Below are 57,671 nucleotides of genomic sequence, written 5' to 3'. Positions count from 1 at the left end.
CCTCTGAAAATTTTGACGGGGTGTTAGCAGGTGGTATTACATTTAAGGAAAAAACAAAAGAGAAGAAAGAAGACGCTGAAGCTAAGGGACTTTCAATAAAAAATGAATTTTCTTATATGGTAGCACTTCTAGTTAGACAACATAAAGAAGCAGTGGCTCCTCATGTTAATTTATTAGATGCTTTTCCATCGCAAGTTAATGCCAGAAATGTGTTAAATGCGACGCTACAAAATAATCAGGCTACTTTTATTAATCAAGTAAAGATCTCAACATCAATTGTTCAACGTGGTAAAAAAGATGTTATGTACGAAACAATGAAATCTGGCTTACAAATTGCTCCTAACTCTAGATTTGATTTTCCAACCCCTTTAGAAGGGAAAGAGTTAAAGCCAGGGAAATACACAATGAATGTTATGGTTTTTGGTGGCAAACATCAAGATGGTAAATACAAAGATGAAGAGAGTGAAACATATCGTCATCGATGGATTTTAAGTAAAGATTTTGAAATTAGTAAAGATGAAGCTAAAGAATTGAATAGTAAAGACGTTGATATTAAACCAAGTCATACGCTATGGTATGTTGGTGGTGGTAGTTTATTATTACTATTATTACTCGTACTATTGCTGTTAAAGAAAAAACGTCAAGATAAAGAAGAAACAGATTCAGATGATTCTGAGGAAGAGTAATGACCAAACAAAAAAGCAACAAAGTTAAGAAGAAAAAGTCTAGAAATTGGCTTTTGACAGTAGTCGCATTGCTCTTGTTTTATAGTGCAGTCTTTCTAATTGGAAGCCCATTTTTAAAATCCACAGTGATTAATTACCGGTCAATAAGTTATAGCTATCAGGTGAATAATACATTGCCTAAAGTTGTTCCAAAAGTTGAAGAAATTACACCCCCTACATTTGAAGAAGCAGTTAAGATTAAAGAGCCTAGTTCTGATGGAATTATAGGGGCAGTGACCTTAGAAAATGTAGGAATTGATCTTCCTATATTTGTAGGAGTCACTAATCAAAATTTACTTTTTGGAACAGCGACGCTTTATCCAGAACGAGATCCTTTAATTGATAATATTGTTATTTTAGGACACCATTTGGGTTATCAAGGTCAGTTGTTTAGTCCTTTGCTGACTGTAGAAGAAGGAAATGAGATAGAATTATTATATCTAGGAGATCGTTATAAGTATAAAGTAACGTCTGCTGCTATTGTGAAGGAAACGAATCTTAGCGTGTTGGAAAATACAACGGATGATAAAGGGATTTTGACCTTAATAACATGTGATAAGCCAACGGAAACAGACCAACGTTTTGTTGTGAAAGCGAAACTGATGTCTAGTACGAATAAAGATGTGTCTAATTTAAAAGATACGACCATCAAGCAAGAAAGTTCAAGTCAACTTAGTCAAAATATAATAAAGAAAAAAGAAATAGATTGGCATCTTTATTTACCACTCGTTATTATCTTTGGTTTATTAATAGTAGTTACACCTATTCTAATACGTTTAAGTAAATAAAAAAGACTTTTTTGGTCTTTTTTATTTGCTTTTTTTGCCTAGACAATAGGGGTGAAAAAACTTAATTTATTGTAAATTAGGTTTATCAGAAATAAGTAAAAATGAGAGCGAAGTAATGCTTACGGATTATCAAGTTATTGCTTTTAAACTTAATGCAGCTAAAGATATAAAAAAAACTAAACACCAGTAAAAGGCAAACGATTTGAAAGTGTGATTCCAATTAAATACTAACTAAAGAAGGCAGATTCCAGTAAAAAGGGACTGTCTTTTTTAGTTTCCTCCCTATTTTAATGATTTTTTAAAGGGATTGAAATAAATAGTGAATGTTAGTTTGGTTTGTAGGGTATTAGAGTGAACGGAAGAGATATATTTTATAAAATGAAGTCAGAAAAACAGTTCAAATTAGAAATTTGTAATTAAATTGCTATAAAAAATAATAAGAATCTTAAATTAAAGTGATTATAAACAAAGAGTTGTGATGAAAAAAACATAGCTATAAATAACAGCCAAAACAGTCAAAAACCTTCAAAGATAAAGGTTTTTGACTGTAACAATGGTAGGTAAAACGGTTTATTTATTACGAACATGCGTAAACATTCACGGCTTACTCCAAAAAAATGGCAGAAGCTGATGAAAAAATAGGAGTGAAAACTATTGTTTATTACAGTAATATTTTCATATGAGCTTGAAAAAATATCAGAAAAGTAAATATTATGTCAGTTTATATACTGACTATTTTGGGGATAGTATTACATTTCTGAGCTATAACTATTGAACATAGGAGGAGAATAATGAAATATTTTGCTAGAATTATTATGGTTTTAAGTATTTTGCTAGGTAACATTAGTTCGTTAGGTACGGTTTTTGCAGAGGGAGCTAGCACGTATCAAGAATTGAATAAAAAAGTCGTCGTAGATTATAATTATTATGATATTCACACGATGCCAGCGCAACCTACTAATACCGTAGATGTAACGGATCATTTAGGATTATCAGTTAATTTTAAAGAATTAGATGGGGTGACTATTAAAGGCGGCGATACTCTAAGTTTAACGCTACCTTCGGTTATTAGCGATGAGGGGATGGCAAAGTTAACAGCAATGGAAAATAACTTACCTGTTAAAGATGAAAATGGTTTAGTTATTGGTCATATTAACGCTTCGGATACATCAATTGTTCTAACTTTTAATGATAATGTAAATGACTTGAAAGACATTCGTGGGTCATTTAAATTAAAGCTTTCGGCAGTGAATACTATGGGGGAGATGACTGAAAGTAACGCAACGCAAGTAACTGGGGATTTAGGAACAGAATTACCAGCTAAGACAATCACGATTACTCGTCCTGAGTCAGGTGAAGGAACAGATGTCTTTTATTATAAGACAGGTACAGCTGACATGGATCATCATAAGCCAACATGGTACTTGGTAGTTAATCCAAATAAAGAAGCGTATAAAAAATCAATCAAAATTACAGATACAGTCGGAGAAGGTCATAGCCTGATTCCAGATTCATTTGAAATTACAGCTAATGGTGCGGATAACAGTTATAATCATTATACAGCTAGTGAACTTGAAGCAAATGGAATAGGTAAAGTTACTGTAAATGGAAATAGTTTTGAAGTTGTGATTAATGATCCTTATATAGATAACACAGGGATTAATGTGACGTATAAAACATATGTCGCAAAATCTGAACCTAAAAACTTGAGTAATGAATCAACTGCTTATTTTGAATCAGATGGCAAAATAGAAGGGTCTGGTCCTGATGGTGAAGTAAGTAATATGCAGTTAGATAATTTAGTTGGAGAAGCTGAAGGAGAAGGTGTAAAAGACTATATTATTGAACTACTAAAAGTATCATCAGAAGATGAAACAAAAGTTTTACCAGGAGCGATGTTTACTATTTATGATTCGGATAACAATTTAGTAGACACTGTTGTTACCGATGAATTTGGTAAAACAACAACACCAAGATTACCTGAAGGAATATATACAATCATTGAGCGCAAAGCTCCAGATGGTTATGTTTTAGATGAAACACCACATAAATTATATGTATTTGAAAATGAAGATGGTAGCCATTTAACATCATTAACTATTCCTAATGATCCTGAACCTGAAAGAGTGCCAGAAGGTCGTTTAGTTGTAACTAAAGTGGACAACAAAGATAAGTCACTTTTCTTACCGGGGGCTGTTTTTAATATTTTAAATGAGCAAAATGTAGTTATTAAAGAAGGTCTAAAAACAGATGGAAAAGGACAATTTGAAGTAGATTCTCTACCATTAGGTAAGTATAAATTAGAAGAAATTGAAGCGCCAACAGGGTATGAAAAATCTACAGAAACATTTGAATTTGAAATTAAAGAGGACCAAGAAACAGAAAATACAACACATGTAATGGTTGAAAATAAAAAAATAATAGGCGGTTTGCTTGTAACAAAAGTTGATGAGGATGACCCTTCAAAAGTTTTAGAGGGCGCTGTTTTCCAATTAAAAGGAACAGACAATGACGTAAATCTAAATGATTTAACGACAGATAAAGACGGTAAATTAAAAGTAAATGAGTTACCTATGGGGAATTATGAACTAATAGAAACAGCAGCACCAAAAGGATATGAATTACTGAAGTCACCAGAAGTTTTTGAAATAAAAGAAAGTGACGTTGCAGGAAATATCATTGAGTTAGTTGTTAAAAATAAAGCTACTGAAATACCAAAACCATTGGGACAATTGGTTATTACAAAAGTAGACAAAGAGGATACGTCTAAAGTATTAGCTGGTGCTGAATTTAAACTATTGACAGTTGAAGGTGAACCTGTAAAAGATAAGTTAGTTTCAGATGAAAATGGTAAGATTGAAGTAAATGAATTAGAATTGGGTGACTATCAATTGATCGAAGTTAAGGCACCTAAAGGTTATGATGTATTAACAGAGCCAATTTCATTTACAGTTAAAGCGAATGAAGAAAATGGTAATACTGTTAACGTAAGTGTTGAGAATAGTAAGACAGATGAACCGACGGAACCAACAGATCCGACAGAGCCGACGGAACCAACAGATCCGACAGATCCGACGGAACCAACAGATCCGACAGAGCCAACGGAACCAACAGAGCCGACGGAACCAACAGATCCGACAGAGCCAACGGATCCAACGGAACCAACAGATCCGACAGAGCCAACAGAGCCGACGGAACCAACGGAACCGACAGAGCCAACGGAGCCAACAGAACCAACGGATCCAACAGAGCCAACAGAACCAACGGATCCAACGGAACCAACGGAACCAACGGAACCAACAGAACCAACGGATCCAACAGAACCAACAGAGCCAACGGAACCAACAGAGCCAACAGATCCAACAGAACCAACGGAACCGACAGAGCCAACAGAACCAACGGAACCGACAGAGCCAACAGAACCAACAGAACCAACAGAACCAACAGAACCAACAGAACCGACAGAGCCAACGGAACCGACAGAGCCAACGGAACCAACGGATCCGACAGATCCAACAGATCCAACAGAACCAACAGAGCCAACGGAACCAACAGAACCAACAGAACCAACAGAACCAACAGAGCCAACGGAACCAACAGAACCAACAGAGCCAACAGAACCAACAGAGCCAACGGAACCGACAGAGCCAACAGAACCAACGGATCCAACAGAGCCAACGGATCCAACAGAACCAACGGAACCGACAGAGCCAACAGATCCAACAGAACCAGAAGAAAAACCAGGTAAACCGGGAGAAGAAAAACCAGGTAAGCCAGGAGAAGAAAAACCAGGTAAACCGGGAGAAGAAAAACCAGGTAAGCCAGGAGAAGAAAAACCAGGTAAACCGGGAGAAGAAAAACCAGGTAAGCCGGGAGAAGAAAAACCGGGTAAACCGGGAGAAGAAAAACCAGTTAGACCTGAAAATGAAAAACCAAAAGGATCAGCCGGGGTAACACAACATACTCAAAGTACACAATCATCAAAACAACATGGGGCATCATTATTACCTCAAACAGGTGAAAAGGCACAAGGTTTCCTAACATTACTTGGTGGAAGTTTGTTAGTAGGTATAGGGGTTTTCTTAAGAAAAAAACGTTAATATAAAATAAAAGACACGCTCTTAAAGGAGTGTGTCTTTTATTTTTTGATTAGTAATACGCTTGTTCTTTTTGGTGTAAATAGCTGGTATGTAAGCTACTAGGGAATCAAAGAGAAATTCAGATTGTAAGTCTGGATAATAAAAGAAGTAGTCAGCTTGATCGTCTTTGTAGAGTTGATCTGAAATAATTAAGTCAACTCTAGTGTCGTCATGACTAAAGTTTAAAATAGAAGTATTAAATAATTTTTCTAATTCTTTTTGGACATAGTGCTCAAAAATAACACTGTTTTCAAAATCCAGTCGGATAGAAAGAGTTGTAGTTTGATTGTACCAATAAAAAAATTCAATATACTGCTCAAAAAGTCTATTATATTTTAATACTAAAGGAAGAACAGAATTATTAGTTAGATGCTTAAATGCCTCAAGTGAACGATCATCTTTTAAATCTACGACAGGAATACACTCACCTTCCTCCATTAAGTCAACTAATAAGTCACTATTACTAAACGGTTCTTTGATATCACAACCAAACACATTTAAATAGATGGTGTAGATTAGGACTGTGCCTGAAAATAAAATCTGTTGAGGTTTACTCAGTGTTGGGATTAATGATAGTAGGGCTTGGGACACTTCATTAGATTCATGGATCAATGGGAGGTCTTCTTTTAGCATTTTAGAAAGAATTTCAACATGCTCATCTTCCTGACGTAAACGTGTAAAGGTGAGATTTGTTAGAAATGAAAAAAAAGGTCTGAGATTTTTCGGCATGGGCTCGTTGAAAACGGGAAAATATCGATTGAATAGATCTAATAATTGACCAAGTTCTGAATTCATATCAATGGTTCTTTCAAGTTCATCTAAATATAAATGATAGTATTTTAATAGATTGAGTGAGCGACGAGTATTAACCGGATTAAAATCAGGCTTTACCTCTTCGTTAAGGGCGTTTTTAATATAAGATAATTCTTTAGCATTTTGTATGGGCTGTTCACTGAATAATTTACAGTTTGTGTCGTAAAGTAAAAAAGTGACAACAAATCTATTTTGTAGCGGACCATCAAATTGAACGTGATTATCAATAATTTTTATTTGAACGTGGTAAGTGTTTAAGTAGCTGTTAAGCGTTGAAAGTTGCTGAAAAAGATAACTTTTAGAAATAGAAACTTGTTCACACAAATTATCAATTTCTATTTTTTTACATATAGCAAGGCACTGCATAATTTGATAAGGGTATGACTTTTCAACGTAATACTGCAAAGTGGTTCTCAATAATGTGTTACTGTTATTTTTCTTTGGGGTGTTAATGATTTTTAAGTTATTACCTTTAATTTCTATTTGAGGTAATTCAGGGTCAAGCTTTAGGATACTATCAAGTTCTTTTATGTCACGATTAAGAGTCGATTGTGGAATAGAAAGTGTCTCTGAAAGGTCTTGTTTTGACGTATAGTGAGTAGCTCTAAGCCTTGAGAGTACTGTCAAAGTTCGTATTTCATTCTTTTTTAAAAATAATTTAAACAAAATGATAAAACCTCCAATTTATATTATGCTTGAATTTTACCATTGAAAATTAAGTAAGGCTACTTTTAGGATTGAAAGTAAAAATAATAATTATTTTTTATAAATAAGTTTTATTTTATCATGATAATTGACAGTGTCATTAAATTTGTATGTTTATTTCAATCAGATGTATTGTTTTAAGAGAATAAAATAACCTGAAATTTTTCAAGAAAAATTCAATATTTGTGAATTGTTTATCGGACTTTTTAGGTAAAATGGATAAAAAAATGATAGTAAAAAAGTGTTATTTAATAGAAATACATAAGAAAAAGGCCTAAATTATTTAAAGTTCAGGTCTTTTTTTAAAAAAACTAGACTAAGTGTTGTTCACTTTTTCCAATTTCATTTGTTATAGTAGTGAAGGGAGGGGAATAATGAATCTGACTAATTATGAAAAAGAAGTAATGGCTATTTTGAATGAGTTGATTGGGTATTTAATCAAAAATGGTTGTGGAGAGCAAGATGCAAAAGATATTGCTCAAGATACCATCGTCAAGATTTTGGAAATTGAAGATGTCCTTCCTTATAACAAAATAAGACCTTGGATTTTTAGAGTGGGCATTAATCTTTATTATAATTTGTATAATCGAAAAAAACGGTATCAGGAAATCCTCCATCAGCAGTATTATTCTCCAGAGTGGCTTGAACTGAAAGTGGATTATACAGAATTACATGAGGCATTAGAGAAGTTAGAGTTAAAAGAAGTGATTCTTTTATTATTAAAATATGAAGAAGGATTAAGCTTTGACGAGATTGGCTTTATTTTAAATAGGCCGAAAGAAAGTTTAAAAACTGAATTGTATCGCATACGAAAAAAATTACGTAGGATTATGGAAGCGAGGTAAGTATGAATGGAATTAAATGATAATGAGTTTGAAAAATTAGTTGGTAAGTCAAAGAAAAAGCGTTATTTAACAACTATGTTAATTTCACTTGTGACAGTTTTAATTGTCAGTGGCATAACGGTAGGAGGATATCAATTCTATTATAATTATTACCCATTTCAAGGAAGCGAAGCACCTGGTGTGCCGAATGGCAAGTTAGTGGTAAAAGATAATGATATAGGTGTCTTAAAGTTACTAATAGACTCATCAGGAAGCTATGGATTTAACTCTGATGCGAAAGAGGTTTCCCTTTATATAGATGCCTATGAGAAAGGTGAAAAGGTAAAACATGAGTTGGTTACTAGCGTAGGAATAGAATCTAGAGGGATGTCAGGAAGTATAGATTGGCTAATGGAACCGTCTCAGGATGATAAAAAGCTAGGAAAGTTAAAAGCAGAAATCATGACAACAGGAGGAGGGTCGACTAGGGGAGAGTTTGATTTAGGAACACTAAATTTTGATACGAGTAACGGTGTAGGATCAAGCGGTGAAATAGAGGACAGCATGAAGATAACTCCGAATAAAGAATATTTTTTAAGATGGTGGACTACAGGAGGAAATGTTTATTCAACATTAAAGGATACTCTAGCCGAGCATAAAAAGAGTGAAGCTGAACAGGTGGTAGTGTTGTATGTGGTGTTTGAGTAGTTTCTATATATAATAAATAAGACAAAAGAAACCGACCTTAGATTAAAAGGTTTGGTTTCTTTTATTTGTCTATCTATCGTCAGTTATGAGGTCTTACGTTATAATGGGTGAGAAGAAATGAATAATGATTGGTGTTATTTAATGAAAGTTATCTTGAGAGTGAAAGGGATGATGATTTGATTAGTAAAGATGTATTAAAAGAGATGTTGACATTTTTTGTGACCGTTGGACAGAAGAAGATTTTAACAAAAGTAAACCCAGAGGTCACGCAAGCAACTGATTATTATGCAGAAAAGAATAGGGTAAATACTAAAAATAACACACTAGGATTAAAAGGGGTGTGGGCAGAAAATAATTCATTCTACAAGGAAGATGGGTTTAAAGATAGCTGGTTTTCAAATGGTTTGGAATGCATTCATTTTGCGAATGGAAGTGCTCAAAATAGAAATTATGCTTGGCGAAATGCGTCTCTTCATCTGTCGTTAGATCACAACTATGCGCTGGAGTTTATGTTTAATGCAGGAGAAGCAAAGGGGGATAATCTGATAACGGGTCTAACTGTTCGTTATTTCAATCTTTATGATACGTCAGGTAAGCATACGACTAATACCAATGCTTATATATCCTCATTGGGTGAAAAAGTATTAGTTGAACTCCCGGTCACTATTACTCAAGATGAAGAAGGGAAGATAATAGCTGTTGATGTTCTGATTTCAGATGAAGCGTACGAGTCACTTAGTAATTATTTAGAAAGAACCGCAGATTATTTTGAGGCGGTAACGATAGAGGAGCGAGGGGTAGAGATGGTTAAGAGTAAAGGCTGGAATAAAATTTTGTACGGACCACCAGGAACAGGCAAGACCTACAGCATTTCCAACTATAAAAAAGAGCTGATTTCAGGGCAGTCGCTTTCACAAGAAACTGTCAATTTCAACTCACTATCTTGGCGAGATGCTATCTTATTAGCCATGAAAAAAGCAGGCTATCCGGCAATTAAACTAGGAGCATTTTCTAGATTAGAGGTATTGGAAGAGTTTGGGAATACTAAAATGAGTAAAAATGCACAACAGACTATTACAAAAACTATCATCACCAACGCTGATGAAAAATCAACGAATGTGGCGAGTCGGACAGGATTGGATTATTTTACGAAAGATGATTCGGATAATTGGGCGGTTACAGAAAATGGAAAAGTAGCAGCAGAAGAAATTGGGAGCTACGTCGCAGAGACTCCTGTAGCGGATAGCGAGTATTTTGTTAAGGTTGTGACGTTCCATCAATCGTATGGGTATGAAGATTTTATTGAGGGAATCTACGCTGAGACGGAAGACGGTAAGATAAATTATCGTGTTAAGGATGGTGTTTTTAAGGCGTTTTGTAAGAATGCGAAGGAAAATCCAGAGCAAAACTTTCTATTTGTTATTGATGAAATAAACCGTGGAAATATCAGTAAGATTTTTGGTGAGCTAATCACACTTATTGAGCCTTCAAAGCGCTTGGGGGCTGAAGAAGCATTGAGTGTGGTCTTGCCTTATTCTGGTGAAACGTTTGGTGTTCCGCAGAATGTCCACCTTTTAGGGACTATGAACACGGCAGATCGTTCGATTGCAATGATGGATACTGCATTACGTCGTCGTTTTGAGTTCATTGAAAAAATGCCAAATTCGCAATTAGTGAAAGATAAAGTGGGGAGTATCGAGGGGATTGATGTGTCACTTATACTAGAAACACTTAATGAACGTATCGAGTATCTGTATGACCGTGATCATACATTAGGGCATGCTTTTTTCCTTTCGATTAGTACGTTAGAAGAGTTACAGTCAGTCATTGAAACGAAGGTGATTCCGTTATTACAAGAGTATTTTTATGACGATTACGATAAGATAAAGGCTATTTTAAATGATACGAGAGGGATTTATATTAAAGAGAAGCCCCGTTTTAGCGGATTATTTAACAGTCAGTTTAATGATTTGGTGAGTGGGTTTGAAGAACCGACATACGTTATCGCTAATTCTATCTCGAAAGATGATTTTATAAAAGCGATGACACAACTCGTAGAGGTAGGGTATTAAGATGGTCGCTCAGAACAATCGGTTTATCTCAGTTAGAGAATTTCAACCTATTTTTGCGGCTACCGTAATAGATGGCGTAGAAGTGACGAAGCAGGATATTGAGGCACTTCGATTAGAGCTAGAGCAGCCACAGTCAGATGTGATGCCTTTTTTAAAGCCGATTCGTAACGGTGTACAGGTCATGAATTACGTGGGTGTGCTGCAGACGCAATCAGGTCTGACTATTGAGATATTACCTAAGCTTTATAATCAATCTGGAGAAGCTGGTGATAAAAAAGAGCTCCGTCAGTTGTTTTTAACCATGCTAAAAACAGTTCGACGTCTTAATGGTAAGACGTTCAACATGACTCATTTGGATGTCAGTAAAACAAATTTACTCGAGGTCTTTATTTCGATGTTTTTAAGTGAGTCAGATGCTGTTATTAAACGAGGCTTAAAATCGGATTATGTCAATGTAGAACGCAATGAGAAATTTCTTAAAGGCAAGTTACTCGTGACACAGCATATTCGTAAAAATAACATTAATCAAGCTTATTTTTACAATGCATTTGACGAGTATTTAATTGACATAATTGAAAACCAATTATTAAAGACAACGCTAGAATTTCTTTTAAAAAAAAGCAAAGATGCAAGGAATAATCGACTGATTAAAGAGCAGCTTGTCCACCTTAATTGTGTGAGTACGGTTTCTAATCCTGAACAAGCTTTTCAAAAGGTTAAGCTAGGTAGGACTTATGGTCATTACACCCAAGCTCTTGAGTGGTGTCAGTTGTTTTTAAGTGGCAAATCATTGACGTCGTTCCGAGGTTCAACTCAGGCTTTTGCTATTTTATTCCCAATGGAAAAGCTATTTGAGAGTTACGTTGCGACACTGGTGACGCAGTATTTACCAGAGGCTACTGTCTCTTCTCAAGATAAAGCCTATGCGTTATTTGATAAAACAGCTGAAACAAAAGCGAGCTATCACTTACGACCAGACCTTGTCGTTAGGTATAAAGATAAAGCTCAAGGCACGATTATTGCAGATACTAAGTGGAAGATTCTCAATGAGAAAGGCCCAAGTCAAGCGGATGCTTACCAGATGTATGCCTATCATACGCGCTACTGTCATAAGGGCGAACACGTAAAAAAAGTTGTCTTGATTTATCCCTATACTACAGCCTACCAACCTAATGAATTTAGAAGTCTGATCGGAGAATCTACCGAGTTAGGTGCTAGAATTCAAGTGAGATTCATCGATTTATTTTCAGATAACATGGCGGAACAGATTATAGAGATGTTTAACTTAAATGAAAGTTTGAATTAAAAATAAATGAGACAGTCTTCCTTTCTGGGGGAGATTGGCTCATTTTTTATTTTAAGTTAATGAGACTTTTGTTATTTATAAAATATATTTTTAATAAATAATAGAGTTTAACAACTGGATGAGATTGTTAAAAATAATATTGTGTGTTATTTAATAAAATAGTACATTTAGTACAGTACTATATCTATTAAGATAAGGGGATATTATGACGGAGAAAAATAAAGTGTTTTATTCACCTATAGGGGATTCTAGGGATAATCCATTAGATAAAAATAATCGCAAAAATACTTTAGGAATGCCAGTTGATGTGAAGTCGATGTTAGAGGAGATTTCAAAAGATTGCACTGAAAAAAGTAAAAAAAATAAAGAAGTTTTTGAGGAGTTACTGAAAAAAGAGGTGACTAAGGTACCTGTTTGGGGATTTAGTGATAAAAAATTTAATAGTGGTGACGACACTAAAATTACAAAAGGTGACATTGTTGTGTGTGGCTATTTAAACTGTTCTTTATATGTAGGTAGAGTTTATGATGTTTTAGATGAACCTGCTCTTACTTATTTTTTGTGGAATGAAAGGGAAACATGGAATTATAAAGTGTTGTTTGATCAGCTACTTAAAGTCTATATACCAGGCAACCACAAGGTCTTTACGTCGCATCCTGAGTTGAGAGAAGCTAGCAGAGACTATGAATTGGTAGAAAAAGAATTAATTAAAGAAAATGGGTTTCGTAAAATTTTTGGAATTCCTAAGAGTAAAAAAGGAAGCGATGATTATAATTTACAAGGCACTCGGCTTATTTCAAATATAACAGCAGAACAAGTGAATGAAAATTTAACAGATTTTATTTTAAAGACAAGGTATCAATGTATTGTTGGGTCATTTGTCATGGAGGAGAACGATTAATGAAGATTGTTGCTTTAATAGATAAAGAAAACAAAGTGTTTAATTTTGATAAAGAGTATACGGTGGTACATGAAAATAGTGAGACGACAATTTTAAAAAATGTTGATAAACCCCTACAAGATAAAACATTTTATGGTGTGGATAGTATAACGTGCGTGGCTGGTAAAAATGGGGTTGGTAAAACAAATTTATTAAAATCAATTGTTGATGACAAAACCACATCTTTCGGTTTAAAAATATTTAAAGATAATAGTGGTAACATATTTTTTCAAAAAGGAACCATCAAGAAAGGATGGATTACTACGGATAGATCTTTCTCCGTAAAAATGATGACTTCCAAAAATCTAGAAAAGCACGTTCCTGATAAATCTATCTATTATTTTTATTCAAACACTTTGGAAACTGGGTCGGTTGACCTTTCATCAGATAGTGATATTAAAACTGTAAAAGACATCTCAACTTCACATTTTTTAAATACAAAAGGCTATCAGCAATTTGTAAGAGAAGAAATGCTAGCTCAGGTGAAAATGTTAGCGGAAAGATATGAACAAATCCAACCAACTCTTGATATTTCTGACAAAAAATTAGTTATGGGGTTATCGCAGTTTGGAGAAGGTGTGAATGGGACAGCTAAATTTTTAACGACTGAAAAAGTGAGTATATCTAATTTTAAAGTTGATGATTTTTTTGAAAAGCAATTAAAAATTAAGGAGAAATCACCTTTAGACCTTTTTCAAAATAATAATAAAGTGAAGGGTAGTATGCCTAAAACATTAATGTCTATGTACTTCTCACTATTTTATAGCCAACTTAAAGACGATTTAAAAAAACAACTTTTAGAAGAACTGTCAAACTTTAAAAAAGAGAAAGATAATAAGGATAAAAAAGAAGTTGAACCAATAGACTTCAATAGTATTTATACAAAATACTTTCAAAACATATTTAGTAAAGAAGAATTGGAACGATTAAATGAAGCTTTGAGTTATTTTTTAGACATGTGTTGTAGAGAAAACTTCAGCTTTCCCAAAACTGTGGGAGAAGATGGCGATAAGGCAGATATTCCATTATTTTTAACGTTTATTAAGTACGACGAATCTTCTGATTGGTTTATTAGAGAGTTAGCAAGTTTATTTACTTTTAGTTGGAAAGGGCTTAGTTCAGGTGAATTTAGTTTATTGAGCCTGTTTGGTAGAATTCATAAGGCCAGCATAGAAGCTGTTGAGGAAAACATAACACTTCTGTTAGATGAGGTTGATATTGGTTTACATCCCACTTGGCAATTAAAATGGTTGGATACGTTTTTAAAGGTAATGACTGAAACGAACAAGGAAAAAAATATTCAAATTATTTTTACAACGCATTCACCATTAATGGTTAGTGATATGTTAGAGAGTAATACCATTTTAGTGGAGTCAAAAAATAAAATAAAAGAGGACAAAGAGCAAACTTTTGGGACTAATATTTATAACTTGTATAGAGATGGTTTTTTTCTAGAAGGGAATAATTTTGGAGTGCTTGGAGATTTTTCCGCTCGAAAAATTCAGAATGTTATTGATGAGCTGAATAGAATAGAGGAATATAAAAATGATAATCATATAGCGGATTTAGAAGACTGTAAAAAAGTTATAGATGTTATTGGTGATCCTATTATTAAAAATTCCCTCGAAAAAAAATATGAGAAAATTTATAATAAATTGACAAAAAATACTGATGAGCGAGAGATTGTACTGGAGAAGTGGGTCGCCTTATTTGAGAAACAAGACCCAGACTTTCAAGGGGATTTTCGTAAAAGAATAAATGCTAATATTAGAAAGGGTGACTAATACTTGGAAAAAATAAAGTATTCTCAAGAGATTGAACAAAGGCATGTCACTTATTTTGAAGAAAATATCGTTCCTAAAATCGAACAACTTTATGAAGTAGAAAATTATATATTCAAAAAAACTTATACGGTTAAGAAAATATATACAGATAAAAAGACGTATTCAGCTAAAAAGAGATACAATTTTAAAAAAAATGGGCTTAACGATCACAGACGATTCATCTATTATTGTTTGAAAAACTATAAACTACTTGCTATTGGAAATGTTAATGGTACTTATTTAAGTAATGAAAGTAATATTAAAAAAAAACATGAAAATGCTTTTAAAAAATATCGGATAGAAGAAAAAAAAACACTTAAAAAATTTTATGACTACGCTGAAGAAAACTATAAAGCGGTAATTGATAGGATAGAGGATGATACCGAGTATAAAAACTTGTTTGAGAAAGCCTTTGGCTATTCAAGTTTTACGACGGGGAGTTTATTTGAATTTATAAAACAAAGTGTTGTTAAAAAAGGAGGCAGGGTATCCGAGGATAGGATCGAAAAAATAATTGATCAATATATCAAATTATTTAGTCCGAAATTTGCTAAAGATGAATTAGAAGATTTTACTGAGAGTATGTGTGAAATAAAAGAAGAATATAAAAAAGTAAGTGGGGATTCGGCTGAGATAAAACGTCTTTTTTTGGAAAGAGAAAAAAAATGGAATTTGTATATTGATTTACTGAATTATAATGGAGAGATTTTAAAGAACGTATGGAATCCTTATGCATTGGTTTTAGAGAGTGGAGTTAAGACCTGCTTTTATTGTAATAGGCATTATATAACACCATTATTATCAAGTGATGGAAGATTTAGAGCAACCCTAGACCATTTTCTTCCTAAAAGTAAATACCCTTATTTTTCGATGACGCTATACAATTTAGTCCCATCCTGTACGGTATGTAATTCTTCTTTGAAAGGGTCAAAAGAATTTGATTTTGAAGATATTAATCCATTAGAAATCAATTTAGATAGCTGTTTTAACTTTATTTTAGAGCTAGGTATATCAAAAAATCATCAAGTGGAACTATCTATAGATAAGCATTTTTTGGGTAAAAATAAAAAAAAAGAGAAATCAATGGACAAAATGCTTAAACTTTTTAAAATCAAAGAACAGTATAATCTCCATCAAAGAGACATAGAGAAAATACTTTTGAAAAAATATGTTTATAATGAAAATTATTTAAAGGATTTAGAAAAAAAATTAAAAGATAAGATCGAGAATTTGGATAAAGTTCAGAGTTTAAATGACGAACCTCTTTCAAAATTCAAGAAAGATATTGAGAAAGGATTCTCCGATAGTGAAGAATTTAAAAAAATAGAAGAATACTTAATGAGATAGCTAGTATAGATTAGCAGGAGAAACCGCCCCTTACGCAAAAAAGGGGCGGTTTCTTTTTTTGTTTTCAAATTTATCGCAAAGAATGTACCGTATACGTTATAATAAAACATATAACGCAAGCGTGATGCGCTTAGTGTACAGGACAAGGAGTAATGCAAATGAGTAAAGAGTTAAATAATCAGTTATTTAGTGCCGCAGATAGTCTGCGTAGTAAGATGGATGCGTCAGAATATAAGAACTACCTATTAGGGATGATTTTCTACAAGTATCTATCAGATAAATTATTAGTTAAAGTGGTTGAGTTAGCCGATGAAAGTATCGAGGCGTATGATACACCAGATAAACAAACAGAGTTGTATACGGAGCTACTATCAGATAAGGACAGTAGAGATGACTTAATCGCTACAGTGGTCGATACATTAGGCTACGATATTGAGCCAGAGTATTTGTTTAATGTCTTAGCAAACCGAGCGAAGTTAAATACGTTCCAATTAAATGAATTAAACAAAGCGTTCGTCAACCTATCAAGCAAGTATGACCAGTTTAATGGGTTATTTGATGATGTCGATTTGCAGTCTAAAAAATTAGGGGCAGATGACCAACAGCGTAATGTGACAATTACAGACGTGGTGAAAAAATTAGATGAAATCAATGTCTTAGGGCATGATGGCGACGTTATAGGAGATGCTTATGAGTATTTAATCAGTGAGTTCGCCTCATCAGCAGGGAAGAAAGCTGGGGAGTTCTATACCCCTCATATGGTTTCTGACATGATGTCTCGTATTGTGGCATTAGGTCAAGAAGATAAAAAACTGTTTAGCGTCTTTGATCCAACTATGGGGTCAGGGTCATTAATGTTAAACGTTCGTAACTATTTAAATCACCCAGATTCTGTAAAATATCACGGACAAGAGTTAAATACGACAACTTATAATCTAGCGAAGATGAATCTCATCCTACATGGAGTAGACAGTGAAGACATGAACTTGCGTAATGGGGATACCTTAAACAAAGACTGGCCAACGGATGAGCCTTATACCTTTGATTCGGTCGTCATGAACCCACCTTACTCAGCAAAATGGTCATCAGACCCAACCTTCTTAGATGATTCTCGTTTCAATCGCTACGGCAAATTAGCACCGAAATCTAAAGCCGATTTTGCGTTCCTATTACATGGTTTCTATCATTTGAAAGAAACAGGGACAATGGCGATTGTTCTTCCTCATGGTGTATTATTCCGTGGGGCTGCTGAAGGGGTTATCCGTAAGAAGTTATTAGAAGATGGCAGTATTTACGCGGTTATTGGAATGCCAGCTAATTTATTCTTTGGAACAAGTATTCCGACAACAGTTATCATCATGAAGAAAAATAGAACCACTCGTGATGTGTTATTTATTGATGCCAGCAATGACTTTGAAAAGAATAAAAATCAAAATGTCCTAACAGAGGCACATATTGATAAAATTGTTAAAACCTACCAAGACAGACAAGATAGTGAGAAATACGCTCATGTAGCGAGCTTTGAAGAGCTAGAAGAAAATGACTTTAACTTAAACATTCCTAGATATGTGGATACCTTTGAAGAAGAAGAACCAGTGGATATGGTCAAAGTCGGCGAAGAAATCAAACAAGTCCGCCAAGAAAAAGCCAAACTAGAACAAAGCCTCCTAAACCAAATCAAAACCCTAACAGGGGATAAAGACTGGTTAGCAGGTGCCTTAGAGGTGTTTAACAATGACAAGTAATATACCAGAGATACGGTTTGAAGGGTATGATGGTGAGTGGGAGGAAAAAAAATTAAAAGAGCTTATAACTTTATTTGGTGGATATGCATTTAAAAGTTCAGATGCAGTAAAAAAAGGGATACGTTGGCTAAAAATAGCTAATGTAGGAATTGAAGAAATAACCTGGCATTCGAATACCTGTTTACCAGTACAATTTTGGGATAAGTATTCTTCATATCAATTGAAGCCTAATGATTATGTTATGGCACTAACAAGACCTATATTAGGTGGTAAATTAAAACTTGCTAAGGTGTGTGACGAGGCACTTTTGAATCAAAGGGTAGCGAAAATTATTTTTAAAACTAACTCTGAATATGGATTTCAGTTGTTAAGAAAAAAAGAAGTTGTAGAAAAAATTGCTAATGAGTTAGCAGGAACAGACCCACCTAATATAGGAATAAAAGATTTGGATGTTATCAAGGTTAATACTTCTGAAAATAAATCTGAACAACAAGCTATCGGTTTTTTCTTCAAAGAATTAGATGAGCGTATTACCTTACAGAAAACCTCTCTTGCCTCACTTAAAGAAACCAAACAAGGTTTCTTGCAAAAGATGTTCCCTAAAAAAGGTGAAACCGTCCCAGAAGTTAGAGTTGATGGGTTTGATGGGGAGTGGGAGGAAATAAAATTAGGAAGCGTTTTATCGTATGAACAACCAACTAAATATATTGTATCTTCAACAGAATATGATGAAATTTCAAATACTCCTGTTCTAACTGCAGGAAAATCTTTTATACTTGGTTATACAAATGAATTAGAGGGCATCAAAAAAGTTGAGAGTAAAGAACCTGTGATAATTTTTGATGATTTTACAACGTCATCACATTTGGTAGATTTTTCTTTTAAAGTTAAGAGTTCTGCTTTAAAAATATTAGAACCTTTAGATAGAAATAATAATGTCTATGTTTTATTTAACATATTAAAAAATTTAAATTATATGCCTCAAGGACATGAACGTCATTGGATTTCAAAATTTTCAGAATTTCTAGTTATGCTACCAACAATTGAAGAACAACGTGCCATCGGCTCGTTCTTTAAAGAGCTCGATGACCTTATCGCCTTAGAAGAACGCGAACTTGAATTACTTCAAGAAACTAAGAAAGCATTCTTACAAAAAATGTTTGTTTAGGAGGAACCCATGAGTAAATTAAAACATCGTGATGAGTTAGAAGTTGAAAATCATTTGATTGAAGTCCTGGGAGAAGGACACAATCAGTGGACGTATCGTCCAGATTTGAAATCAGAAGCGGACTTGTGGGCCAATCTTCGTCAAAAAATCAGTCAGAATAATGTTTCTGAAATAGGCGAGACACCATTAACAGATAAAGAGTTTGAGGTTATTCAAACTGAACTCCTAGCAAGAACACAGACCCCTTTTGATGCAGCGAAGTGGTTAAAGGGAGAAAATGGGATTGCTCGTATTACGATTGAGCGTGAAGATGCTTCATTAGGGTCGGTTTCTCTTATCTTGTATTCAAATCAAGATATTGGAGGCGGGATTTCCAGTTATGAAGTGGTCAATCAAATTTCTAAGCAAAAGACAGCTTCAGATGGGCGTGACCGTCGTTTTGATGTGACCTTATTAATCAATGGTCTGCCGATTGTTCAGATTGAGCTGAAACAAGCCCGTGCGAAAGATGGGGTTTACCAAGCTTTTAATCAAGTTAAAAAGTATGCAGAAGAAGGGATGTTTAGAAATAATATCTTTTCAACGCTGCAATTATTTGTGGTGTCTAATGAGCAAACCACTCGTTATTTTGCAAATGCACTGCCTAAAGACATGCATAAAAAATTCTTGTTTAGTTGGCGTACAACGGATAATAAAAAAGTCGATAACGTTTATGAGTTCTGTAAGCAAGTCTTAAATATTCCAGATGCTCATCGTTTAATTGCGAATTATACGATTGTCAGTGAAGACCAAGATAACAAAGTCTTGATGGTCTTACATCCGTATCAAGTTCATGCGATTGAAGCGTTATTTACAGCAGCAAGCAAGCACAAGTCAGGCTATGTTTGGCACGCGACAGGGTCAGGTAAAACGTTAACGAGTTTTGTGGCTACAAAATTACTCGCTCGTAAGCCGGGGATTGACCGTACGATTATGTTGGTCGATAGGAAAGATTTAGATAACCAAACGACAAGTGAGTTTACTAAGTTTGCCTCAGAGTTTAATACAGGGATTTCCTCTGGTGAAGCGAGAGCCAATAGTCTGATTGTGGGGACAGGTAGTGCGAAAGAATTAAGTCGCACCCTGTTGTCTGATAGCAACTCAAATGTAGTGATTGTGACGACACGTCAAAAGCTAGATGCCGCTTTAAAACATGCTAAAAAACAAGAAGAACAAAATGGCACAAACCGTTATCAAAAATTAATCGGCCAACACATTGTCTTTATAGTTGATGAGTGTCATCGAGCGTTGAGTGCGGAGAATATGACTGAAACTCGAGAGTTTTTCCCTAATTCAACATGGTTTGGTTTCACAGGTACGCCGATTTTTGAGGAAAATAAAAAACAAGCCAAGGGGCAGTTAGCACGGACGACAGGTGACCAATATGGTGAAGTCCTGCATACCTATACGATTAAGAATGCCCTAGAGGATGGCGCCGTCTTAGGGTTCCAAGTGGAGCATGAGAATACGATTGAAAAAACATCGTTAGACAATAAAATTTTTGGCAAGTTGAAAAATGAAGGAAAAACGTCACAACTCTCTCCAGAGGAACTTAATGAAATGATTGACGAAATGTCAGGTCTGGAGAAAGAGGCGTATATAGAGAAGAAGGTCTACGAGGATGATGAACACATTGATAAAGTCATTCATAAAATCTTAAAACCAGATAATGCCTATACGAAATTTGATTTTAAAAACGGTCATCCTACGAAATCCGCGATTTTAACGACAAGCTCTATCGACATGGCAAAGCGTTATTATAAAGCGATAAAAGAGATGACGGCTAAAGACAATTGGTTGGAGCGTGAGTTTCCAGATAATCCGATACGAGTTGGGCGTACGATGGATGACCCAGATTTTCCACGTATTGCGATTACCTACTCAATGGAAGAAAATTCAGAAGATGCGTCAGTCCAACAAGATGAGATGAAAGCTATCATAGCGGATTATAATGCCTATTACGATACCGCTTGGTCGATAGAAGACTTAGAGCGTTACAATGGAGACATTAATAATCGTCTGGCTCGTAAACGTGCTGAGTTTAAACAGGTCGGTAAGCAAGTGGACTTAGTGATTGTAGTGGACCGTCTGCTGACAGGATTTGATGCGCCGACAATTCAAACGTTATTTGTCGATCGTAATTTAGAGTATGCTAATTTGATTCAGGCTTTCTCTAGAACAAACAGAACCTATCCAGGCAAGACAAAGGGGCTAGTCGTTACTTTTAGAAAACCACATACCATGGAAGAAAATGTCTCGAAAGCGACCCGTTTGTATTCGGAGGTCAATGAAGAATCTGGGCTAATCTATCCAACGTATGACGAGTCTAAGAAACGTTTCAAAAAAGCCGCTCGTAAGTTTGAAGCGGTACTTGCTTCTGGTGAGGTCGATGAAAATAGTTCATTTGAAACTAAAGTGGATTATGTCAAAGCTTTCCAAGAGCTAAATAACTCCTTTGAAGCACTCGTAACCTATGACGAGTATAATGCTGATATGGAAAAATCACCTGCTCTTAACCAGCAAGTTTCTGTTATTTCTGAACAAGTGGGGCAATACGAAACAGTCAAAGGGTCTTTAATCGAAGAAATAGAAGTGACGACCGAACCAACTGATTTGTCTGAGATTGAATTTTACAGTGGCAATACTAGTCGTCTTTATGATATTGATTCGGCTTATATCGACCAATTATTGGGCTTATATGCAGCCAACAATAGTGATTCTCGTGAAGAGATTGAAAAAGCCTTGAAGAAATTAAACAAATCAGAAGCCGTTCGTCAGGTTTACCATGCTATCTTGAATGCGATGGATAATGGTGAAGTCGATGAGAATGAAGATATCTTTAGTTTAAAACGTTATTATTTTACGACCGCTAGAGATAAGATTATTTCAGAGTTTGCAACGGAATGGTGTGTTTCAGAAGAGGAATTACACTTGTCTGCTATTCAGTATGTTGTCGGGATGACTGATATTCCAAATAAAAACAAGCTAATCGAAAGTAAAGATTATCCTGCTTTTAAAGCAATCCATCCTGAGATAAAAACGTTCCAATACCCTCAAGCGATGAAACGTGCTTGGCAAGAGGTACTAGATAATCAGCTAGAACCACTGAATATGGAATTAAGATAATAAAAAAAGGAGGTCTACCCATTAGGGCAGATCTCCTTTTTATGAATACTCAATAACAGACTGTTCTATTTCTTTAATGATCGAAGGGTCAATGGTTCTCATATCATAATGATACACCTTGTTTAGTCTCGGATTAAAAATACCAACATGTGTAATCTCATCAAAAATAGGGTCGTTACTATGCTTGCCCATAATATAGTAAATAGCAAGTTGTAGCGTATTTTTAGAGGTTGGCTCAGCTTTAGATACTTTAAAATCCCATAGCGTATCTTGGGTCAGAAAATCGCCATCACCAGAATTTATAGTAGTGGTATATCCGTCATTGAAGGTGAAGCCATCTTGGGTAACAGGGCCATATTTTTTAAAAAAAGTGAGACTGCGTTGAACCAATGTTCGGATTGATGAAAGAGTTCCCTCATCAGGTATGTTATTTTTAGTAGCCGAATAGGCGTTTAATCCTGCTCTAAAGGCACTGTCGTAATGGACTAATTCGCAGGCACTTTCAATCGAATCTTGGCTATCCCAATTATCAATTTTAATATCTTCTAATAATTCTACCGCATAGTCCCACTCATCTTCTCCTAAGAGTTTAGCACCTTTAAGTGAAATACGAAACGCATAGGAAGCGGCAGTACCAAGTGCCACACGTGTCAGATAATCTACAACAAGTCCCATGGATTGTGGTGAGATGGATTCTTGTTCTAAGGTAATATGGTCTTCCAAAGTGGTGACAGTGAACGCTTTTCGTGGCAGGTAGCCACCATAAGGTTGTTTGATTTGAGTTAGTCGTTTTGTAACAGATACCATGTTAAGTCACTCCTTTAACTAGTGTTATTCTATAATTCAACAAGGAATATTTTCCTTGACTATTTGTATGCGTTGTCATTATAATGGCGACATAGAAATAAATCGCATAAAAAAATGGCACCTCACGATTACCAGTCGCGAGGACTTGCTCAGGTCAATCCAGTGAAACATCTGACCCAATCAAGCTTGCCATAGTTAATGCTAACATCAACTGAATAAAATGTAAACGGTTTTTGTCTTAAATTATAAAGGTCAAAAAGCTTTATTTAGCGACCTTTAAACGCATTTTATTCAGTTGGGCGGAGCTTTATTTAACTATGTCAAAGAGGTTGGACAGATACTTGTCCAGCCTCTTTTTTTGTGTTCTGTTAGCATTAACCGCGGTTTATTTCTTATTTTTTATTTCTCGTCACCTGTCGTGTCGTAGTCACTTGTCCGTTACTCAAACAACAAGGAAAGAGGGTTAGTATGGCTATTTTTAACCGTGTGATAGAGAAGTATTTAGTGCCTTTATTGGAATAGGGAAGTTAATACGATAAATTGATGATTTGGTTTTATCAAATTCTTAAGTTTAGTGAGGGAGGATTATGTCTAAGATAAATACGGTATTAGAAGAAAAAATGTTACCTCTAGCAGCAAAGCTTGGTCAAAATAAAGTCCTAATTGCCATTCGTGATGGGATTACGTTAGGTATGCCCCTTATTATTATTGGGTCTCTTTTCCTAATTCTAAATAGTTTTCCGGTAGCAAGTTGGACAGGCTGGTTGCAAGAAACTGGACTCAATGTTTATTTAGATAAAGGAACAAGTAGTAGTTTTGGTTTAATGGGAATGATTGCTGCTTTTGGGATTGCCAGTAGTTTGGCTCAACAATATAAAGTAGATGGAATGTCAGCTGGCGCCATTGCAATGTCATCCTTTCTTATCGTAACACCCACTATTTTCAGTGGAGATGAAGCCCCTCTTGAAGGGATTCAAATTGGCTATATGGGAAGCAAAGGACTTTTTGTGGCGATTATATTAGGTTTAATATCATCTTGGATTTTTCAGTGGTTTATTAATAGAGATATACAGATTAAATTACCAGATACCGTACCACCAGCAGTCGCGAGAAGCTTTAGTGCATTGATCCCAGGTGCAGTCATTATTTCGTTATGGACGATAGTTTATGGTGTAACAGATTCTTTTGGGATTGGTAATATTCACGATGCGATAATGAAATTAATTGGAGGGCCTTTAGGTTTATTAGGAGGGTCTTTAGTTGGGACTATGATTGTTGTATTTTTTAATAGCTTATTTTGGTTTATTGGGATACATGGTGGAAATGTTGTGAACAGTATTTTTAGTCCGATTTGGTTAATGAATACAGACGAAAACAGATTGGCTTTTCAAGCTGATCCTCATGCCGCATTACCTCATATTGTCACAGGACCTTTTATGGATAATTTCGTTTATATAGGCGGAGGCGGCGCAACGTTAGGGTTAGTTATAGTGATTGCTATTATAGCTATTAAGAAAAAAGCAAGTATCATTAGTAGAACAATGGCCCCCTTAACATTAACGCCAGGTATTTTTAATATTAATGAACCTGCCATGTTTGGTTTACCTGTAGTTTTAAATTTAAAATTACTTATTCCTTTTATTTTAGCACCAGTATTTAACGTTATTATTGCTTATTTAAGTATTTCTTCGGGACTGGTTCAAGGAACGGTTGGGATTTCAATCCCTTGGACAATGCCTCCTATTATAAGTGGTTTTTTAGCAACAGGTGGGCATGTTAGTGGAGCAGTTCTTCAAATTGTTTGTATTTTAGTAGATATTCTCATTTATCTACCGTTCTATCGTTCAGTTGAAAATCAAAATATTAAAGATGAACAAGGTCTCATTTAAACTAAAATAAAAAAGGAGTGTTGAGAAATGGTGAAACGATTGATAAGCGCTAATGCTTCAGAGATTATGGCAATGACAGGTTCAGAGTTAAAAGAAAGTATTAAAGCTAGTGAGGGTCGTGTCGTAATGAGTGAAGTGGTAGCCACTAGAGAATCTTTTATTGGGGATATCACCAATACCGAGATAGCTAAATCGTTTGGTGCGGATATGATTCTTTTGAATGGGGTAGATGTGTTAAGGCCCAATTTACCTGGCTTACCAAAGTCTGAGTTGAATTTTGTTGAAACATTGCACAAATTGGTCGCTAGACCTATCGGTGTTAATTTGGAGCCAGTAGATGTGTCAGCAGAAATGTTAGAAACGAAATTGGAAATTTCTAATGGTAGACAAGCATCAAAAGAAACCTTCAAACAAATTGAAACATTAGGAATGGATTTTGTCTGTCTAACAGGGAATCCAGGAACAGGTGTTTCAAATGACCGCATTGAAAAAATGGTTACATTAGCAAAAAAACATTTCTCAGGTTTAATCATAGCTGGTAAGATGCACGGAGCAGGTGTAAATGAACCCGTAACAGATAAAGAAACAGTCCGTCGTTTCATCGAAGCAGGAGCTGATATTATCTTAGTGCCAGCTGTAGGGACAGTTCCAGGCTTCTCAGATGCAGATTTAACTGAAGTGGTGAAAGAGTGTCATAGTAAAGGCGCCCTTATCCTGACTGCAATTGGGACGAGTCAAGAGAGTTCTGATGAAAGTGTTATTAAAGACTTGGCCATCCGTAACAAAATATGTGGAGTGGACATTCAACACATTGGTGATGCGGGATATGGTGGTGTAGCTCCTGTATTAAATATTATGACATTAAGCCAAGCACTTAGAGGAATGCGTCATACGGTTTCAATGATGGCGAGATCGATTAATCGTTAAACTTTATTTTAAATTTTATAAAATATAAAATTTCAAGTTCATAAAAAGACTCTTATTTGTCTATTGAGTGAATCAAGGTGATATACTTTTAACTATAAAGTAGACAAAGAATGAGGTAGTGTAACGTGGATGAAAGTATAACATTTAAAATGGATCGATTTAAGAGTTTTTGGGTACTTGTACTTGGATTGGCATTTTTTATACTGGGGGCTGTTTTAACCTTAAAAAGTTATAGTTTATCAGTAGGAGATAAAGTGGAGTGTTGTGTTTTAATTAGTGTGGGTGTCACGCTTGTTGGAGCGAGTTTATTTGTTATTGTGTTAGGTCTTATAGGGGTGATAAAATCTCCTAGCATTATTACTTTTGATCAGTCAGAGGTTATCTACTACTACTCATTTTTACATGCAACGCATAAAAAATTAATCTTATCATGGTCAGATATAGAAGATATACGGTTAAAATCGCTGTCTTATTTAAAGAAAACAGAATTGGACGAGATTCCAACAGAGTCCGATTTTATAACAGTTATAGTGAAGAAGGGTGTATTGGATAAAAAGATAGCTGGCAGGAAAATGCTAGTAGTTAATAATAAATTATCAATTTCAACCGGTCTATTATCAGACTTTTCTTCAAAGCGGTTGGGCGAAGCTTTAAAGACGTACCAGACTCTTGATTTTTAACTATCAAAAAAGCTAGGCCGAATGTGGCCTAGCTTTTATTGATTATCTGCCGTATTTATTACGGTAGTAGTCGCCTTTTTCTTTTCCTAATTGAGCACGTTCAGCATCTGTTAGATCGGGATTACTGAATTCTTTTGCCCAGTGTTCGCCTTCTTTTTGATATTGATTTTTATCTTCTTCTGCTTGTGTAGCAGTTGCCTCAGTTTCCGTTGGTGTTGTTTCAACATCGCGATCACGACGGTTTTGTCTGTTATCACGATTCGTGTGTTCACGTCGTTCGTGACGACGTTCCGTTTCTGTTGTAGATGTTTCTGTTGTAGATGTTTCTGTAGCCGTTGTTTCAGTTACCTTTATTTCTGTTTCCTTTGTTTTTGTTTCTGTGGCTTTCGGTAATGTGTTTTTTGTTTTAACCGATGTTTCCGTTTCTTTAGTTTGAGTCGTTTGTGTTTTTTTCGGCTCTTTCGTTGGTGCTTGTGGGTAGATTTTTATGCATCCTGATAGGGTAACAGTAGTGATTACCGCTAGTAATGATGCTAAAACTATTTTTTTCATAAGTCTCCTTCTTTCGTAAAACGATGGTTAATTATATAATAATGATTTAATATGAGCAAATTTTCATAAAAGTGGACTATACCAAGTTTTACTAGCTAACGGACGTATTTTAGAAGCGTATTCCCTTTAAATACTAGGGAACCGTGATATAATAGACACGAAAGCAAAAAAGAAGAGGCTAGGTGAATTACTCGTGCAGATAAGTAATAAGTCGAAATCAATTCTTGGATTCGCACTCATTTTTTTAGTTGCAGTTAACGTGTGGCTAGGTTATCCAGGTATTATCAGAATGATTGTCAATATTGGTTATTTTATTGGCATTATGTTGTTGGCGGACGTGTCACGACATCGTAGGGAGGATCGGATTGAAGAAATGTGGCAGCTAGCCAATAAGCTTGATTTAACAACGGCTGAATTGAGTCAAATTTCAACGATTAAAAAGATGGATTTAGAATCGACTAAAAAAGAAACCATCAGTTATTATCCACCTGATAAAAAAGTAAAAGCAACGATTGCGTTACTTAAAGAACACAAAGAAAAGTCGTTATTAATGACTCAAAATAAAAGTTAGGTTTGAAAAGGAGTGTCCTATTAAAGGATGCTCCTTTTTTTCGTGCTAAATAACAGGCTCTGTATTATACTTATGGTACGTTTAAAATCTAAAGGAGTGATAGTGATGTGTACAAGTATTAGAGTGATGGCATTAGACAAGTCAGTAGTATGGGGTCGTACCCAAGAATTTATGGTACCTTTTGGACCGAAATCATTTGTAGAAGGGCAACCTGCCTTTGACGCTTACGTTGGAATTGATGTTCCAGTAGGCCACGTTTTAACTGATTCAGAAAGTCCCATTACATTTACGCACCAAGTGATTGGCATGGCCATTGACGGCAAACCTTTTGGCAATGATGGGTTTGTTTTTGTAGACGGTGTTAACGATGCAGGGATTTCATGTGGAATGTTATACTTCTCAAATTATGCTAAATACGGTAAAGCTGAGGACATTAAAGCAGCTGGCAAAATGCCATTAAGAAGCTCAGAATATATGACTTGGGCACTAGGTAACTGCGGTAGTTTAGAAGAAGTTATCGAAAAATCACAAACACTTGTGGGGATTTCAGATACAGCTAATGATATGGGTCAATCTGATCCGTTCCACTTTATGTTTACAGATAAAGAGGGCAACAGTATTGTGATGGAGCCTGTGAATGGTGATGGAACGTTTAAAGTTCATGAAAATAAATTAGGTGTGATGACGAACAGTCCAACCTTTGATTGGCACATAACTAATCTTCAAAATTATACAGGCTTAACGAATAAAATGCGTGAGAATAAAGTCATGGCAAATGGTGTAGAAGTTTTATCAGCAGGTAAAGGATCTGGCTTAATCGGTATGCCAGCGGATTACACCTCTCAATCTCGTTTTGTGAGAGCGGCAACCTTATTAACACACGCTCGTCCAAGTCAAACGTGTGATGAAGCACGTGATACACTGTTCCATATTTTAAATAGTTTTGATATTGCCAATGGCGTTCAAGATATTAACGACGACACAATGAACTACAACACGCAATATACAGTAGGGTATGATTTAACGGCTAAAGAGATGTTTGTTTCAATGCATGAAAACAGACGTTTACAACGCGTGGCAATGACAGAAGGTAATAAAGAAGTGATTCGCTATGCGATTAACTACAAGCAAGACATTGCAGACATGCCAGTAAAATAATAAGTTAAGGCTCGCTTAGGCGGGTCTTTTTTGTATTGAAAAGGCTTGTGAAATAGAGTACATTTAGTACAAAGAGAGAATTAGAGGAGGAATGAAGATGAGTAAGCAAGTACTAGAAGCACACGTGGAGTCGTTAGGTGGGTTACAGTTAAAGTGTTCATCACGAGATTTTTCATTTAAGATTGATGAACCAGAGAATGTTGGCGGTACAAATGAGGCTATGAACCCATTAGAAGCACTGTTATGCTCGCTAGGGGCATGTAAGATGATGGTGGGACGATTCTTTTACCAGTCAAAACATATCAACTTAAAAAGCATGTCAGTTGATATTAAAGGGGAGATTGATTCTGATCGTTTAAAAGGTAAACCAGATGTAAAAGTAGGCTTCTCACACATTATTACTGAGTATCAGATTGAGGCTGATAATACGGAAGAAGAAATTAATGACTTCATTGCTTTTATCGAAAGCAGTTGTCCAGTCAAAGATACGTTAGTGAATTGTCCAAGCTTCGAAACGAACGTGCGTATCAATTAGACGGAGCGGTGTTATGGTATACTAGTAGAAAAGTAAAAAGAAATGAGTGACGTACAAATGGAAACAGCTGCAATTTTTGAACGATTAATGACATTAAAAGAAACTATCAAAAAGGATTACCCAGCGAACTTTATCGAAGGGAATGTTTGGTTACCCTATATCTTTGAAGATGACGAAGAGATTGAGGATTATATCGATGAAAATTACGCTTTAAAAGAAGACCAAAAACATATGGCACAAGAAAAAGCCGAAGGGACATTTTTAAAGCACTATTTAGCATTACCTAAGAAGGCTGATGAATTGGATAAGATGAGTCAAGGCTATTTCTTAGATAAAAAGAAAGTCAAAAAAGAAGGCTTTGAGAATTATGTTATTTTCTCTCAAACAGGCGAAGACGCTGACGCTTTTGCTGTCGATAAATCAGATGACAACTTACCGGTCTACTTTATCAGTTATGATTTACCTGTTTTAGTGAATCCAGTATGTGACTCATTAGAAGAGTTAGTTCACGGTGTACCGACGTTTGAATAGAAACTAGGAGGTCAGTATGACTAAAGAAATGAAAAAAAGACTAATTATAGGCAGTATATTTGTTATTTTATTAGCTCTTAGTTATTTTGTATTAGAAAATAAGACGGCTACAAATATGGTTTTTTTAATGGCTATTGTTTGGGTCATGGCATTGATAACACAGCGTAGTCAACAAAAAGTGAACCATATGTTAGCACTTGCAGAGTATAAAGGGGTCTCCTTCGAAGAGATTGCCCAGCTTTCGAATTTATCTGTGAAGGAACTAGAATTGTGTTCATCAAGTGAACGCCGAGTTTATCCTTCATTAAAAGAAGTCGATAAGGTAATTGCTTTATTAGAAGCACGTTCAAATTAAGAAAAACCTCGTGATGAGGTTTTTTTATTATATAAAAATGGTTGATTTGAAAGAGGTAGATGTGTGTGTGCGTTACGTTTTATCGCATAATTAACGTTGATGTCAACTAACTGTAAGAAGATAAACACGTTATTTTATTAAAATGAAAGGTATTAAATCTTTTTGTATAAAACGGGTGGTTGTGTATTTTTAGTTTGTTAAATCGACTTTAAAAAGTATTCAAATTATTTTAAAGTCTGTTAAATGTGTGATATACTTCTATTATTAAAGTAATAAGCGACAATAAATGTAGCTAATAAAACTAGAGGTGTAGATAGATGAAAAAATATAGTAGCTTATTAATATCAGGCTTACTGATGATGCAATTGGCACAACCTATTATTGGGGTTGCAGCGGAAACAAATGAAAGTACTGAGCGTGATTCTGAAAAAATAGGAAAAATCTTTGATAGTTTGCATAAATTATCAGAAAAAGAATTAGATAGACCGTTGACGGTTAAAACGCAGGATTCTGAAACAACGGCAACGACTGAATCGGAAAAACCATCAGAAGAAAGAGAAATACCTAGTCGTAAGACTAACCCAGAGGATTCGGATTTTGGTAAAGGGTTAAGCTCGTTCTTAGAAGATTTAGGCAAGGCAAGTAAAGACGTTCAAACGGATATTGAAAAAGTGGGAGAAAGTCTAAAAGACTTGGAAACAGCTCCGCTAACTTCTGAAAGCGAAGCAGGTACATCGTCTTCAGACAACCAATCAACAGCCTCGACAGATCGTTTGAAAAGAAGTAGACCGATTGTGGTTCGTTACCAAGATGAAGCAGGTAAACGTATTAAATTAAGAACGACGTTACGTGGTGAATTAGGTCAAAAAGAAACGATAGTTCCAGATGAAATCAAAGGTTATGAGTTTGTTTTGTCAGATAAAGAGTTAGAATTGACTTATGGAACAGAGCGTCAAGAGGTGACATTAACATATAAAAAAGTAGAAGGCGAAGAGCCGGAAAAACCAATAAAATCAGGCAGACCCATTCGTGTTCGTTATGTGGATTCAAAAGGGAAACGCATTAAAATGTCAGATACTGTTGAAGGCGATTTAAACCAAGCAGTAACTATTAATACTCCTGAGATTGAAGGCTATGTGTTTGATAAAGCGGATAAAGCATTAGAGATGACCATTACTGATGCAAGACAAGAAATTACTTTGACTTATAAAAAAGTAGTGGATATGAAACCGATTGACCCAGAAGCAGCAGGGAAAGCTATTACGGTTCATTATGTGGATACATTAGGAAACTCGATTAGAGAAGATAAAGTTTTAACAGGTGAAAACGGCAAGAAAGTAACAGTTCGTACACCATCAATTTTAGGGTATCGTTTTGTTGAGTCGGATAAAGATTTAGCGATGACACATACGGGTGAAGCTCAAGAAATTACGTTAACATACCGTTCTATTTTACCTTGGGATAAAGAAAATCAAGGTGAACCCATCACCGTTCACTATGTCGATCAAAATGGTAAGGAAATTAGAACAGAACGTGAGATAACAGGCAAGAAAAATAAAGCTGTAAAAATACGTGTGCCTTTTATTTTAGGTTACACGTATGTCGAGGCGGATAAAGACCTTAATATGGTACTGACTGATCAAGCTCAATCGATTACTCTTACTTATAAAGAAAAACACATTGGATTAGGACTGGGTGAAAAGGGAACACCAATAACGGTTCATTATGTGGATGAGAATGGGAAATCAATTCGTGATGACCGTTTGATTAAAGGTCGTGTGGGTCGTAAAGTGAAAATACATCAACCTGTTATTATAGGTTACAAGTTTGTAAAAGCTGATAATGACGGTACAATGACGATTGGTAAAGAGTCACAAGAAACAACGCTTGTTTATAAGAAAAAAGACATTAAGGCAGGCAAGTTACCACAGATAGAGTTACCAGAGTTTGATTTTCCAAAAGCCTCACTTCCCAAAGTAGAATTTCCAAAACCAGATAAATCTAAATTGGATTTATCCTTACCAAAAGGAAAATCACTTGATACTAGTAAATTAGGTAAACTTCCTGACTTTTCTAAGAAAAATGGGACATCAAGTCTAGCTAAAGGACCGAGTTCATCTTCTAATGCATCATCAGGTAGCAAAGGCATCTTACCTCAAACAGGAGAAGAGGCAAAACCTTGGATTGCTGGAGCAGGAGTTGTTCTTGTCGTAGCAGTTTTAGGTGTGATAGGTTACCGTAAAAAAAATAAATAGCATAGAAAAAGCTTCCTCGACTGAGGAAGCTTTTATTTTTGTTTTGATTTTGTTGCTAATGCATATGAAATGATCGCTACGGCAACGCCACAAAGTAAAATGACAGGAATTGGTATACCCCATTGTCTAATTGAGTTAAGGTAGCCTTCTTCATATTTAAAGTTAGAAATATATCCCCATGTAATCGGAGTTAGGATCGAAAAGATAGCTAATAGTCCAATGCTAATCGCTTCTTTAAGTGGTCCCAAATTAAGTTTTAATGTAATAGCGACAAAGAGTAGCATCCAAATAATAAAGTAAGCAAAGTAAGGAACAAGTCCAATAAAGTTCCATAATAATGCTGATACAAAGCCTATAGGTAAATTACTTAATTTTTCACCTGGTAAGGCAGTGAAGACATCTACTACGGTCCATATCGAAATCGCTGAAATCATCCCGATTACATATGCTGAAATGGTACTTACTAATTTTTGTTTCATAAAAATCACCCTTTATATTGTATTAGAAACAGTTCTACTTATAAATTAATAGTAACATGGACTTGTGAAGTTCACAATCGGTCTAGGGACTGATTAGAAAGAAAAGTGTTGATTTAAGATAGATTATTAAAGGTTTTAAGTTGCTTTATGCCCTTTCATTGGTAATAATGAGTGTAGAGAGATTTAGTGGATAGGGAGAGAAGAGAATGACGTTATTAATTATTGAAGATGAACCTTCATTAGTCACGCTACTTAGTTATAATTTAAAAACAGCAGGTTTTGAGGTAGAAACGGCTACAGATGGAGCTGTTGGCTATCAAAAAGCCTTAGAAAATTCTTATGAGTGTTTGTTGGTTGATTTGATGTTACCGTCTATGAATGGTATGGCGATTGTAAAGAAATTACGTGAAGCGGGTAAAAAAACACCGTTGATTATTTTAACAGCAAAAGACAATGAATTGGATAAAGTCCTAGCCTTAGAATTAGGAGCAGATGATTATATAACAAAACCATTTAGTACGAGAGAGTTAGAGGCACGTATTAAAGCGGTGATTAGAAGAAGTGAGTCTAGTAATGAGCCTCTTCAAGCGTCTGATACCAAGCAAGATGACCGATTGGTGACAGGAAGTTTGGTCTTAGAAGAACGAAAGCATCAAATCTTAAAAGACGGACAGGTACTGGAATTAACTAAAACACAATTTAAAATCCTGAGTTACTTCATGAGAAATAACGGCTTAATTATCAGCCGTGAACAACTGATTCAAGGCTTAGGTATGGAAGAACTGACTGGCGGGACTCGTAGTATAGACATGCATATAGGTAATATCCGCGAAAAAATAGAAGAAGACCCGAAAAGGCCAGAACTTCTAAAAACAGTTCGTGGTTTTGGGTACCGATTTGAAAGTGGTACGAACTAGTATGAGGAAAAAAGGAAAGTTAATAACGGGTTTAGTAGTGCTGGTGCTGATGGCTAGTGTCAGTTATTTCTTCAGTAATCGTTATGTGACACACCAACTTTATGACCAGCACAAATATGAAATGTTAGATGAAGCCAATGTTATTTTACGTGCTACTGCGATACAGGATTGGGCTGTAAGTCCACCTGAAGACCAGCAAGCTATTATTCGAGCGATTGCTAAAGAGAATAAGCAACGGATCTCAGTTTTAAGTGCGGAGGGGCGCGTTGTTTTTGATACAGGGGAAACATTAGATACTGAGTCCGAACAGAATCATGCGAACCGACCAGAAATAGCAGCTGTTATGGATGGAGAGAGTTTAGGAGCTGATCTTAGATTAAGCCAAACCCTGCATGAAAATTATTACTACATCGCCATTCCTATTAAGTCAAAATCAGGTGATTTGGCAGGGATTTTACGATTGTCAGAAAACGCGAAGCACTTCACCAAGAACGTTCACTATTTTCAGAAAATATTACTAAGTTTACTTGGTATGTTTGTATTACTGATGATTGTTTTAGTGATTAATGTGTTGTACTACCAAAACCGTAAAGACAAAGAAATTACAGATGCCTTAATTGGCATACAAGAAAAACGTTATACAAGTCAATATCTTTTGATGGAGAATGGGCATTATTCAACTTTAGGACGAATTGTTCGCGATTTGGCTGAAGAGATGGAACAGCAAAGTCAGGATTTCTATTTGAGTGAGAAGCGTTTTGAGGAATTACTCGACCAACTTAATATTGGGGTCATGTTATTATCGCCAAGTCGCACGATTGTCATGGCCAATCCAACTGTTACCCGGATTTTTGATTGGAATGAATCTGTTCTTGGTACCGATTATGTCCAGCATATCCCGATAGCAGAATTATTTGAACCGATTGAAAAAGTTTTTGAAACAGGGGAGTTAATTCGTCAAAATATGGCGATTAATGAGAGGTACTATGATGTTAAAATAACACCTATTACTGAAGGTCATGGGACTCATCAGTTGATGTTACTGTTTCATGATATTACAGATATTCAAAATGTCTTGAAGCATCAAAATGATTTTATAAGTAATGTTTCTCATGAACTAAAAACACCAGTGACAGCCATTAAAGGGTTTAGTGAAACACTGATTGACGGGGCGCTTAATGATCCGACTGTGGCAACTGAATTTTTAACAATCATTTTAAATGAAAGCTTACGTTTAGAGAATTTAATAGAAGATATATTAAGTTTATCTCGTTTAACTGACCGTGTTAAAAATGAAGCGACAGAATTTTCCCTTGTAACGATAGTCGAAAAATTGGAAAAGAAATATGAGTTAACCTTAAAGAAAAAACAATTGGACTTTGTATTTGATTTAAACGGATCACCAGATGTTATTTTAGATTATCATAAAGTCTATCGTTTGGTTGATAATTTGGTGAGTAATAGCATTAAGTACACACCAGAACAAGGCAAGATCCAAATACAAGTAAGCGGAGATGAAGACCAGGTTATGCTAGCTGTTTCCGATAATGGCATGGGGATAGCTCCGGAAGAACAGCAACGTATTTTTGAACGTTTTTACCGAGTTGATAAAGCAAGAACCAGTGATATTAAAGGAACTGGTTTAGGTCTAGCAATAGTAAAAGAGTTAGTCGAGCAATTAGAGGGTGAATTGGAATTAGAAAGTCAACTGAATAAAGGGACCTGTATGACGGTAAAACTCCCAAGAAAAGTGTAAGGAAATTATCCTTACACTTTTTTTTTACACTAATTTTACAAAAGACAAGCTAACTTTTTACATCCTTTTTGTATAGTTAAGACAGTAATAAGAGATGTGGGAGGGTATAAATGTGAAAAAACTTGGTTTAGTACTAGCATTAGCGTTTGTAATGGGAGGATGTAGCGCAAAACCTGACTCAACAACAGCTGTAGGATCAACCGCTATTCAACCGTTAATCGAAGCGGTCGCGCATGATTTTATGCAGACCAATAAAGGAATGGTTATCAATGTTCAAGGTGGCGGAAGTGGGACGGGCTTGAGCCAAGTTCAGGCAGGCGCTGTTGAGATTGGGAATTCGGATGTCTTCGCAGAAGAGAAAAAAGGAATTGATGGCGATAAGCTAATTGATCATAAAGTAGCAGTGGTAGGAACAGTCCCCGTTGCCAATAAAGAAAATGGGGTGAGTTCACTTACCTCAGAAGAATTACGTGCAATATTTGCCGGTCAGTTGAAAAATTGGAAAGAGCTAGGTGGAAATGATCTACCTATTTTAGTTGTGAACCGTACAGAAGGAAGCGGAACGCGTGTGAATTTTGAAAAATACGGATTAGATAATCAAGAGGTCATTCCAAGCCAAGAACAAGAAGCGAATGGGATGACACGTGAGATTGTTGGGCAAACTCCAGGAGCAATTAGTTACATGGCAATCCCTTATATCAACGAGCAAGTCGTACCGTTAAAAATAGATGGGGTCAAAGCTTCAACGGACACGATTAAAACAAATGAATGGAAGATTTGGTCTTATGAGCATATGTACACGCAAAAAGACCCAAGTGACCAAACAAAACAATTTATCGAATACGTCTTATCACAACCTATTCAAGAAAAGGTATTTAAAAAATTAGGCTATATTCCGATTTCAGAGATGGAAGTCGAACGTAAACAAACGGGTGAAATTATTCCGTTAGCAGGAGGTCAAAAGTAGATGAGTAAAAAGCATGAGTTGTTGGAGCAATCCCCAAAATCTAAACGTGAAAAATTCGGCTACAGTCTTAGCTTAGTGTCAATTATTGCCTTAGCGGCAGCAGTGTTAGCCATCTTTATTTTTATTAGTAGCAAAGGATTACCGTTATTTTTCAATGATGAGGTGAGTGTTCGTTCATTCTTTACAGGGACAAAATGGTCACCGGGTAAAACAGGAGCCGACGGTTTACGTTTAGTAGGTGTCCTACCAATGTTAGCCGGCTCGTTATCAGTTACCTTGTTAGCCTTGCTAATTGTGACGCCTTTTGCAATTGCCGTGGCGTTGTATATTACAGAGATTGCTCCTAAAATTGGGCGTTATGTGTTACAACCGATTTTAGAGTTATTAGTAGGGATCCCATCAGTAGTGTATGGATTTGTAGGATTATCTGTTATTGTTCCTTTCATTCGTAATCAATTTGGTGGGAGTGGTTTTGGGATATTAGCAGGAGGATTAGTATTAGCACTGATGATTTTACCGACTGTTATTAGTATGACAGTCGACGCCTTTAAACGTGTGCCCGCTCATCTTAAGCATTCATCATTAGCTCTAGGTGCAACGAATTATCAAACTATGTATCGCGTGACGTTGCCTGTAGCGAAAACTGGTGTTTTAACAGGAATTATTTTCGGTGTAGCTCGTGCTTTTGGTGAAGCTTTAGCCGTTCAAATGGTAATCGGGAACGCAGTCGTAATGCCTGATAGTTTGATTACACCTGCCACAACGTTAACAAGTGTTCTGACATTAGGAATGGGAAATACAATCATGGGAACTTTTGAAAATGACGCGTTATGGACGTTAGCTTTAATTCTCCTAACAATGTCACTTGTCTTTAATTTAATTATCAAACGTATCAGCAAGAAAGGAGCGATTTAATATGAGAAAACAACAGTTAGACCGTTTAAATACGTTCTTTTTAAGTGCCATTACACTAGGTGTGGTGGCGTTAGTTGCGACATTTTTAATCTACATCTTAGCAAAAGGAGCACCGGCTTTATCATGGGAATTCTTAACATCTGTTTCTAAAGCCTTTGAAGAAGGTGGCGGTATCGGTATTCAGCTATTTAATTCACTGTATATCATGATTTTAACGTTAATCATTTGTATCCCTATCTCATTAGGAGCAGGGATTTACTTGGCAGAGTATGCGAAGGATACAAGAACAACTCGCTTTTTCAGAATGGCGATTGAAGTTATGAGTTCACTTCCTTCAATTGTTATTGGGTTATTCGGTTACTTACTCTTTGTTGTTAAGTTTGACTTTGGTTTTTCAGTCATCGCAGGAGCCTTTTCACTCTCACTTTTAAACTTGTCCTTCTTAACACGTATGGTGGAAGATGCGATTAGAAGTGTGGATGAAGCGCAACGTGATGGTGGTTTAGCTCTAGGTTTAGGCCGATTTGAAACGATCATGAAAATTGTTGTTCCGTCTGCCATACCAGGGATTGTAACGGGAGTGGTCCTTGTAGCAGGACGTGTTTTCGGTGAAGCAGCAGCCTTGATTTTCTCTGCTGGACAAAGTGCACCAGCTTTAGATTTTACAGTTTGGAACCCAATGAATCCAGCAAGTCCCCTTAATATCTTTAGACCAGCCGAAACGTTGGCTGTCCATATTTGGAAGTTAAACAGTGAAGGCTTAATGCCAGATGGTCCTCTTGTTGCAGCAGGAGCGGGTGCAGTATTAGTCATTATCATTTTGTTATTTAATACATTAGCAAAAGTCTTAGGTAAATTATTAGAAAAAAGGTTATCACGATAAGGAGCGAATGAGGTAATGGATGAAACTAAAACGGACTATGTCTTAGAAACAAAAGACTTATCAGTTTTTTATGGCGAGTTTGAGGCAGTAAAACAGGTCTCAATGAAAATTCCTGAAAATAAAATTATTGCATTGGTTGGTCCTTCTGGATGTGGAAAATCTACTTTTCTTAAATCACTAAACTTAATGCATGATACGGCAGAAGGCCGACGCGTAACTGGAGAAATCATGTATCAAGGAATCAATATCAATCAACGTGCTATTAATCAATATGTCTTACGGAAAAAAATAGGAATGGTGTTCCAAAAGCCAAATCCATTTAAAATGAGTATTCAAAAAAATATTACATTTCCACTAGAACGCCACGGCTTACATGATAAAGAAAAGCTTCAGGAAATCGTTCAAGATGTCTTGATTAAAGTTGGGTTATGGGAGGAAGTTAAAGATAAACTTTCGGAAAGTGCTTTATCCTTATCAGGTGGGCAGCAGCAACGGTTATGTATTGCAAGAGTTTTAGCGATGGAGCCTGATATTATATTGATGGATGAGCCAACCAGTGCTTTAGACCCAATTTCAACTAAAACAATTGAAATGACATTAGATTCACTAAAAAGTCAGTACACAATAGTTATGGTGACCCATAATCTAGCTCAGGCTGCTCGTTTAAGCGACTATACAGCGTTCTTCTCATACGGAGAACTTATCGAGTATAATCCAACAAGCAAGGTCTTTACAGACCCGGATAAAGAGTTGACAAATGATTATATAACTGGTGATTTTGGTTAGGGAAGGGAGAATGGCATGTCATTACGAGTAGAAAATTTAAGCGTGTATTACGGAGATGTAAAAGCAGTAAAAGAAGTCTCTCTTGATTTTCCTGATAAAGGAATAACGGCTTTAATTGGGCCATCAGGATGCGGAAAATCGACATTTTTAAAAACATTAAACCGTATGAATGATTTAATTCCTTCTGTTAGAGTTGAAGGACGGGTTTCTTTAAATGGTAAGGATATCTATGCACCAGATGCGAAAGTAACCTCTCTTAGACAGAAAGTTGGGCTTGTTTTTCAGCAGCCTAACCCTTTTCCATTTTCAATCTATGAGAATGTGGTATATGGTCTAAGAGTAGACGGGATTAAGGATAAGCAAGTATTAGATGAAGCGGTTGAAGTAAGTTTGAAAAAAGCTGCCATTTGGGATGAGGTTAAAGATAAACTACAAACACGGGCAGATAAATTATCAGGAGGACAACAGCAACGTATTTGTATGGCAAGAGTGTTAGCTATGAAACCCGATATTATTTTGATGGATGAGCCTACCAGTGCTTTGGACCCGATTTCGACTAAAGCCATAGAGGATATGTTGGATCAAATAAAAAAAGACCATACCATTATTATGGTCACACATAATCTCCAACAAGCAGCTCGTATTTCAGATTACACCGCCTTTTTCTCTAAAGGTGACTTAATAGAAGTAGGTAAAACGAAACAAGTCTTTTTAAATCCTAAAAAGAAAGCAACGGAAAATTATTTAGCAGGTAAATTAGAATAGGAGCGTGTCATGATGCAAGATAGACTTGAAAGAAGAGTGAATCGTGTGAATTTAGCAATGGTTGAAATGTCCAGTTTAGTTAATGAGGCTGTTAAAGAATCCCTTGAAGCTTTTCAAGAAGGTGATTTAAAATTAGCAACAAGTGTAATAGAAGGTGATTCATTAGTAAATTTAAAAGAGTTAGAGATTGATAAAAAATGTATCGAATTAATTGCCTTACAGCAACCTGTTAGTAAAGCCTTACGAGAAATTATTTCTGTGATGAAAGCCAGTTCGGATTTAGAACGAATTGGCGACCATGCGGCAAGTATTGGAAAAGCTGTGTTGTTATTAGAAGATAAACCGCGCTATCCGGAAATTGAAGAACAATTACTAGCAGTAGGAGATATTATTTATAGTATGGGTGAGGAAGCCATCGAGGCCTTTATTAAAGGAGACTCCTCTTTTGCAAAAGAAATAGCCAGCCATAACCAAGAAGTCGCAGCTCTTTACTCGCATTTTTATGATGTTAGTGTGAAGAAGATGACGGTTGAACCAGCAAGTATCTTAACTGTTACGGAATATCAAAAGATTGGTCACTATCTAGAACGAATTGGGGATTACATCACAAATGTCTGTGAGTGGAGTGTCTACCGAGAAACAGGAGATATGATTGATTTGAATTAAGAAAAAGTCCTACCTAATTGTTTATAGGTGGGACTTTTGCTAGTTTTGAGGCTAATTTTTTTTCTGTCATAACTTTTTTGATAAATAATTTTGTGATAGAACGAGTGACATCTTCTAGGGTTTCTTCAGTATATGTATTTGCAAAATAAAAGAAGTGCTCAGCAGGTGGGGCTAAGTTAAATTTATTAGAAATATAAAGGTCAATTTGTTTTGCTGTTTTTGGTACCACTTTAACAGAGTCTGCAAACAACTTAGATACGAGTAATGTCAGGTGTTTTGTAAGAAAGGCATTTTGTTTGATATCAAAAGCCAGTGTTAAAGTTGTTGTGTAATCATATTGGAAAAAGTTATTTAATAATATATTGAAAAAGGACATATTATTTTCGAGTAGTAGGCGCGTATCATGAGATAGATCTACTTCATCTTTGTAATAATCATGCAAGGTTTCTAAGTGATAGGTGTGAACTAGGACAGGATCAGATATGACTTTATTCATTGTCATATCAAACAATGCTAAGTTGACTAATTTTAATAAAATATCAAAAAATAATGTTTCTTTATTGTTTGATAGGCCCGTAATATGTTGGAAATACTTGCTGATTTCATGGGCTTGAGCTAATAGGACAGAGTCGCCACTGTTCAATTTTTTTATTAATGTGTTTTTTTCCTGAGGGGTTAACACTTGCTCAGTAAGAAACTGCTTAATGTAAAAACTACTATTTCTAAGAGCTTTATCTGATAGATATTTATAGAAATGTTTATCACGAATAGAGCTATTCTTTTTCAGTGTATTATAGAATAAATTTAAAAAGAAAGTTAAATCGTGATTTTCTAAATTTAAAGAGTCATGCAAGAGTTGCGTATTAGTTACTAAGTCTTCAAATGTCATTGTGGAGTAGCTAGTATTTAGAGCATCTTCTGCGGAACTTGCACCCCCGTAGTTTTGGTAAAAATCTAGAAATAAGTATTGGAAGGCTAATATGTTTGGAAAACTACCTGTTAGGGTCGTTTTTTTATTTTGTTGTAAAATTTGTATTTTTAAAGGAGCTAATTTTTCATTTGTTTTTTTAATGACAGTTGCCAAATAACTTTGAGAAATAGCTATATCTTTTATCAGTTTATTTGAGGATACCTCTTGATGAAGTATCAATGTTTTAACGATAAAATAGCTATAGGAATTTTGTAAAAAATAATTTAAAAAAATGATGATCATATCGTGTTTGGTTTGAGCTTCAGAAGGGGCAAAATTAGTTTCTTTTTCATAGGTTAAATGAAATCCGCCGGATGAACGCACTATCTTTGGAGAATGGTCAAAGTCAGCTAATTTTAACTGGTCATTTATTATTGTAATATAGCGAGCGAGGGAAGTGCGTGTAATATTAAGTTCTTCTAAAAGCGTTAATTGATCTAAGGTTTCCGAAAAACTCAACTGGTTAATTAATTCGAGTATTTTTAGTTCATTTTTTTTGATAAATAAAGACAGTAACATGTTTTATATCCTCCAACTTAGTTTATGGGTCTATGTTAGCATGAGTTTTAGTATAAATGTATGCAATATTCAACTTTAAAACGAACGATTATGAACAAAAAAAAGTTGTTAAACAATAATGTTAAGATAGCATTTTCATAATTATAAAAAACTGTTTTTTTTTAAGTGTTTTATATAAAAATTAAAAAAAATAGGTGGTTAATTATCGGTATACTATTTTTATAGAAGATGATTAGATTAGGAGAAAAAAATGAAAAAATACAGTTATATGCTTTATGCAGCCTTATTGGTTTCTGCACCTATAGTGAATACGTCGGTAAGCCTAGCTACTAGTGTAAATTCTAAAACAAACGCCACTACTTTAGAACGAAAAAGTAGAACGAAAACTAAAGATAAAAAAAGCTTATCATTAAATTCAGTAAGTTTAAAGAGTGAGGTAAAAGAAGTATTAGCGGGGGAAGTCGCCCCATTTAGATTAAAGCTAAATATTTCTAAGCCAGTTAAAGCATCAACGGTTACACTCGTTGTCAATCTACCTGAGAAAGCTGAATTAGCAACATCTTTAAACGATTTAACGATTGGAGAAGTAACGCCTGTTCTAAAAAATGGCACACTTCGTTATGAGTTTAAAGAGCTGACAAAAGGTATTTCGGTGAATAAAAAATTGAGTTTGAAAACCAAAAACGGTTTTACACCAAATGGTACAGAATTGTCAGTTAATGGAGAACTTGAAATAGATGGAAAGGCCTCTAAAACTAATACAGCTGTTATTACAATTTTGAGTGAAGCAACTTTTGCATTAACAAATAAATTTAGCCATAAAGTTGGAGATGATTCAAAAGTACAAATCCCAGCTCCAGGTGAAGAAGCAGTTTGGAATTTTAATATTACAAGTCCGAAAGCAAAACAAGGGATAGAATATATTAAAGAAGGAACTGATCTTACTTACAAATTAATATTAGATGAAGGTCTGACTTTTGTTTCAATGGAAAACAATCAGCCAAAACCGACAGTTAATGTGATTGATACGCCTGGTAGTCCAAATCAAGGCAAACAAGAATTAACTTGGGTCTTACCCGCACCTTCTTATGAGGAACAAGGAAAACAAGATAGCGTGTTACAAGGGCATGATTTTTCTTTAAGATTGAAAGTAGCCGAAGATGCAAAAGTCTTTGAGTCATTAATGACAAGTCTTACAGCGTCTGCCACATTTGTAGGTGGCGAGTTTAAATCAATTAGCCATGACGGCTCTTTAATGGTAGGACCAGATGATAAAAAAAATCCTCCCCCAATTACAGAGGGTGGGGTTTACGCGATTGCTCATCGTGGTGCTTTAGATGGACATGGTAATGTATCAACACAATCGAATAATCCGGATCCTGATGTTTATGAAGGTGCTCAGCTTAATTGGCAAGTTATGTTGACATCAGGTATGACCAATAGTCCTCATCTGACTAATGATATGAAAGATTATACAGTTGTCTATGAGTTAGATAAACATTTAGATTTCACAGGATTTGCAGCGGGAGGCGCTGATTACCGTCCGAATAGTTCGTATCCAGAAAATGTCCCTCTATTGAAGCAACCTAACTATGATTTATATGTTAAGTATGCAGATGAAGCTGATTTTAGAACGAAGCCTAATTATAAAGATGTGAAACCTGGAAATAATTATACGCCAAAAGTATTAGGGATTGAAGAAGGTAAAAAAGTTGACAAAATCATGTTGAAATTCAATTACGCTCCAGCTGGAATGTATGGTCCAACTGTTGCTTTTGGAACAACACCTGAAAAAGGGTATTTTGGAAAGATTACGAATCATGCAACTGTCCAAGCCCAAGGTGTTCGTTTTTCTAGTCAAGGAGCTATATTTAAATACAGTGAAAAAGGTGTATTTGATCTTTTAACTAATGATTATATTCCAGGAAATGACAAATGGTTAGGGTATATGGGTGTTCGTTCAGCAAATGTTATTGCTTATCCAGAGGGTGATGATAAAGTTATCAATACAACTGTAGGGTTAACCCAAACAGCGGAAGATGAAACGGTTATTTCTGGTGATAATAAAGTTCAAGTTTCATTAGTAAGTGATGAATCTAGTTTAGCCACAATTAAAGGACCATTTGAAAGTTTTGTGGCGTTACCAAAAGGTGTAACATTGGATGAAACTGCTATTAAAGACTTATCTCACTCAATCAAAGTAATTGAAAATGATTTCCAAGGTAAAGGAAAACAGTTAGTTGATATTAAATGGGATGCAGAACGTATTGTACCGAAAGCTGATTTGACAGAATCACTACCTGTTCATGTTGATGTTGACAAAGCACCTAAAACATTGAACTTTGAGTTGTTTACAACGATTAAAGAAGATCAAAAAGTAAAAGTGCCAGAATCAAGTCAAGAACTAGGAACAAAAAAAGTTGAAGATACATTTGATATTGATAAAGATGGCGATACAAAAGAATTTATACTAAAAAATGATAAAAAATATGCCTCTGTTAGAGATGAAGCATTAATTATAGCTACAAGCTTCAATAACAAAAATGTATCAGTTACTGAAGGAATAAATGAAGCCGATTTAGGTGATACAGTGACAGGTGTAATGGATATTCACAAAACATCATCGGAAGTTTTTGATGATTTTATACTAATGGGAAGTGTTCCATCACTAAATGATTCTACATTGGTTACAGGTGAAGAGAGAAAGTCTGAATTTGGGTTAAGTTTGAAAAAGGCGATTACTTTACCTGAAGATTGGAAAAATAAAGTCAGTGTATTTTATAGCACAACTAAAAATCCTAATACTGTAGGTGAACTGGATGCCAACACAGATTATGCAGACCAAGATCCTATTAAAAATCCGATTCAAGGTCAGACTGCAAAATGGGTGAGTGAATCTGAGGTTAAAGATTTTTCTGAGATGAAATCATTCAAAGTAGTTTTTGATAAGAAAGATAAAGAGTGGGTAGCAGGAAGCACTCGTCGTGTCCTATTTGAAATGGCAGTTCCTGAAAGTATTTGGGATTTAAAAGTAGGGGACGTGAAAAAAGCGTGGTTCACTGTTGCGGCCGCAGCTGATAAATTGGTTCCTACAGAGGCTGTTAAAACAGGAATTTCAGTAGAAGGTAAAGATGAATTTATCTCTGTCACTCATAAAGTAACAACAGGAGAAGAGTATGCACCGGCTGAAAAAATGGAAGGTAAAGCGGGAGAAAAAATAACAGTTAAATCCGCTCCATTAAAAGAAGGCTACCAATTAGTAAGTGTCAAAGTAGACGGTAAGGAAGTTGGCGTAAAAGAAGCGTTGGACTTAGAAATTACTAAAGTTGAACAGAAGGTAGAATTTGTATACGGACCTAAATTAGTGATTGAGTTACCAGAGTTAACAGAGCAACCAATAACGGTTACTCATATGACAACTGAGGGTAAAAAATATGCTGAGGCAGAAGTGTATGAAGGAAAAATAGGGAAAGTATTTGATGTTAAAGCTGCTCCGGTAAAAGAAGGTTATCAACTAGTAGGGATAAAAGTAAATAATACCCTACAAAAAGTATCAGATACAGTGTCTGTTAAAGTCACAGGGAGTGCACAAAGTGTTGTCTTTATTTACGGACCCAAATTATCAATTGAATTACCTGAATTGGACGTTCAACCTGTAAGTGTTCAACATGTTACAACAGAAGGAAAAGAATATGCAGAAACTGAAATACTGACAGGAAAAAATGGAGAACAAGTAACAACAAAAGCAGCACCATTAAAAGAAGGATACCGTATTGTAGGTGTTAAAGTTAATACAGACTGGTTAGAACCAACTGAAAGTACAGATCTTACTTTAACAGGTACAGCGCAATCTGTAACCTATGTTTATGGGCCAGATTTAACTGTAGAACTACCAGAATTAGAGAGTCAACCCGTTATGGTCCATCACGTGTTAACTACAGGTGAAGAGTATGCTCAAAGTGATGTTAAAACAGGCGCTATTGGAGACATTTTAACTACAGTACAAGCTAAATTAAAAACTGGATTCAAATTAGTAGGTGTGAAGGTTAACGATAAATGGGTAACACCATCAGAAACAATTGATATTAAGGTGACAGCTCAAGCACAATCTGTAACCTATGTCTATGGACCGGACACTACTGTCGAATTACCAGAGGTGACAGCTCAACCTATTACCATTAAACATATGACATCAGATGGTAAGGAATATGATAAAACAACAGTAGTTGAAGGGAAGAATGGTGACACCGTTAAAGCTAAGTCAAGCGCATTAAAAGAAGGCTATGATTTAGTAGGCGTCTTGGTTAATAAGCAAGTAGTTAAAACCAATGATACGGTAGAACTTAAAATAAAACCGACAGCTCAATCTGTTATATTTATATACGGTCCTAAATTAATTACAGAATTACCTTTATTAGATGCGCAGCCTGTCAAAGTAATGTACAGCTATAATGACGGTGAGGAATACGCTAAAGCGACACAATTGAGTGGAAAAATTGGTGATAAAGTTAATCCTAAACCAATTAAGCCTAAAAAAGGTGATGAATTAGTAGGTATTAAACTGAACGATAAGTTGTTGGATAAAAGTGATGATAAAGAGTTAGAGATGACTATCACGGCATCCACTCAAACTGTTGAATTCATCTATGGACCAAAGCCAATAGAGCCAACACCAGAAGTTGAAGAACATAAAATTAAAATAACACATGTTATGAAAGAGGGTTCAGAATATGCGCCAACTGTTGTTTTAAATGGAAGGGTTGGAGAAAAAGTACGTGCCAAATCTGCTAAGTTAAAAGAGTCAGTTAAACTAATTGCAGTTAAGATAGATGGTACAGATGCCCCGTTGAATGAGGGTGGCACATTAAAAACAGAGTTAGAGATGGTTATTGGAGATAAGGATAAAGAGGTCCAGTTTATCTATAGTAAGGAAAGCGATGCTAAACCTAAACCAGATAAAAGACCCAATATTCCGGTTAAAAAACCTACAAGTCCAAAACCAGTAATAGAGAGACCGGTAATTGAAAGAAAAACAAAAGACAGTCATGCTTTACCTCAAACTGGAGAAGATAGGGTGTCAGGTGTTATTGCTACAATCTTAGGTGGTATTGTGGTAGCAGGAGTCGGTTTTATATATGTTAAATCAGCACGATCACGCAAAAAAGATTAAAAAGAAGCCACTGGCTTCTTTTTTTTGTGGGTTTAATTGTAAAAAGTTAGTAAAAGAGCCAAATGAGGACAGTGTTGTGTTAAACTAAACACTATAATTACTCAAAGGAGCGTGTCAGCTATGAAATTTGGCATTATGATTGAAACAAAAGAACCAGAAAAAGCGTGGAATGGTTTTAGGTTTGCGTGTGCATCTTTAGAGAAAAAGCATGAAGTGAAAGTGTTCTTGATGAGTGAAGCAGTTGAATGCGAGCTTATAGAACATGATGTTTATAATGTTAAAGAGCAGATGGAACGTTTTGAAAAATTAGGTGGGGAACTGTTAGCTTGTGGAACATGTCTTAAATCAAGACAGTTAGAAGAAGAATCGGTATGTCCAATATCTACAATGTTTGATTGCGTTGAAATGGTGGAATGGGCAGATAAAACGATTACTTTCTAACGTAGAAAGATGAGCTAAGGAAGGACTTTTTTTCACCACTTAAAAAGTTCTTCTATTTTTTTGTGACTATTTTAAAATATATAATAAGTTTTTTTATTGAACGGTATTTAAACGCATTGACAATAAAAGTAGCAAATGGTATTTTTAAATCAATGTATGAGCGTTATATAGTGTTATATTTATATAGTGATAAAAAAATATAAAAAATTAAATTCACTCGGATTTTTTGTACATAAAAGGAATGTTAATTAAAAAAGGTTTATATTTGTTTTAGGAGGAGTTGTTAGTAGTGATTAAGTTATTTGGAAAGAAAAAACCAAAAGTTCAATATTTGAATTATGATTCATATGGAGAAGAATTAGATTTAAATTTGATGAGTGATAGTGTTATTATCAAGGTTGAAAATGGGTTAGGACATTTAAAAACAACTGCGACACAAATTGATGGAGAAGAAGGTTTATCGTTAGAGTTGAATGGCACAAAAGTTCTTTTAGCAGAGTCTGATGCAAATGCGGATGAAACAGCTGTTAAATCTATAGAAGATTATGCGAATCTAATTAATCCAGAACGTATTGTTACCAAGTCGGATGATTATCGTATGATGATGAATGAAGAAGAGGCGACTTTTGATGATCTTTTGAAAGTAAATGAAGGTATTTTTGGAATGCTAGCATCTGGTTTTTATAAAATCTCTTTAAAAACCATCTTTCCAACTTATGGTCAAAAGGAGCTATTTTCGTCAGAGATAAAAACTAAAGAATTAAAAGCTTCTGCAGATACCTATTATAGTTCAGTTGAGGGAGATGCTATTTTTGCTGACAAACGTTTGGCCTACATGTTACCGACTCAAAATGAAGAAACTATTTCAGATAAATGTTTAGAAAGTTATCGAAATAAAGCGTATTTAGGTAGAGGGCTGATTATGTCATTTACTGGATTTTTAGGAGGGCTTTTAGATGGTCACCATAAAGCAACAGTTGCTTATGAACGTGGGATCCCCTTAGAATGTTTAACAATTGAGGCTTTGACAGATCAACGTGCCCTTCGTTTGAAGTCTTCTCAACTTAAAGTGTTAGGTGTTAAGCCTCAAGCTTTCCCTACGCCTCAATCTATCCCTACAATTGAAGAGTACGCTCAAATTTATAGCTTTATAAATGACTTAGGTTTAACTAGTCATCGTGAAGTAGGCTTACTTTATAGACGTATTTTGAATGGTGAGCAATTGCTATCGAGTTCTGAATTTGATGCATTAATAGCGTATTGTCACTTGTACTATGAGAAAGCATTGATTGAATTGTACCCAATTGCATTAGAATTGCAGTATAAAAATTCTCGCAAAAAATATTTCTCTTATGTGACACAAATTAATAATGAATCGAGTGTAGATGAAATTTTGTATGACTACTTGAAGAAAGATCAGCGTAGCTGCCCTGAAACAACAAAAGAGTGTGAGGGCTACTTTGGTCGCAAACTAAAAGTAAATAACTCGTATGATTTAAATTCAACATTTGAAAAATCAGACCAACCGGACTCTGTTTTTTCATCACGATCAATGTTGCCATTATTAGCATTACTTAAAATGGATGAAGCAAATTAAAATGCCGAATTTTCGGTATTTTTTTTTGAGTTCAAACAATTGACCCGCTTAATTCCTTTGTGTTAAGGTCATAGAGTTGAGTTTTTAAGGAGGAATTAAGAGAATGACAAAAAAAAGACAGCAGTATTTATTAATGCTGGGCATTATATTGATTGCAACGAATTTAAGGGCGCCAATTACTTCAGTAGGCCCTGTGGTTAATCAAATCAGTAATGAGCTACATTTAAATGGAACATTAACAGGTTTAGTTTCAACGACTCCTTTAGTTTCATTTGCAGTATTTTCAATGCTTGCGCCCAAAATTGAAAAACGTTTTGGCATTGAACGTGTATTATTTGTTGCGTTATTATTTTTAACGGTTGGAATCGTGATTCGTTCGCTAGGATCAACTTTCAGTTTATTTTTCGGTACCGTTTTTATCGGTATTGGAATAGCGCACGGTAACGTGTTATTACCCAGTATGGTAAAACGTTATTTTCCAGATAAACTTGGCATGATGACGGGAGCCTATTCTGTTGCAATGACGACTTTTGGAGCATTAGCATCGGGTATTAGCCTACCAGTTTCAAAGATAGGTGGAATGGGGTGGCAAGGAGCATTAGCCATCTGGATGGTACTTTCACTTGTGACAGCATGTGTCTGGTTTCCACAAGTTAGGACTAAGACAACAGTTGATTTATCGATAAGTAAAGAAGAATCAACTAAACTTATGCATTCGTCACTTGCGTGGGCGATTAGTTTGTTTATGGGAATTCAATCTTTAGTTTTTTATACGTTAGCAGCATGGTTACCTGCAATCTTGTCAGATAAGGGAATTAAGGCAGAAAGTGCGGGCCTAATCTTAACCGTCTTACAATTGTTTATTATTCCAGCTACATTTTTTGTCCCAGTTTTAACTACAAAGGTAAAAAAACAGTACCTATTAGTTATTATAGGTGTTGGTAGCATCATTGCAGGTGTGGTTGGTATTATAGTTTCAGATTCAGTTGTTATTAATTATATTGCGGCTGCTTTGATTGGAAATGGTGGCGGATTTTGCTTCAGTTTATCTATGATGTTCTTTAGTTTGAGAACATCAAGTCCACATCAAGCTTCTGAATTGTCGGGTATGGCACAGGCGATTGGTTATTTACTTGCAGCTTGTGGGCCATTGATGTTTGGAATGTTGCATGATCTAACAAATAGTTGGTTATCTCCGCTCTTTATTTTATTGGCATTATCTGTTATTTTATTAGGAGTAGGGTTAAAATCATCCCAAAATAAACAACTATAAATTATGGTATTCTTCTATAATTGAGTGAGGTGTAGAATGTTACAAGATGCATTGATAGTCATTGATTTACAAAGAGGTGTTCATACGTTAGAAGCACCCTTATATGGGTTAAATAAAGTTATAAAAGGTGTGAATGATCGAATTGACTTATATCGTGAAGCGAATAAGGCTATTATTTTTGTTCAGCATTTTAATGAAACAAATTTAGTCAAAGGTAGCAAACCATGGGAATTATTTTCAGTTTTAAAGAATGAGCCAACAGATAGTTATATTGATAAAGATACAGCGAATTCTTTTTATAACACGACTCTTTTAGATGTTTTAAAAGAAAAGGAAATAAATTCAATTGAATTTTGTGGGGCGCAGACAGAGTACTGTGTGGATACAGCTGTTCGTTTTGCTCAAGGAAGTGGCTATAGCTGTTATGTAACACCTGGCTTGCACACAACCTCAGATAGTGAGTTATTAGCTGCTGAACAGATTATTGCTCATCATGACAATATTTGGCGTAATTGGTTTTTAAATAACTAATAGTAGGAACAACACCTATTTAGATGAAAATCTAAATAGGTGTTGTTTTTTTATATTCTTAGTGGTAAACTCTATTTAGAAAGTTATCTAATTAGAGTATTTTCTAAATAGAAAGGAGTAAGAAAACTATGGGAATGTCAGAGACTCTAAAAGCCATTTCTGATCCAGTAAGACGACAGATTTTGGAAATGTTAAAAGGTGGCGATTTATCAGCAGGTGATATCGCTGAACGTATCGATTTAACGAATGCTACGGTATCTTATCATTTGTCGCAGTTACAAAAAGCGGGACTGATTGAGAAACGTAAAGAGAAAAATTTTATTTATTATGAGTTGAATCTATCAGTTTTTGAGGATGTATTAATGTGGATTCAACGTTTAGGAGGAAACTAAGATGGAAAAAGTAGATTGGAAAACAGCGATAATTACAACATTGGTTACTCTGTTACCGATAGGGGCAGGACTATATTTTTATGAAGACTTACCTGAAAGAATGGCGATACATTTTGATATTAATAATGTAGCAGATGGATTTGCCGGTAAAAATGTTACTTTATTTTTATTACCAATCGGGATGGCTGCAGTCCAATTGTTTACATGTATTATGAGTGATAGAAAAAAAGAAGCTGGTTATAAACCAAAAGTTGATTATATTTTTAAATGGATTATTCCAATTTTAAGTTTTTTTGTTTACGGTTTAACACTGGCTGTTGGGCTAAATAAATCTGTAGATATTCGTATTGTTATCTGTTTAATTTTAGGAATCATGTTTATGATTATCGGTAACTATTTACCTAAAACACGTGGCGATTATAGTTCTAGTAATCGACCTTTTAGACAAGTCAAATCACCGGCTGTTATGAAAAAATATAACAGACTGATGGGGTATATATTTATGATAGTTGGCTTACTAATGGTAGTGTCAATTTTCTTTGCTCCGATTGTATCAGCGGCAGTTGTAATTATATTTGTTGGTGTGAGTTTAGTAGTGAGTCTTTACTATATGAGAGAAGATAAATAGTCAGTATGTTATACTTTAAGTAATATAAGGTGTGTAAGGAGAGGCATTATGATAAGAAAAGCTTTTATTTTTGATTTGGACGATACGCTATACGATCAGTTTCTAATTTTTAAACAAGGGTTCGAATTGTTTTTAAAAACCTATCGAGGAAAAGAGGAACTCTCGTCAATACCAGATTCGATTTTACGTTCGATTTATATCAAAAGTCGTTATTATGGGGATCAAAATTTTGAAACCATTCAAAAATATCCTGAGAAACGTTTTTATTATGATAGTTTACGTGTCCGTCTAGCTTTTCGTGATTTTGGTTTTGATTTAACTGAGGAAGACACCAATAGTATCGATAGCCTTTATAAAAAGGAACAGTCCAATCTTGTGTTGGCAGACGGTATGAGAGAGTGTCTAGCCGAATTAAAAAAAGAAGGTCATTTTATCGGGGTCATTACAAATGGTTATTCTAAACAACAACGCGATAAGCTAGAAGCGTTGCAGCTGTCAGAGTTAATTAATTCAGACCGTATTTTAGTATCAGCTGATACACCGTGGATAAAGCCTCAGAAAGAATTGTTTGAGTATTATATATCTGAACATAATTTAGAAAATTTGGCTATATTTTATATAGGAGATTCTTATGAGAATGATGTTTTAGGAGCGTGGAATAGTTTTGTCACGCCAATCTGGTTAAATAAAAAGAAACAATTAGTTGAAGAGGGCGATCGTGATTTATATCATGTGACCTCTTATGATGAATTGTATACTAGACTAAAAAAAATAAGCGCCCAATTATAGGGGGGCTTATTTTTTTAGAGACAAGAATCTGCTAATTGGTTTAGTTTTTTGTTAGTAAGAGTGTACTCTGAGGTAATAGAGCCTTTTTCTAACTCTATAATATAGTCCGTTGTCAGTGCTAGTAATTCTAAATCATGAGTAATGAGTATCACAATTTTCCCAGCTTCTTTTATTTCATTTATTGCTGAGGCAACTTTAACAAGGTGGTAATAATCTAATCCACTTGAGGGTTCATCTAATATAACAATAGGTTTGTCTGAAAGGTATGCAGTCGCAAGAGCTAGTCGTTGCTTTTCTCCACCAGATAAAGTTCTAGGATGGTGATTAAGCAGGTGTTTCAGGTCAAATAATGCAAGGGCTTTACTTACCTTGTTTTTATCAGGAGCATTAAATAGTAATTCTTGATTGACTGTTTCAAAGAAGAATTGTAGGGAAACATCTTGCATGACCATAACAGATTGTTTTATTCGTTTTTTCTTTTTTAACTTCTTAGCATCAAGGTAAACCTCACCATATTTAAATCGTTTTAACCCAGATAGCGAATTGATTAGAGTACTTTTCCCAGCACCATTATGACCCATTAGGCTTGTCACTTGATTTGAATTAAAGTTGATGTCCTCAATAGAGATAACGTTAGGTTTACCAGAGAAGCCTGTTACCAGCTGTTTTCCGGTTAGTTTAGTATCAGTAGCGACATTTTCTTTACAACTGATAGCTAGATGAGAGGGTTCAAGGGTCCTAAGACCAATTTTTTTTCGGTAGTTCTCACCAAGTTTTTTGAATTCGTCAATACTTAAATCGTGAGTGATATTTCCGTTTTCTAATACAATATAGCGGTCAGCTAATTCGTTTAAGTAGGAGAGACGATGTTCCGAAATAACAATAGTTGTTCCCTTTTCTTTAATTTTTTTAAGAATAACTGCTAATTTTTTTGTGTTTTCAAAATCAAGGTTACTGCTGGGTTCATCTAAAACAATAAGTTTCGGATTTTGAATGTAAGCAGCAGCGCAGGCTACAAGCTGCTTTTCACCACCTGACAAATCAAACATTGATTGTTTTAAAAGTGGGGTTAAATCAAATAGTAAAATGGCTTCTTCTTTTTTTTCTATGATTTCTTTTGGAGAATGACCTAGATTTTGAGCAGCAAATGTAAGTTCATCGTCTACTTGTGTTGTAAAAAATTGTGTACGAGGTTGTTGAAAGACTGAACTGATGTACTCTGAAAAGTCATTAAGGCTACTTTTCCCTAGTTCTTGATTAGCGACACAACATTTTCCTGATAAAGCGGTAGGGTAGTTAATAGGTAATAAGCCATTTAAACATTGAGTCAATGTTGTTTTACCACAGCCGCTTTTACCACAAATAACAACAAATTGCCCCTTAGGAACAGTGAGTTTCTCAATAGAGAGTACGGGAGCTTTTTTGTTAAATTGGACGACCATATTTTTAATCTCTATCATAACGATTCCTTTCTGTACTTATAGAATTAAAAGCATGACTGATGCTATTACGACACAGACATCAAGTAAATTAAACTGTAGTTTTTGAAGTTGTGTACGAGGGTTAGTTCTATCTAGCCCTTTAGAAAGGCCAGCTAGTGTTAATTCTTCAGCACTTGTAATAGCAGAGTTTAATAGTGGGATTAAGAAGGCTTCCCATGAAAAACGTTTAAAAAATGGTTTAGAACTAAGTCTAAGACAGATACTGTGATAGACAGATTTTGCATCGCTTAGAAAGTGCGGTATAAATCGTATCATGATTAAAAGCGGGATGAGTAACTTTTTGGGTACTCTTAATTTTTCGAGTGATAAGATTAATTCTGATACGGTAGTAGTTTTAATTAGATAGATCCCTGCCATCATGGTAGGCATCAGTTTAATTAACCCCAGTGAAAATGCCGCTACAGCACTAGCGAAAAAATAATCATGATAGGTTGAAGTAAGCGTATAGAGAATTACCAATACAAGTATGACGAAAAGTGTTGTAAAAAGGGTTCGGTATTTCTTAGCTATAAGCAATAAAAAAGCAAGACCTCCGATTAAAAGTGCTTGCTTTGTAAACGATAGATTCAATAGAAAGGCCAGGTTGCCAATTATAATCAAAAAATATTTGATACGAGGGTCTAAAATTAATCCAGGCATTCTTGACCATCCTTATTAAAATGTTTTTTCACCATTTTTTGTCCATATAATCCACCGACAATTGAAAGTAACAGAATAAGTAAGATGATAATAACTAAAAAGCTATTACTAACATAACTAAAAGTTTGATCGATATAGACCGTATCTTTTCCGCGACGAACTAAATCGTTAATATATTGATCTTTCATAAACCAAAGTGGAAGTAAGGGTCCAATTAAACCAAAGCTGAATAAAATATAGCCAGCTAAATCTTTAACTTTATTACGCGACCCTATATGTGTTAAACAATCTGCCAAAATACCGAATAGAAAATTTGGTATAAATGATAATGGGAAATGACCAGTTAAAAGCATGAAGACACCCATTACAGAACTAAGAATAGTGATAACTCCAAACTTAGGAACACGGTCTAAAAGAACAAAATAGATTGGGCCTACAAGAAGTGCGCAGACGCTAGGTAGTAAGAAATTACCTAGACCAGGCAACAAGAACATGCAACTGAAGGTTATAATTGTAACGATTACAAAGTATAAACCAGAAAAAACACCAGTAGTAATTAAATCTTTTGTTGATAAATTAAGTTTCATTGCGGTATTTCCTTTCATTTTTAAGTCTAATCTTACCTTATCTATTTTATCACAAATGAGAACTGATATCAGTTGATAGGCTTGTGAAATACAAAAAAACGTCTGCTTTTTTTAAAGTAGGCGTTTTTTGTTGGTTATAATTTTTTAATTAGATAAATTATGACCACGTTTTATATGTTGCATAATTTTTAAAGCCGTTTTCTCATCGATAATCATATCTGTAAAGAAATTACCGTTTAGTGCACCAAGGCAAGCATTAGCTTTAAATTTATTATTACAAATTGCGATACGGTTTGGTATCTGTAAAATTTCCACAAGACTTAATCCAAATGTTTTATCGTGTGTTTGATTTAAAAATTGTCCATTACTATCATAGGGTCGTCCGTACACCATTCCAATAGCCTCATTAAATTGTGGACCAAAAACAAGTTCTTTATTTTGGTTCCAAGCGTCAACACTTGTGATAGAGCTAGGAGTTGCTAATCCTGTTAAGAGTAAATCAGCTTTTTTAGCTGCAGATAAAGTTGTATTGATAATGGGTTCAAGAGCGAGTAGTTCACGAACGTCATCATTCATAACATAGAGCGGTGCGCTAAGGGTTAAGTAATTGGCTTCAAACTTACTAGCTGCTTTTTGGACCAATCTTAACGAGCCTGCAAGTGAGTGATATTTTCCCACCTCACCTATAAACTGAGTAAAGGTTAAGTCCTCACGAATTTCATTTTTAAATTGTTCGATGACTTTGTAAACACTGTCTCCCCAAGATAGAGCCACAGTTTTGGATTGATCAATACGAGATTGAACTGTTTTGGCACAAAAGTCCCAAAAGTGACCGTCGTCTTCGGTAATATTTTCTGTATTTTTCAAAACCTGAACAGTTGTTTGGAATTGGCGGTTAAAGAAAGACTCTAATTCTTTGTTTCTTGTAAAGGGAGAATTAATTGTGATTGTTACAACGCCATTATCAATTGCTTGTTCCAAGTTTTTCAATATTTTATAACGACTTAAATTATATTTTTTTGTTAAGTCAGTAATGGGTATGTTTTTTAAATAGTAATCTTCAGAAAGATTCACTAGTAGTTCATCATTATCAAGATTATTGTCCATAAAATCACTTCTTTTCTCTCAGATTAGTAATAGTATAGCAAATGTTGAGTAAAATTTGTAGTGTGATTATTTAAAGTATTTAAAAAATAAATATAATTATTTACTTTTTTAGAAAAAAGTTTATAATGATATTTATAATATTGAAAAATATTTAACTTATTTTTAAATAATTAAAAAAGGAGGAAATCGAATGGAACAAGAAGTATTAGATTTACATCAAAAACATACAGGTGTTCTGAGTATGAAAGATGAAATTGATGTGACTAACAGTCATGACTTAGCATTAGCTTATACCCCAGGAGTGGCAGGTTTAAGTAAATTGATTGAAAAAGAACCTGAATTAGCTCGTGATTATACGATTAGTGGCAAAGTTGTTGCGGTGGTAACAGATGGAACCGCTGTTTTAGGCTTAGGGAATGTAGGGCCGCAAGCTGGTTTACCAATCGTTGAAGGGAAAGCGTTATTATACAAATCTCTTGCAGGTGTTGATGCCTTTCCGATTTGTATAAAACAAGGAAGTGTTGATGAGGCAGTTGCAACAATTCAAAATTTAGAACTTAGTTTTGCAGGGATACATTTAGAAGATATTCAAGCACCCGCTTGTTTTGAAATTGAAGACCGTTTGCAGGAAATGCTATCTATCCCTGTTTATCATGATGATCAAGAAGGGACGGCTATTGTTGTTTTAGCAGGGCTTTTGAATGCAGCCAAGCTTGCAGGCAAAGAACTTTCTGAAATGAAAGTCTTGATTAACGGTGTTGGTGCTTCAGGGATTGCCACAGCTAACCTTTTACATGCAGCCGGTGTTACAAAAATGACTCTTGTTGATATTAATGGTGTACTAAGTAAAGAGTCAGGTTGTTC

General features: G+C 35.2%; 48 protein-coding genes (2 of these 48 only partly in view). 39 read left to right on the top strand and 9 right to left on the bottom strand.

Translation table 11 applies throughout. From position 1 onward, the window contains the following. The 3 genes from CBF31_RS02555 to CBF31_RS11000 all read left to right on the top strand — a co-directional run. A protein-coding gene (locus CBF31_RS02555; protein WP_170167849.1) for a WxLIP family cell surface protein crosses the window boundary here: on the top strand, window positions 1-686 show its 3' portion. Its footprint begins 406 nt before the window's first position; 686 of the gene's 1,092 nt are visible here — the last part of the coding sequence; its start codon lies beyond the left edge, outside the window; the stop codon is at window positions 684-686. Further along, window positions 686-1,513 carry a class A sortase gene (locus tag CBF31_RS02550; RefSeq protein ID WP_126830663.1) on the top strand — a complete coding sequence of 276 codons (828 nt, stop codon included), beginning with the start codon at window positions 686-688 and terminating at the stop codon, window positions 1,511-1,513. The genes CBF31_RS02555 and CBF31_RS02550 overlap by 1 nt, the downstream gene beginning before the upstream one ends. Before the next feature lie 791 nt (window positions 1,514-2,304). Further along, the gene (locus CBF31_RS11000) at window positions 2,305-5,613 is read left to right on the top strand and encodes an LPXTG cell wall anchor domain-containing protein (RefSeq protein ID WP_170167848.1); all 3,309 of its coding nucleotides are present in this window, start codon (window positions 2,305-2,307) and stop codon (window positions 5,611-5,613) included. Window positions 5,614-5,634: 21 nt separating this feature from the next. Here CBF31_RS11000 and CBF31_RS02530 read toward each other — a convergent pair whose 3' ends face one another. Beyond that, window positions 5,635-7,131 carry a helix-turn-helix domain-containing protein gene (locus tag CBF31_RS02530; protein ID WP_170167847.1) on the bottom strand — a complete coding sequence of 499 codons (1,497 nt, stop codon included), beginning with the start codon at window positions 7,129-7,131 and terminating at the stop codon, window positions 5,635-5,637. Between the two features lie 413 nt (window positions 7,132-7,544). Between CBF31_RS02530 and CBF31_RS02525 the strand changes: the two genes are divergently transcribed. From CBF31_RS02525 to CBF31_RS02480, 10 genes are all read left to right on the top strand, one after another. After that, entirely contained in the window at window positions 7,545-8,015 is a 471-nt protein-coding gene (locus CBF31_RS02525) for an RNA polymerase sigma factor (protein ID WP_126830659.1), read from the top strand. Window positions 8,016-8,021: 6 nt separating this feature from the next. Further along, the gene (locus CBF31_RS02520) at window positions 8,022-8,702 is read left to right on the top strand and encodes a hypothetical protein (protein WP_126830657.1); all 681 of its coding nucleotides are present in this window, start codon (window positions 8,022-8,024) and stop codon (window positions 8,700-8,702) included. Window positions 8,703-8,878: 176 nt separating this feature from the next. Beyond that, window positions 8,879-10,774 carry an McrB family protein gene (locus CBF31_RS02515; protein ID WP_211330808.1) on the top strand — a complete coding sequence of 632 codons (1,896 nt, stop codon included), beginning with the start codon at window positions 8,879-8,881 and terminating at the stop codon, window positions 10,772-10,774. Between the two features lies 1 nt (window position 10,775). After that, a complete protein-coding gene (locus tag CBF31_RS02510; RefSeq protein WP_126830655.1) occupies window positions 10,776-12,080 on the top strand; it encodes an McrC family protein in 1,305 nt (434 codons plus the stop codon). Window positions 12,081-12,285: 205 nt separating this feature from the next. After that, window positions 12,286-12,981, top strand: a complete 696-nt coding sequence (locus CBF31_RS02505) for a hypothetical protein (RefSeq protein WP_126830653.1) — start codon at window positions 12,286-12,288, stop codon at window positions 12,979-12,981. Next, the gene (locus CBF31_RS02500; RefSeq protein WP_170167846.1) at window positions 12,981-14,804 is read left to right on the top strand and encodes an AAA family ATPase; all 1,824 of its coding nucleotides are present in this window, start codon (window positions 12,981-12,983) and stop codon (window positions 14,802-14,804) included. The genes CBF31_RS02505 and CBF31_RS02500 overlap by 1 nt, the downstream gene beginning before the upstream one ends. Window positions 14,805-14,807: 3 nt before the next feature. After that, window positions 14,808-16,190, top strand: coding sequence for an HNH endonuclease (locus CBF31_RS02495; RefSeq protein WP_126830649.1), 1,383 nt, complete (start codon window positions 14,808-14,810; stop codon window positions 16,188-16,190). A 158-nt stretch (window positions 16,191-16,348) separates the two neighbouring features. Beyond that, a complete protein-coding gene (locus CBF31_RS02490; RefSeq protein ID WP_126830647.1) occupies window positions 16,349-17,935 on the top strand; it encodes a type I restriction-modification system subunit M in 1,587 nt (528 codons plus the stop codon). Beyond that, window positions 17,925-19,103 carry a restriction endonuclease subunit S gene (locus CBF31_RS02485; protein WP_126830645.1) on the top strand — a complete coding sequence of 393 codons (1,179 nt, stop codon included), beginning with the start codon at window positions 17,925-17,927 and terminating at the stop codon, window positions 19,101-19,103. The genes CBF31_RS02490 and CBF31_RS02485 overlap by 11 nt, the downstream gene beginning before the upstream one ends. Before the next feature lie 9 nt (window positions 19,104-19,112). Beyond that, complete coding sequence (locus tag CBF31_RS02480; RefSeq protein ID WP_126830643.1) at window positions 19,113-22,268, top strand: type I restriction endonuclease subunit R; 3,156 nt, start codon at window positions 19,113-19,115, stop codon at window positions 22,266-22,268. Between the two features lie 39 nt (window positions 22,269-22,307). Here CBF31_RS02480 and CBF31_RS02475 read toward each other — a convergent pair whose 3' ends face one another. Further along, on the bottom strand, window positions 22,308-23,075 hold the full coding sequence (locus CBF31_RS02475; RefSeq protein ID WP_126830641.1) for a hypothetical protein: 768 nt from the start codon (window positions 23,073-23,075) through the stop codon (window positions 22,308-22,310). Between the two features lie 587 nt (window positions 23,076-23,662). Here CBF31_RS02475 and CBF31_RS02470 point away from each other — a divergent pair. The 3 genes from CBF31_RS02470 to CBF31_RS02460 all read left to right on the top strand — a co-directional run bounded on the left by CBF31_RS02470 (window position 23,663) and on the right by CBF31_RS02460 (window position 26,571). Next, complete coding sequence (locus tag CBF31_RS02470) at window positions 23,663-24,964, top strand: PTS sugar transporter subunit IIC (RefSeq protein WP_126830639.1); 1,302 nt, start codon at window positions 23,663-23,665, stop codon at window positions 24,962-24,964. A gap of 27 nt (window positions 24,965-24,991) precedes the next feature. Next, entirely contained in the window at window positions 24,992-25,891 is a 900-nt protein-coding gene (locus tag CBF31_RS02465; protein ID WP_126830637.1) for a DUF7916 family protein, read from the top strand. A 125-nt stretch (window positions 25,892-26,016) separates the two neighbouring features. Then, the gene (locus CBF31_RS02460) at window positions 26,017-26,571 is read left to right on the top strand and encodes a hypothetical protein (protein WP_126830635.1); all 555 of its coding nucleotides are present in this window, start codon (window positions 26,017-26,019) and stop codon (window positions 26,569-26,571) included. A gap of 42 nt (window positions 26,572-26,613) precedes the next feature. Here CBF31_RS02460 and CBF31_RS02455 read toward each other — a convergent pair whose 3' ends face one another. Further along, window positions 26,614-27,123, bottom strand: coding sequence for a hypothetical protein (locus CBF31_RS02455; RefSeq protein ID WP_126830633.1), 510 nt, complete (start codon window positions 27,121-27,123; stop codon window positions 26,614-26,616). A gap of 193 nt (window positions 27,124-27,316) precedes the next feature. Here CBF31_RS02455 and CBF31_RS02450 point away from each other — a divergent pair, with 193 nt between their 5' ends. The 6 genes from CBF31_RS02450 to CBF31_RS02425 all read left to right on the top strand — a co-directional run bounded on the left by CBF31_RS02450 (window position 27,317) and on the right by CBF31_RS02425 (window position 32,528). Beyond that, window positions 27,317-27,694: a hypothetical protein gene (locus tag CBF31_RS02450; RefSeq protein ID WP_126830631.1), complete on the top strand. Its 378-nt coding sequence runs from the start codon at window positions 27,317-27,319 to the stop codon at window positions 27,692-27,694. A 105-nt stretch (window positions 27,695-27,799) separates the two neighbouring features. Beyond that, a complete protein-coding gene (locus CBF31_RS02445) occupies window positions 27,800-28,852 on the top strand; it encodes a linear amide C-N hydrolase (protein WP_170167845.1) in 1,053 nt (350 codons plus the stop codon). A 97-nt stretch (window positions 28,853-28,949) separates the two neighbouring features. Next, entirely contained in the window at window positions 28,950-29,387 is a 438-nt protein-coding gene (locus CBF31_RS02440) for an OsmC family protein (RefSeq protein WP_126830627.1), read from the top strand. Between the two features lie 42 nt (window positions 29,388-29,429). Further along, window positions 29,430-29,918 carry a hypothetical protein gene (locus CBF31_RS02435; protein WP_126830625.1) on the top strand — a complete coding sequence of 163 codons (489 nt, stop codon included), beginning with the start codon at window positions 29,430-29,432 and terminating at the stop codon, window positions 29,916-29,918. Between the two features lie 16 nt (window positions 29,919-29,934). Beyond that, window positions 29,935-30,273 carry a hypothetical protein gene (locus tag CBF31_RS02430; protein ID WP_126830623.1) on the top strand — a complete coding sequence of 113 codons (339 nt, stop codon included), beginning with the start codon at window positions 29,935-29,937 and terminating at the stop codon, window positions 30,271-30,273. A 317-nt stretch (window positions 30,274-30,590) separates the two neighbouring features. Beyond that, on the top strand, window positions 30,591-32,528 hold the full coding sequence (locus CBF31_RS02425; protein WP_126830621.1) for a MucBP domain-containing protein: 1,938 nt from the start codon (window positions 30,591-30,593) through the stop codon (window positions 32,526-32,528). A gap of 32 nt (window positions 32,529-32,560) precedes the next feature. On the opposite strand, the gene CBF31_RS02420 is transcribed toward CBF31_RS02425, so the two are convergent. Further along, window positions 32,561-33,007 carry a hypothetical protein gene (locus tag CBF31_RS02420; protein WP_126830619.1) on the bottom strand — a complete coding sequence of 149 codons (447 nt, stop codon included), beginning with the start codon at window positions 33,005-33,007 and terminating at the stop codon, window positions 32,561-32,563. A 206-nt stretch (window positions 33,008-33,213) separates the two neighbouring features. On the opposite strand from CBF31_RS02420, the gene CBF31_RS02415 reads away from it, so the two are divergent. The 8 genes from CBF31_RS02415 to phoU all read left to right on the top strand — a co-directional run bounded on the left by CBF31_RS02415 (window position 33,214) and on the right by phoU (window position 40,662). After that, window positions 33,214-33,924, top strand: a complete 711-nt coding sequence (locus CBF31_RS02415; RefSeq protein WP_126830617.1) for a response regulator transcription factor — start codon at window positions 33,214-33,216, stop codon at window positions 33,922-33,924. A 1-nt stretch (window position 33,925) separates the two neighbouring features. Continuing rightward, the gene (locus tag CBF31_RS02410) at window positions 33,926-35,680 is read left to right on the top strand and encodes a sensor histidine kinase (RefSeq protein ID WP_126830615.1); all 1,755 of its coding nucleotides are present in this window, start codon (window positions 33,926-33,928) and stop codon (window positions 35,678-35,680) included. Between the two features lie 112 nt (window positions 35,681-35,792). After that, window positions 35,793-36,647 (top strand): phosphate ABC transporter substrate-binding protein PstS family protein, encoded by an 855-nt coding sequence (locus tag CBF31_RS02405; RefSeq protein ID WP_126830613.1) that lies wholly within the window; start codon window positions 35,793-35,795, stop codon window positions 36,645-36,647. After that, window positions 36,648-37,562 carry a phosphate ABC transporter permease subunit PstC gene (gene pstC / locus CBF31_RS02400; protein WP_126830611.1) on the top strand — a complete coding sequence of 305 codons (915 nt, stop codon included), beginning with the start codon at window positions 36,648-36,650 and terminating at the stop codon, window positions 37,560-37,562. A gap of 1 nt (window position 37,563) precedes the next feature. After that, entirely contained in the window at window positions 37,564-38,445 is an 882-nt protein-coding gene (gene pstA, locus CBF31_RS02395) for a phosphate ABC transporter permease PstA (protein WP_126830609.1), read from the top strand. 15 nt (window positions 38,446-38,460) lie between these two features. After that, on the top strand, window positions 38,461-39,231 hold the full coding sequence (pstB, locus tag CBF31_RS02390) for a phosphate ABC transporter ATP-binding protein PstB (protein ID WP_126830607.1): 771 nt from the start codon (window positions 38,461-38,463) through the stop codon (window positions 39,229-39,231). Window positions 39,232-39,246: 15 nt separating this feature from the next. Then, the gene (gene pstB / locus CBF31_RS02385) at window positions 39,247-39,996 is read left to right on the top strand and encodes a phosphate ABC transporter ATP-binding protein PstB (RefSeq protein ID WP_126830605.1); all 750 of its coding nucleotides are present in this window, start codon (window positions 39,247-39,249) and stop codon (window positions 39,994-39,996) included. Between the two features lie 9 nt (window positions 39,997-40,005). Then, entirely contained in the window at window positions 40,006-40,662 is a 657-nt protein-coding gene (gene phoU / locus CBF31_RS02380) for a phosphate signaling complex protein PhoU (protein ID WP_126830603.1), read from the top strand. Window positions 40,663-40,675: 13 nt separating this feature from the next. On the opposite strand, the gene CBF31_RS02375 is transcribed toward phoU, so the two are convergent. Beyond that, on the bottom strand, window positions 40,676-42,151 hold the full coding sequence (locus CBF31_RS02375; RefSeq protein ID WP_126830601.1) for a helix-turn-helix domain-containing protein: 1,476 nt from the start codon (window positions 42,149-42,151) through the stop codon (window positions 40,676-40,678). 250 nt (window positions 42,152-42,401) lie between these two features. On the opposite strand from CBF31_RS02375, the gene CBF31_RS02370 reads away from it, so the two are divergent. The 8 genes from CBF31_RS02370 to CBF31_RS02335 all read left to right on the top strand — a co-directional run bounded on the left by CBF31_RS02370 (window position 42,402) and on the right by CBF31_RS02335 (window position 52,972). Continuing rightward, complete coding sequence (locus CBF31_RS02370) at window positions 42,402-47,321, top strand: MucBP domain-containing protein (protein WP_126830599.1); 4,920 nt, start codon at window positions 42,402-42,404, stop codon at window positions 47,319-47,321. Between the two features lie 120 nt (window positions 47,322-47,441). Continuing rightward, complete coding sequence (locus CBF31_RS02365; protein WP_126830597.1) at window positions 47,442-47,762, top strand: DsrE/DsrF/TusD sulfur relay family protein; 321 nt, start codon at window positions 47,442-47,444, stop codon at window positions 47,760-47,762. Window positions 47,763-48,051: 289 nt separating this feature from the next. Beyond that, window positions 48,052-49,359 carry a hypothetical protein gene (locus CBF31_RS02360; RefSeq protein ID WP_126830595.1) on the top strand — a complete coding sequence of 436 codons (1,308 nt, stop codon included), beginning with the start codon at window positions 48,052-48,054 and terminating at the stop codon, window positions 49,357-49,359. A gap of 103 nt (window positions 49,360-49,462) precedes the next feature. Continuing rightward, window positions 49,463-50,632: a CynX/NimT family MFS transporter gene (locus tag CBF31_RS02355; protein WP_126830593.1), complete on the top strand. Its 1,170-nt coding sequence runs from the start codon at window positions 49,463-49,465 to the stop codon at window positions 50,630-50,632. A 36-nt stretch (window positions 50,633-50,668) separates the two neighbouring features. Then, window positions 50,669-51,163: a cysteine hydrolase family protein gene (locus CBF31_RS02350; protein ID WP_126830591.1), complete on the top strand. Its 495-nt coding sequence runs from the start codon at window positions 50,669-50,671 to the stop codon at window positions 51,161-51,163. A gap of 128 nt (window positions 51,164-51,291) precedes the next feature. Then, a complete protein-coding gene (locus CBF31_RS02345) occupies window positions 51,292-51,555 on the top strand; it encodes an autorepressor SdpR family transcription factor (RefSeq protein ID WP_126830589.1) in 264 nt (87 codons plus the stop codon). Between the two features lies 1 nt (window position 51,556). Continuing rightward, complete coding sequence (locus CBF31_RS02340; RefSeq protein ID WP_126830587.1) at window positions 51,557-52,183, top strand: DUF1648 domain-containing protein; 627 nt, start codon at window positions 51,557-51,559, stop codon at window positions 52,181-52,183. A 48-nt stretch (window positions 52,184-52,231) separates the two neighbouring features. Continuing rightward, the gene (locus tag CBF31_RS02335) at window positions 52,232-52,972 is read left to right on the top strand and encodes an HAD family hydrolase (protein WP_126830585.1); all 741 of its coding nucleotides are present in this window, start codon (window positions 52,232-52,234) and stop codon (window positions 52,970-52,972) included. A 14-nt stretch (window positions 52,973-52,986) separates the two neighbouring features. On the opposite strand, the gene CBF31_RS02330 is transcribed toward CBF31_RS02335, so the two are convergent. From CBF31_RS02330 to CBF31_RS02315, 4 genes are all read right to left on the bottom strand, one after another. Beyond that, window positions 52,987-54,432 carry an ABC transporter ATP-binding protein gene (locus tag CBF31_RS02330; protein WP_126830583.1) on the bottom strand — a complete coding sequence of 482 codons (1,446 nt, stop codon included), beginning with the start codon at window positions 54,430-54,432 and terminating at the stop codon, window positions 52,987-52,989. Between the two features lie 18 nt (window positions 54,433-54,450). Next, window positions 54,451-55,113, bottom strand: a complete 663-nt coding sequence (locus CBF31_RS02325; RefSeq protein WP_126830581.1) for an energy-coupling factor transporter transmembrane component T — start codon at window positions 55,111-55,113, stop codon at window positions 54,451-54,453. Next, a complete protein-coding gene (locus CBF31_RS02320; protein ID WP_170167844.1) occupies window positions 55,101-55,700 on the bottom strand; it encodes an MptD family putative ECF transporter S component in 600 nt (199 codons plus the stop codon). The genes CBF31_RS02325 and CBF31_RS02320 overlap by 13 nt, the downstream gene beginning before the upstream one ends. Before the next feature lie 144 nt (window positions 55,701-55,844). Continuing rightward, window positions 55,845-56,807: a sugar-binding domain-containing protein gene (locus CBF31_RS02315; protein ID WP_126830576.1), complete on the bottom strand. Its 963-nt coding sequence runs from the start codon at window positions 56,805-56,807 to the stop codon at window positions 55,845-55,847. A gap of 190 nt (window positions 56,808-56,997) precedes the next feature. Between CBF31_RS02315 and CBF31_RS02310 the strand changes: the two genes are divergently transcribed. Further along, a protein-coding gene (locus CBF31_RS02310) for an NAD(P)-dependent malic enzyme (RefSeq protein ID WP_126830573.1) crosses the window boundary here: on the top strand, window positions 56,998-57,671 show its 5' portion. It continues 481 nt past the right edge of the window; only the first 674 of its 1,155 coding nucleotides appear in the window; its start codon is at window positions 56,998-57,000; the stop codon falls past the right edge of the window.

This window comes from Vagococcus fessus (assembly GCF_003987565.1).
Lineage (GTDB): Bacteria > Bacillota > Bacilli > Lactobacillales > Vagococcaceae > Vagococcus_D > Vagococcus_D fessus.
This window is presented reverse-complemented; position numbering and strand designations above follow the sequence as displayed.

Excerpts from the sequence above, each read along its gene's own strand:
- CBF31_RS02550 (WP_126830663.1), top strand. The coding sequence starts at position 686 with ATGACCAAACAAAAAAGCAACAAAGTTAAGAAGAAAAAGTCTAGAAAT.
- CBF31_RS11000 (WP_170167848.1), top strand. The coding sequence starts at position 2,305 with ATGAAATATTTTGCTAGAATTATTATGGTTTTAAGTATTTTGCTAGGT.
- CBF31_RS02525 (WP_126830659.1), top strand. The coding sequence starts at position 7,545 with ATGAATCTGACTAATTATGAAAAAGAAGTAATGGCTATTTTGAATGAG.
- CBF31_RS02520 (WP_126830657.1), top strand. The coding sequence starts at position 8,022 with ATGGAATTAAATGATAATGAGTTTGAAAAATTAGTTGGTAAGTCAAAG.
- CBF31_RS02510 (WP_126830655.1), top strand. The coding sequence starts at position 10,776 with ATGGTCGCTCAGAACAATCGGTTTATCTCAGTTAGAGAATTTCAACCT.
- CBF31_RS02505 (WP_126830653.1), top strand. The coding sequence starts at position 12,286 with ATGACGGAGAAAAATAAAGTGTTTTATTCACCTATAGGGGATTCTAGG.
- CBF31_RS02500 (WP_170167846.1), top strand. The coding sequence starts at position 12,981 with ATGAAGATTGTTGCTTTAATAGATAAAGAAAACAAAGTGTTTAATTTT.
- CBF31_RS02490 (WP_126830647.1), top strand. The coding sequence starts at position 16,349 with ATGAGTAAAGAGTTAAATAATCAGTTATTTAGTGCCGCAGATAGTCTG.
- CBF31_RS02485 (WP_126830645.1), top strand. The coding sequence starts at position 17,925 with ATGACAAGTAATATACCAGAGATACGGTTTGAAGGGTATGATGGTGAG.
- CBF31_RS02480 (WP_126830643.1), top strand. The coding sequence starts at position 19,113 with ATGAGTAAATTAAAACATCGTGATGAGTTAGAAGTTGAAAATCATTTG.
- CBF31_RS02475 (WP_126830641.1), bottom strand. The coding sequence starts at position 23,075 with ATGGTATCTGTTACAAAACGACTAACTCAAATCAAACAACCTTATGGT.
- CBF31_RS02470 (WP_126830639.1), top strand. The coding sequence starts at position 23,663 with ATGTCTAAGATAAATACGGTATTAGAAGAAAAAATGTTACCTCTAGCA.
- CBF31_RS02465 (WP_126830637.1), top strand. The coding sequence starts at position 24,992 with ATGGTGAAACGATTGATAAGCGCTAATGCTTCAGAGATTATGGCAATG.
- CBF31_RS02455 (WP_126830633.1), bottom strand. The coding sequence starts at position 27,123 with ATGAAAAAAATAGTTTTAGCATCATTACTAGCGGTAATCACTACTGTT.
- CBF31_RS02445 (WP_170167845.1), top strand. The coding sequence starts at position 27,800 with ATGTGTACAAGTATTAGAGTGATGGCATTAGACAAGTCAGTAGTATGG.
- CBF31_RS02440 (WP_126830627.1), top strand. The coding sequence starts at position 28,950 with ATGAGTAAGCAAGTACTAGAAGCACACGTGGAGTCGTTAGGTGGGTTA.
- CBF31_RS02435 (WP_126830625.1), top strand. The coding sequence starts at position 29,430 with ATGAGTGACGTACAAATGGAAACAGCTGCAATTTTTGAACGATTAATG.
- CBF31_RS02430 (WP_126830623.1), top strand. The coding sequence starts at position 29,935 with ATGACTAAAGAAATGAAAAAAAGACTAATTATAGGCAGTATATTTGTT.
- CBF31_RS02425 (WP_126830621.1), top strand. The coding sequence starts at position 30,591 with ATGAAAAAATATAGTAGCTTATTAATATCAGGCTTACTGATGATGCAA.
- CBF31_RS02420 (WP_126830619.1), bottom strand. The coding sequence starts at position 33,007 with ATGAAACAAAAATTAGTAAGTACCATTTCAGCATATGTAATCGGGATG.
- CBF31_RS02415 (WP_126830617.1), top strand. The coding sequence starts at position 33,214 with ATGACGTTATTAATTATTGAAGATGAACCTTCATTAGTCACGCTACTT.
- CBF31_RS02410 (WP_126830615.1), top strand. The coding sequence starts at position 33,926 with ATGAGGAAAAAAGGAAAGTTAATAACGGGTTTAGTAGTGCTGGTGCTG.
- pstC (WP_126830611.1), top strand. The coding sequence starts at position 36,648 with ATGAGTAAAAAGCATGAGTTGTTGGAGCAATCCCCAAAATCTAAACGT.
- pstA (WP_126830609.1), top strand. The coding sequence starts at position 37,564 with ATGAGAAAACAACAGTTAGACCGTTTAAATACGTTCTTTTTAAGTGCC.
- pstB (WP_126830607.1), top strand. The coding sequence starts at position 38,461 with ATGGATGAAACTAAAACGGACTATGTCTTAGAAACAAAAGACTTATCA.
- pstB (WP_126830605.1), top strand. The coding sequence starts at position 39,247 with ATGTCATTACGAGTAGAAAATTTAAGCGTGTATTACGGAGATGTAAAA.
- phoU (WP_126830603.1), top strand. The coding sequence starts at position 40,006 with ATGATGCAAGATAGACTTGAAAGAAGAGTGAATCGTGTGAATTTAGCA.
- CBF31_RS02375 (WP_126830601.1), bottom strand. The coding sequence starts at position 42,151 with ATGTTACTGTCTTTATTTATCAAAAAAAATGAACTAAAAATACTCGAA.
- CBF31_RS02370 (WP_126830599.1), top strand. The coding sequence starts at position 42,402 with ATGAAAAAATACAGTTATATGCTTTATGCAGCCTTATTGGTTTCTGCA.
- CBF31_RS02365 (WP_126830597.1), top strand. The coding sequence starts at position 47,442 with ATGAAATTTGGCATTATGATTGAAACAAAAGAACCAGAAAAAGCGTGG.
- CBF31_RS02355 (WP_126830593.1), top strand. The coding sequence starts at position 49,463 with ATGACAAAAAAAAGACAGCAGTATTTATTAATGCTGGGCATTATATTG.
- CBF31_RS02350 (WP_126830591.1), top strand. The coding sequence starts at position 50,669 with ATGTTACAAGATGCATTGATAGTCATTGATTTACAAAGAGGTGTTCAT.
- CBF31_RS02345 (WP_126830589.1), top strand. The coding sequence starts at position 51,292 with ATGGGAATGTCAGAGACTCTAAAAGCCATTTCTGATCCAGTAAGACGA.
- CBF31_RS02340 (WP_126830587.1), top strand. The coding sequence starts at position 51,557 with ATGGAAAAAGTAGATTGGAAAACAGCGATAATTACAACATTGGTTACT.
- CBF31_RS02335 (WP_126830585.1), top strand. The coding sequence starts at position 52,232 with ATGATAAGAAAAGCTTTTATTTTTGATTTGGACGATACGCTATACGAT.
- CBF31_RS02330 (WP_126830583.1), bottom strand. The coding sequence starts at position 54,432 with ATGATAGAGATTAAAAATATGGTCGTCCAATTTAACAAAAAAGCTCCC.
- CBF31_RS02325 (WP_126830581.1), bottom strand. The coding sequence starts at position 55,113 with ATGCCTGGATTAATTTTAGACCCTCGTATCAAATATTTTTTGATTATA.
- CBF31_RS02320 (WP_170167844.1), bottom strand. The coding sequence starts at position 55,700 with ATGAAACTTAATTTATCAACAAAAGATTTAATTACTACTGGTGTTTTT.
- CBF31_RS02315 (WP_126830576.1), bottom strand. The coding sequence starts at position 56,807 with ATGGACAATAATCTTGATAATGATGAACTACTAGTGAATCTTTCTGAA.